General features: G+C 40.1%; 55 protein-coding genes, 1 tRNA gene and 1 riboswitch (2 of these 57 only partly in view). Of the genes, 44 read left to right on the top strand and 12 right to left on the bottom strand.

Translation table 11 applies throughout. The features are described 5' to 3' along the window. The 6 genes from SORDD05_RS02325 to lacG form a co-directional block, all read left to right on the top strand. Window positions 1–168, top strand: partial view of a tagatose-6-phosphate kinase gene (locus SORDD05_RS02325; RefSeq protein ID WP_061416917.1) — the final stretch only. The gene continues 762 nt to the left of window position 1, outside the view; only the last 168 of its 930 coding nucleotides appear in the window; its start codon lies beyond the left edge, outside the window; the stop codon is at window positions 166–168. A gap of 1 nt (window position 169) precedes the next feature. Then, on the top strand, window positions 170–1,150 hold the full coding sequence (gene lacD / locus SORDD05_RS02320; protein WP_061416916.1) for a tagatose-bisphosphate aldolase: 981 nt from the start codon (window positions 170–172) through the stop codon (window positions 1,148–1,150). 235 nt (window positions 1,151–1,385) lie between these two features. After that, the gene (locus tag SORDD05_RS02315) at window positions 1,386–2,222 is read left to right on the top strand and encodes a PRD domain-containing protein (RefSeq protein WP_061416915.1); all 837 of its coding nucleotides are present in this window, start codon (window positions 1,386–1,388) and stop codon (window positions 2,220–2,222) included. Window positions 2,223–2,257: 35 nt separating this feature from the next. Further along, on the top strand, window positions 2,258–2,575 hold the full coding sequence (locus SORDD05_RS02310) for a PTS lactose/cellobiose transporter subunit IIA (protein WP_001078319.1): 318 nt from the start codon (window positions 2,258–2,260) through the stop codon (window positions 2,573–2,575). Continuing rightward, the gene (locus SORDD05_RS02305) at window positions 2,575–4,269 is read left to right on the top strand and encodes a lactose-specific PTS transporter subunit EIIC (protein WP_061416914.1); all 1,695 of its coding nucleotides are present in this window, start codon (window positions 2,575–2,577) and stop codon (window positions 4,267–4,269) included. The genes SORDD05_RS02310 and SORDD05_RS02305 overlap by 1 nt, the downstream gene beginning before the upstream one ends. An 84-nt stretch (window positions 4,270–4,353) precedes the next feature. Then, window positions 4,354–5,760, top strand: coding sequence for a 6-phospho-beta-galactosidase (gene lacG / locus SORDD05_RS02300; protein ID WP_061416913.1), 1,407 nt, complete (start codon window positions 4,354–4,356; stop codon window positions 5,758–5,760). 39 nt (window positions 5,761–5,799) lie between these two features. On the opposite strand, the gene SORDD05_RS02295 is transcribed toward lacG, so the two are convergent. The 4 genes from SORDD05_RS02295 to nrdH all read right to left on the bottom strand — a co-directional run bounded on the left by SORDD05_RS02295 (window position 5,800) and on the right by nrdH (window position 10,322). Then, the gene (locus SORDD05_RS02295) at window positions 5,800–6,567 is read right to left on the bottom strand and encodes a DeoR/GlpR family DNA-binding transcription regulator (protein ID WP_061416912.1); all 768 of its coding nucleotides are present in this window, start codon (window positions 6,565–6,567) and stop codon (window positions 5,800–5,802) included. Window positions 6,568–6,705: 138 nt separating this feature from the next. Then, window positions 6,706–7,668, bottom strand: coding sequence for a class 1b ribonucleoside-diphosphate reductase subunit beta (gene nrdF / locus SORDD05_RS02290; RefSeq protein WP_061416911.1), 963 nt, complete (start codon window positions 7,666–7,668; stop codon window positions 6,706–6,708). A gap of 194 nt (window positions 7,669–7,862) precedes the next feature. Next, the gene (gene nrdE / locus SORDD05_RS02285; RefSeq protein ID WP_061416910.1) at window positions 7,863–10,022 is read right to left on the bottom strand and encodes a class 1b ribonucleoside-diphosphate reductase subunit alpha; all 2,160 of its coding nucleotides are present in this window, start codon (window positions 10,020–10,022) and stop codon (window positions 7,863–7,865) included. Window positions 10,023–10,103: 81 nt separating this feature from the next. Continuing rightward, a complete protein-coding gene (gene nrdH / locus SORDD05_RS02280; RefSeq protein WP_000259240.1) occupies window positions 10,104–10,322 on the bottom strand; it encodes a glutaredoxin-like protein NrdH in 219 nt (72 codons plus the stop codon). A gap of 361 nt (window positions 10,323–10,683) precedes the next feature. Here nrdH and SORDD05_RS02275 point away from each other — a divergent pair, with 361 nt between their 5' ends. From SORDD05_RS02275 to SORDD05_RS02255, 5 genes are all read left to right on the top strand, one after another. Next, a complete protein-coding gene (locus SORDD05_RS02275) occupies window positions 10,684–10,947 on the top strand; it encodes a phosphocarrier protein HPr (protein ID WP_000146947.1) in 264 nt (87 codons plus the stop codon). A gap of 4 nt (window positions 10,948–10,951) precedes the next feature. After that, complete coding sequence (gene ptsP / locus SORDD05_RS02270) at window positions 10,952–12,685, top strand: phosphoenolpyruvate--protein phosphotransferase (protein ID WP_061416909.1); 1,734 nt, start codon at window positions 10,952–10,954, stop codon at window positions 12,683–12,685. A gap of 254 nt (window positions 12,686–12,939) precedes the next feature. Then, entirely contained in the window at window positions 12,940–15,474 is a 2,535-nt protein-coding gene (locus SORDD05_RS02265; RefSeq protein WP_061416908.1) for a pneumococcal-type histidine triad protein, read from the top strand. 195 nt (window positions 15,475–15,669) lie between these two features. After that, complete coding sequence (locus SORDD05_RS02260; RefSeq protein WP_061416907.1) at window positions 15,670–16,587, top strand: metal ABC transporter substrate-binding protein; 918 nt, start codon at window positions 15,670–15,672, stop codon at window positions 16,585–16,587. Between the two features lie 13 nt (window positions 16,588–16,600). Continuing rightward, window positions 16,601–19,639, top strand: a complete 3,039-nt coding sequence (locus SORDD05_RS02255) for a pneumococcal-type histidine triad protein (RefSeq protein WP_061416906.1) — start codon at window positions 16,601–16,603, stop codon at window positions 19,637–19,639. Between the two features lie 45 nt (window positions 19,640–19,684). On the opposite strand, the gene pepT is transcribed toward SORDD05_RS02255, so the two are convergent. Further along, window positions 19,685–20,908 (bottom strand): peptidase T, encoded by a 1,224-nt coding sequence (gene pepT / locus SORDD05_RS02250; protein ID WP_061416905.1) that lies wholly within the window; start codon window positions 20,906–20,908, stop codon window positions 19,685–19,687. Window positions 20,909–21,060: 152 nt separating this feature from the next. On the opposite strand from pepT, the gene hemH reads away from it, so the two are divergent. Then, window positions 21,061–22,155, top strand: coding sequence for a ferrochelatase (gene hemH / locus SORDD05_RS02245; RefSeq protein ID WP_061416904.1), 1,095 nt, complete (start codon window positions 21,061–21,063; stop codon window positions 22,153–22,155). A 40-nt stretch (window positions 22,156–22,195) separates the two neighbouring features. Here the strand turns inward: hemH and mscL are convergent, their stop codons facing one another. After that, window positions 22,196–22,576, bottom strand: a complete 381-nt coding sequence (mscL, locus tag SORDD05_RS02240) for a large conductance mechanosensitive channel protein MscL (protein ID WP_000910209.1) — start codon at window positions 22,574–22,576, stop codon at window positions 22,196–22,198. A gap of 84 nt (window positions 22,577–22,660) precedes the next feature. Then, the gene (locus SORDD05_RS02235; RefSeq protein WP_061416903.1) at window positions 22,661–23,092 is read right to left on the bottom strand and encodes a GtrA family protein; all 432 of its coding nucleotides are present in this window, start codon (window positions 23,090–23,092) and stop codon (window positions 22,661–22,663) included. A 28-nt stretch (window positions 23,093–23,120) separates the two neighbouring features. Continuing rightward, window positions 23,121–23,217: riboswitch (PreQ1 riboswitch) on the top strand. On the opposite strand from SORDD05_RS02235, the gene SORDD05_RS02230 reads away from it, so the two are divergent. From SORDD05_RS02230 to dapA, 4 genes are all read left to right on the top strand, one after another. Next, window positions 23,215–23,724: a QueT transporter family protein gene (locus SORDD05_RS02230; protein WP_000737306.1), complete on the top strand. Its 510-nt coding sequence runs from the start codon at window positions 23,215–23,217 to the stop codon at window positions 23,722–23,724. Its footprint overlaps the riboswitch before it by 3 nt. A gap of 105 nt (window positions 23,725–23,829) precedes the next feature. Next, a tRNA-Thr gene (locus SORDD05_RS02225) sits at window positions 23,830–23,902 on the top strand. Between the two features lie 358 nt (window positions 23,903–24,260). Further along, a complete protein-coding gene (locus SORDD05_RS02220; protein WP_000542494.1) occupies window positions 24,261–25,337 on the top strand; it encodes an aspartate-semialdehyde dehydrogenase in 1,077 nt (358 codons plus the stop codon). A 51-nt stretch (window positions 25,338–25,388) separates the two neighbouring features. Continuing rightward, complete coding sequence (gene dapA / locus SORDD05_RS02215; RefSeq protein WP_038805305.1) at window positions 25,389–26,324, top strand: 4-hydroxy-tetrahydrodipicolinate synthase; 936 nt, start codon at window positions 25,389–25,391, stop codon at window positions 26,322–26,324. A 42-nt stretch (window positions 26,325–26,366) separates the two neighbouring features. Here the strand turns inward: dapA and mnmE are convergent, their stop codons facing one another. Together mnmE and SORDD05_RS02205 are read right to left on the bottom strand one after the other, a co-directional pair. Next, window positions 26,367–27,740, bottom strand: a complete 1,374-nt coding sequence (mnmE, locus tag SORDD05_RS02210) for a tRNA uridine-5-carboxymethylaminomethyl(34) synthesis GTPase MnmE (protein WP_061416902.1) — start codon at window positions 27,738–27,740, stop codon at window positions 26,367–26,369. 134 nt (window positions 27,741–27,874) lie between these two features. Then, a complete protein-coding gene (locus SORDD05_RS02205) occupies window positions 27,875–28,057 on the bottom strand; it encodes a 4-oxalocrotonate tautomerase (protein WP_001117401.1) in 183 nt (60 codons plus the stop codon). A 123-nt stretch (window positions 28,058–28,180) separates the two neighbouring features. Between SORDD05_RS02205 and SORDD05_RS02200 the strand changes: the two genes are divergently transcribed. The 28 genes from SORDD05_RS02200 (at window position 28,181) to SORDD05_RS02070 (ending at window position 55,722) form a co-directional block, all read left to right on the top strand. Then, window positions 28,181–28,771: a thymidine kinase gene (locus SORDD05_RS02200; RefSeq protein ID WP_061416901.1), complete on the top strand. Its 591-nt coding sequence runs from the start codon at window positions 28,181–28,183 to the stop codon at window positions 28,769–28,771. Then, window positions 28,768–29,847 carry a peptide chain release factor 1 gene (prfA, locus tag SORDD05_RS02195; protein ID WP_001028810.1) on the top strand — a complete coding sequence of 360 codons (1,080 nt, stop codon included), beginning with the start codon at window positions 28,768–28,770 and terminating at the stop codon, window positions 29,845–29,847. Before SORDD05_RS02200 ends, prfA begins: the two co-directional genes overlap by 4 nt. After that, complete coding sequence (prmC, locus tag SORDD05_RS02190; RefSeq protein ID WP_061416900.1) at window positions 29,847–30,683, top strand: peptide chain release factor N(5)-glutamine methyltransferase; 837 nt, start codon at window positions 29,847–29,849, stop codon at window positions 30,681–30,683. Before prfA ends, prmC begins: the two co-directional genes overlap by 1 nt. Further along, window positions 30,667–31,269, top strand: a complete 603-nt coding sequence (locus tag SORDD05_RS02185) for an L-threonylcarbamoyladenylate synthase (RefSeq protein WP_061416899.1) — start codon at window positions 30,667–30,669, stop codon at window positions 31,267–31,269. The genes prmC and SORDD05_RS02185 overlap by 17 nt, the downstream gene beginning before the upstream one ends. A 1-nt stretch (window position 31,270) precedes the next feature. Beyond that, entirely contained in the window at window positions 31,271–31,702 is a 432-nt protein-coding gene (locus tag SORDD05_RS02180) for a GNAT family N-acetyltransferase (protein WP_061416898.1), read from the top strand. Between the two features lie 54 nt (window positions 31,703–31,756). Next, the gene (glyA, locus tag SORDD05_RS02175) at window positions 31,757–33,013 is read left to right on the top strand and encodes a serine hydroxymethyltransferase (protein WP_000575551.1); all 1,257 of its coding nucleotides are present in this window, start codon (window positions 31,757–31,759) and stop codon (window positions 33,011–33,013) included. A gap of 7 nt (window positions 33,014–33,020) precedes the next feature. After that, the gene (locus tag SORDD05_RS02170) at window positions 33,021–33,995 is read left to right on the top strand and encodes a nucleoid-associated protein (RefSeq protein ID WP_061416897.1); all 975 of its coding nucleotides are present in this window, start codon (window positions 33,021–33,023) and stop codon (window positions 33,993–33,995) included. Next, a complete protein-coding gene (locus SORDD05_RS02165) occupies window positions 33,995–34,597 on the top strand; it encodes a lysozyme family protein (RefSeq protein WP_061416896.1) in 603 nt (200 codons plus the stop codon). The genes SORDD05_RS02170 and SORDD05_RS02165 overlap by 1 nt, the downstream gene beginning before the upstream one ends. An 86-nt stretch (window positions 34,598–34,683) precedes the next feature. After that, entirely contained in the window at window positions 34,684–35,658 is a 975-nt protein-coding gene (locus tag SORDD05_RS02160) for a DUF1002 domain-containing protein (RefSeq protein WP_061416895.1), read from the top strand. Window positions 35,659–35,731: 73 nt separating this feature from the next. Continuing rightward, window positions 35,732–37,090 carry a 23S rRNA (uracil(1939)-C(5))-methyltransferase RlmD gene (gene rlmD, locus SORDD05_RS02155; RefSeq protein ID WP_061416894.1) on the top strand — a complete coding sequence of 453 codons (1,359 nt, stop codon included), beginning with the start codon at window positions 35,732–35,734 and terminating at the stop codon, window positions 37,088–37,090. Between the two features lie 126 nt (window positions 37,091–37,216). Further along, window positions 37,217–38,023 (top strand): alpha/beta hydrolase, encoded by an 807-nt coding sequence (locus SORDD05_RS02150; protein WP_061416893.1) that lies wholly within the window; start codon window positions 37,217–37,219, stop codon window positions 38,021–38,023. Between the two features lie 11 nt (window positions 38,024–38,034). Beyond that, window positions 38,035–38,163, top strand: coding sequence for an ADP-ribosylglycohydrolase (locus tag SORDD05_RS09770; protein WP_080937013.1), 129 nt, complete (start codon window positions 38,035–38,037; stop codon window positions 38,161–38,163). Window positions 38,164–38,267: 104 nt separating this feature from the next. Further along, window positions 38,268–38,894 carry an SAP domain-containing protein gene (locus tag SORDD05_RS02145; protein WP_061416892.1) on the top strand — a complete coding sequence of 209 codons (627 nt, stop codon included), beginning with the start codon at window positions 38,268–38,270 and terminating at the stop codon, window positions 38,892–38,894. 163 nt (window positions 38,895–39,057) lie between these two features. Then, a complete protein-coding gene (locus SORDD05_RS02140; protein WP_061416891.1) occupies window positions 39,058–39,939 on the top strand; it encodes a diacylglycerol/lipid kinase family protein in 882 nt (293 codons plus the stop codon). 63 nt (window positions 39,940–40,002) lie between these two features. Continuing rightward, a complete protein-coding gene (locus SORDD05_RS02135; RefSeq protein ID WP_061416890.1) occupies window positions 40,003–40,494 on the top strand; it encodes a hypothetical protein in 492 nt (163 codons plus the stop codon). A 175-nt stretch (window positions 40,495–40,669) separates the two neighbouring features. Then, complete coding sequence (locus SORDD05_RS02130; protein ID WP_061416889.1) at window positions 40,670–42,409, top strand: glycoside hydrolase family 13 protein; 1,740 nt, start codon at window positions 40,670–40,672, stop codon at window positions 42,407–42,409. A gap of 159 nt (window positions 42,410–42,568) precedes the next feature. Beyond that, entirely contained in the window at window positions 42,569–43,444 is an 876-nt protein-coding gene (locus SORDD05_RS02125) for a DUF4300 family protein (protein WP_061416888.1), read from the top strand. Window positions 43,445–43,687: 243 nt separating this feature from the next. Continuing rightward, complete coding sequence (locus tag SORDD05_RS02120) at window positions 43,688–45,481, top strand: KAP family P-loop NTPase fold protein (RefSeq protein ID WP_061416887.1); 1,794 nt, start codon at window positions 43,688–43,690, stop codon at window positions 45,479–45,481. A 144-nt stretch (window positions 45,482–45,625) separates the two neighbouring features. Beyond that, window positions 45,626–45,937, top strand: coding sequence for a hypothetical protein (locus SORDD05_RS02115; protein ID WP_061416886.1), 312 nt, complete (start codon window positions 45,626–45,628; stop codon window positions 45,935–45,937). A 548-nt stretch (window positions 45,938–46,485) separates the two neighbouring features. Further along, the gene (locus SORDD05_RS02110; protein ID WP_061416885.1) at window positions 46,486–47,946 is read left to right on the top strand and encodes an aminotransferase class I/II-fold pyridoxal phosphate-dependent enzyme; all 1,461 of its coding nucleotides are present in this window, start codon (window positions 46,486–46,488) and stop codon (window positions 47,944–47,946) included. Further along, window positions 47,947–48,807 carry a polyamine aminopropyltransferase gene (gene speE, locus SORDD05_RS02105; protein ID WP_000366713.1) on the top strand — a complete coding sequence of 287 codons (861 nt, stop codon included), beginning with the start codon at window positions 47,947–47,949 and terminating at the stop codon, window positions 48,805–48,807. Beyond that, window positions 48,804–50,063, top strand: a complete 1,260-nt coding sequence (locus SORDD05_RS02100) for a saccharopine dehydrogenase family protein (protein WP_061416884.1) — start codon at window positions 48,804–48,806, stop codon at window positions 50,061–50,063. The genes speE and SORDD05_RS02100 overlap by 4 nt, the downstream gene beginning before the upstream one ends. Next, window positions 50,063–51,190: a carboxynorspermidine decarboxylase gene (gene nspC / locus SORDD05_RS02095; RefSeq protein ID WP_061416883.1), complete on the top strand. Its 1,128-nt coding sequence runs from the start codon at window positions 50,063–50,065 to the stop codon at window positions 51,188–51,190. Before SORDD05_RS02100 ends, nspC begins: the two co-directional genes overlap by 1 nt. Next, window positions 51,187–52,272 carry an agmatine deiminase gene (aguA, locus tag SORDD05_RS02090; protein WP_061416882.1) on the top strand — a complete coding sequence of 362 codons (1,086 nt, stop codon included), beginning with the start codon at window positions 51,187–51,189 and terminating at the stop codon, window positions 52,270–52,272. The genes nspC and aguA overlap by 4 nt, the downstream gene beginning before the upstream one ends. A 9-nt stretch (window positions 52,273–52,281) precedes the next feature. Beyond that, a complete protein-coding gene (aguB, locus tag SORDD05_RS02085; RefSeq protein ID WP_061416881.1) occupies window positions 52,282–53,157 on the top strand; it encodes an N-carbamoylputrescine amidase in 876 nt (291 codons plus the stop codon). 144 nt (window positions 53,158–53,301) lie between these two features. Next, complete coding sequence (locus tag SORDD05_RS02080; RefSeq protein WP_061416880.1) at window positions 53,302–54,039, top strand: TraX family protein; 738 nt, start codon at window positions 53,302–53,304, stop codon at window positions 54,037–54,039. Between the two features lie 106 nt (window positions 54,040–54,145). Further along, complete coding sequence (locus tag SORDD05_RS02075; protein WP_061416879.1) at window positions 54,146–54,844, top strand: response regulator transcription factor; 699 nt, start codon at window positions 54,146–54,148, stop codon at window positions 54,842–54,844. Further along, on the top strand, window positions 54,844–55,722 hold the full coding sequence (locus tag SORDD05_RS02070; RefSeq protein WP_061416878.1) for a sensor histidine kinase: 879 nt from the start codon (window positions 54,844–54,846) through the stop codon (window positions 55,720–55,722). The genes SORDD05_RS02075 and SORDD05_RS02070 overlap by 1 nt, the downstream gene beginning before the upstream one ends. 38 nt (window positions 55,723–55,760) lie before the next feature. Here SORDD05_RS02070 and SORDD05_RS02065 read toward each other — a convergent pair whose 3' ends face one another. The 3 genes from SORDD05_RS02065 to SORDD05_RS02055 all read right to left on the bottom strand — a co-directional run. Continuing rightward, window positions 55,761–56,513 carry an ABC transporter permease gene (locus SORDD05_RS02065; protein ID WP_061416877.1) on the bottom strand — a complete coding sequence of 251 codons (753 nt, stop codon included), beginning with the start codon at window positions 56,511–56,513 and terminating at the stop codon, window positions 55,761–55,763. 10 nt (window positions 56,514–56,523) lie between these two features. Continuing rightward, window positions 56,524–57,432: an ATP-binding cassette domain-containing protein gene (locus SORDD05_RS02060; protein WP_061416876.1), complete on the bottom strand. Its 909-nt coding sequence runs from the start codon at window positions 57,430–57,432 to the stop codon at window positions 56,524–56,526. Between the two features lie 142 nt (window positions 57,433–57,574). Continuing rightward, on the bottom strand, window positions 57,575–57,671 hold the final stretch of the coding sequence (locus tag SORDD05_RS02055) for a Cof-type HAD-IIB family hydrolase (protein WP_061416875.1). The gene runs 713 nt beyond the window's last position; the window shows 97 of its 810 coding nt (coding positions 714–810); its start codon lies off the right edge, out of view; the stop codon is at window positions 57,575–57,577.

Here is a 57,671-nt window from a genome sequence, read left to right as displayed (position 1 = left end):
ACTGTTGCAGGTATTTCATCAGGTCTTCTTCATAAGGAATCGGATGCAGAACTCCTCATCAAGGCAAATGTCCTTGGTATGCTCAACGCTCAAGAAAAGATGACAGGTCATGTCAATATGGCCAACTATCAAGCTCTATATGATCAATTAATAGTAAAAGAGGTATAAAATGGTTTTAACAGAACAAAAACGTGCACGCTTGCAAAAACTCTCTGACGAGAACGGCATTATCTCAGCCCTTGCTTTTGACCAACGTGGTGCTTTGAAACGCCTTATGGCTCAATACCAAACGGAAGAGCCAACAGTTGCTCAAATGGAAGAACTCAAAGTCTTGGTTGCAGATGAATTGACCAAATACGCATCATCTATGCTTCTTGACCCTGAGTATGGTCTTCCAGCTACTAAAGCCCTTGATCCAAATGCTGGTCTTCTCCTTGCTTATGAAAAAACTGGTTACGACACAACAAGCACCAAACGCTTGCCTGACTGCTTGGATGTTTGGTCTGCAAAACGCATCAAAGAACAAGGTGCGGATGCAGTCAAGTTCTTGCTTTACTATGATGTAGACAGCGCTGACGAACTCAACCAAGAAAAACAAGCCTACATCGAACGCATCGGTTCTGAGTGTGTGGCGGAAGATATTCCATTCTTCCTTGAAATCCTCGCTTACGATGAAAAAATCGCTGACGCAGGTTCTGCAGAATATGCGAAAGTAAAACCACACAAGGTTATCGGTGCCATGAAAGTCTTCTCAGACCCACGCTTCAATATCGATGTCTTGAAAGTGGAAGTTCCAGTCAATGTCAAATACGTTGAAGGCTTTGGCGATGGTGAAATCGTTCATACACGCGAAGAAGCAGCAGCCTTCTTCAAAGCTCAAGACGAAGCAACAAATCTTCCATACATCTACTTGAGTGCAGGTGTATCAGCTAAACTCTTCCAAGAGACCCTTGTCTTTGCCCACGAATCAGGTGCAAACTTCAACGGTGTTCTTTGCGGACGTGCAACATGGGCTGGATCAGTTGAAGCCTACATCAAAGACGGTGAGGCAGCAGCTCGTGAGTGGTTGCGTACAACTGGATTTGAGAACATTGACGAACTCAACAAGGTTCTTCAAACAACAGCGACTTCATGGAAAGAACGCGTGTAAAATCTTCCTCCTAGTTTAGGAACATGAATCTAAAAAAATTTTTAAAAAAAGTTACATGTAAAGGTTTACAAAATAACTTACTTGTGCTATACTTAAATCACAAGTTAATACAAGGTGAGTGTTACTAAGTAATATTAGGCATGATCACAGGTGGATTAGAAATCAAAGGATTTTCTAGTTCATTTGTGGTCATTTTTTGTACTCATATACCTTTAAGATATAAAAGGAGGTTGACATGTATCGAATTCTAAATCCAATGAATCACAATGTTTCACTTGTCAGAAATGATAAAGGAGAAGAGGTGATTGTAATTGGTAAAGGGATTACATTTGGAAAGAAGAAGGGGGATTTGATTGCTGAAAATCAGGTTGAGAAAATCTTTCGGATGAAGACCGAAGAGTCCAGAGAAAACTTTATGGCTCTGCTCAAAGATGTCCCGCTTGATTTTATCACAGTGACCTACGAGATCATTGATAATCTTTCTAAGAAATATCACTATCCGATTCAAGAGTATCTCTACGTAACCTTGACAGATCATATTTACTGTTCTTACCAAGCTCTAACACAAGGAAGGTACAAGGATAGCAATCTGCCAGATATTGCTGCCAAGTATCCTATCGCTTTTCAAATCGCAAAGGAAGCTTTTGAAATTTATCGTCAGAAGTTGACAGATCATTTCCCTGAGGATGAAATTATTCGGATCGCTTATCATTTCATCAATGCCGAAGGGGAGAATGAAGTTCAAGTGGTTGAGTCGATTGATAAGAGGAAAGAAATTCTCAGGAATGTTGAAGAAGTGCTAAAGAGTTACGCTATTCAACGAACCAAAGAGAATAATCATTTCTATGATCGTTTTATGATTCATCTCAACTATTTTTTGGATTATTTAGACCGTTCCAGAGAGGATAACCAATCACTTCTGGATATGGAAGACCATATCAAACAATCCTATCCAAAAGCCTTTGAAATTGGCTCCAAGATTTATGATGTGATTACGCAACATACGGGTCTTGATTTGTATAAAAGTGAACGAGTTTATCTAGTTCTACATATACAACGTTTGCTGTCATAAGATTTTACAAAAGAATATATAAGGAGGACTCTATCATGAATAGAGAAGAAGTAACATTGTTAGGTTTTGAAATCGTAGCCTATGCTGGCGATGCTCGTTCAAAACTATTGGAAGCCTTGAAGGCTGCTGAAGCTGGAGATTTTGCGAAAGCAGATAGCTTAGTCGAGGAAGCTGGTGGCTGTATCGCCGAGGCTCATCACGCGCAAACAAGTCTATTGACCAAGGAAGCAGCTGGTGAAGATTTGGCTTATAGTGTGACCATGATGCATGGTCAGGATCACTTGATGACAACCATTTTGCTAAAAGATTTGATGCACCATTTAATCGAACTTTACAAGAGAGGAGTTAAGTAATGAACAAACTAATTTCATTTATCGAGAAAGGAAAGCCTTTCTTTGAAAAACTATCTCGTAATATCTATCTTCGTGCTATTCGTGATGGTTTCATTGCAGGGATGCCAGTTATTCTCTTCTCAAGTATCTTTATCTTGATTGCTTTTGTACCAAACTCATGGGGCTTTAAATGGTCTGATGATGTTGTTAATCTCCTCATGAAACCTTATAGCTATTCAATGGGGATTCTAGCTCTCTTGGTAGCTGGTACAACAGCTAAGTCATTGACCGACTCAGTAAACCGTAGCATGGAGAAAACCAATCAAATCAACTATATGTCAACACTTTTGGCAGCAATTGTTGGTTTGTTGATGTTGGCAGCTGATCCTATCGAAAATGGTCTAGCTACTGGATTTTTGGGGACAAAAGGTTTGCTTTCAGCCTTCCTTGCTGCCTTTGTTACTGTAGCAATCTATAAGGTTTGTGTTAAGAACAACGTCACTATTCGTATGCCTGACGAAGTTCCACCAAATATCTCACAAGTCTTTAAAGATGTGATTCCATTCACTCTATCAGTGGTTTCTCTTTATGCTCTCGATTTACTAGCTCGTCATTTTGTTGGTGCAAGCGTAGCTGAATCAATCGGTAAATTCTTTGCACCATTATTCTCTGCTGCTGATGGTTATCTAGGTATTACCATTATCTTTGGTGCCTTTGCCTTCTTCTGGTTTGTTGGTATCCATGGTCCATCTATCGTTGAACCAGCAATCGCAGCTATTACCTATGCAAATGCCGAAGTCAACTTGAACCTTCTCCAACAAGGGATGCACGCTGACAAGATTCTTACTTCTGGTACACAAATGTTTATCGTTACCATGGGTGGTACAGGTGCGACACTGGTTGTTCCATTCATGTTCATGTGGTTAACAAAATCAAAACGTAACCGTGCAATCGGACGTGCTTCAGTAGTTCCAACTTTCTTTGGTGTTAATGAACCAATCTTGTTTGGTGCACCGCTTGTCTTGAATCCAATCTTCTTTATTCCATTTATCTTTGCGCCAATTGCCAACGTATGGATCTTTAAATTCTTCATTGAGACGCTTGGCATGAACTCATTTACAGCCAACCTTCCTTGGACAACACCAGGTCCGCTCGGTATTGTTCTCGGTACAAACTTCCAAGTTCTATCGTTCATTCTTGCTGCCCTTCTAATCGTTGTTGACATTGTCATTTACTATCCATTCCTTAAAGTCTATGATGAACAAATCCTTGAAGAAGAGCGTTCTGGTAAAGCTAATGATGAATTGAAAGAAAAAGTAGCTGCAAACTTCAATACAGCCAAAGCAGATGCTATTCTTGAAAAAGCAGGTGTAGAAACATCTCAAAATACAATCACAGAAGAAACTAATGTTCTCGTTCTCTGTGCAGGAGGAGGTACAAGTGGTCTCCTTGCAAATGCTCTAAACAAGGCAGCTGCGGAGTACAAGGTTCCTGTTAAAGCAGCAGCTGGTGGCTATGGAGCTCACCGTGAAATGTTGCCTGAGTTTGATCTGGTTATCCTTGCTCCTCAAGTAGCTTCAAACTTTGAAGACATGAAGGCCGAAACCGACAAACTTGGTATCAAACTTGCCAAGACAGAAGGTGGCCAATACATTAAACTGACTCGCGATGGAAAAGGCGCTCTTGCCTTTGTTCAAGCGCAGTTCGAAGAATAAAAGGTAAATAGCGAAGAAGTGAGATGGAGGAACTCCTCCCAACTATATCTCCATCTCATTTCTATTTCTTGAAAGGTGAATCAAATGACAAAAACACTTCCAAAAGACTTTATTTTTGGCGGAGCAACAGCAGCCTATCAAGCAGAAGGTGCGACCAATATCGATGGTAAAGGACCTGTTGCCTGGGACAAATACCTCAAGGATAACTATTGGTACACTGCTGAACCAGCCAGTGATTTCTACCACAAATACCCAGTTGACCTCAAACTAGCAGAAGAGTATGGTGTCAATGGTATTCGTATTTCAATCGCTTGGTCACGTATCTTTCCAACTGGTTACGGGAAAGTCAATGCCAAGGGAGTTGAGTTCTATCACAAGTTGTTTGCAGAATGTCACAAACGGCATGTTGAGCCCTTCGTGACTCTTCATCACTTTGACACGCCAGAAGCACTTCATTCAAATGGAGATTTCCTGAACAGAGAAAACATTGATCACTTTGTGGATTATGCGGCCTTCTGTTTTGAAGAATTTCCTGAAGTAAACTATTGGACTACTTTTAATGAAATTGGGCCGATAGGAGATGGTCAGTATTTGGTTGGGAAATTCCCTCCAGGTATTCAGTACGACCTTGCCAAAGTCTTCCAATCTCATCACAATATGATGGTGTCGCATGCGCGTGCAGTAAAACTTTTCAAGGATAAGGGATACATGGGGGAGATTGGTGTGGTTCATGCCCTGCCTACTAAGTATCCTCTGGATCCAGATAATCCAGCAGATGTTCGTGCAGCCGAGTTAGAAGATATCATTCACAATAAATTTATTTTGGATGCGACTTATCTAGGACGATATTCCGAAGAAATCATGGAAGGTGTCAACCATATCTTAGCAGTCAATGGTGGAAGTTTAGATCTGCGTGAAGAAGACTTCGCTGTGCTAGAAGCTGCAAAAGACCTGAATGACTTCCTTGGTATTAACTACTACATGAGTGATTGGATGCAAGCCTTTGATGGCGAAACAGAAATCATTCACAACGGTAAGGGTGAAAAAGGAAGCTCTAAGTATCAGATTAAGGGAGTTGGACGTCGAGTGGCGCCTGACTATGTCCCACGTACGGACTGGGACTGGATTATCTATCCTCAAGGTTTGTATGATCAAATCATGCGCGTGAAGAAAGATTACCCAAATTACAAGAAAATCTACATCACAGAGAATGGTCTCGGATACAAAGATGAGTTTGTGGATGGGACAGTCTACGATGATGGACGGATTGATTATGTTAAGAAACATATGGAAGTGATTGCAGATGCAATCTCTGATGGAGCCAATGTCAAAGGCTACTTTATCTGGTCTCTGATGGATGTCTTTTCTTGGTCAAATGGCTATGAAAAGCGTTACGGCCTCTTCTATGTTGATTTTGAAACCCAGGAGCGCTATCCAAAGAAATCGGCTCACTGGTACAAGAAACTAGCTGAGACACAACTTATTGATTAAAATTCAACAAAAATTCCCCGCCAAAAGGCAGGGGAATTTTTATGGTTTTGATAAAAGAATGGTTGTTTGTTTCGACAGTTCTTCAAATGTCTCCTGACTCAGTTTGGCATCTGAAACGATGGTATCAATCTCTGAGATATTGTAGAAAGTGTAAAAATCAAACTTATTAAACTTACTGTGGTCTGCCAGTAAGTATTTTTTATTGGCATTGTTCAAGGCGATTCGTTGTACCTCGCCCTCTTCTTCACTGAAAGTAGCAATTGCCTTATCCTTAATACCATTACAGCTAACAAATGCCTTAGAAAACTGAAGGTTTGTCAAATCCTGCAAGGTAAGTGTCCCTACAAAAGCACCAGTGATAGAGCGATAATTTCCGCCAATCAAGATCAAATCTGTTAATTTTCGTTCGTTTAGGATGAGAAAAACTGGAAGACTGTTTGTTACAACACGAATGTTATCGATCGGGAGCTCACGAGCAAAACATTCTAAGGTTGTTCCTGGTCCGATAAAAATGGTTTCACCTTCGTCAATCAAATGACCAGCAAAACGGCTAATTTCTTGTTTTTCAGCAATCTGCAAGCCTTGTTTTTCAACATTTGAGCGTTCGTTGTTTAAGAGAGAACCTGTACGAAGTTTTTCAGCGCCACCGTGCACACGAACCAGCAAATCCTTATCTGCCAATTCTTGTAAGTAGCGGCGAGCTGTCATATCTGACACATCAAGACTCTCCATAATCTCTTTTACAGTAATAGTGCCTTTTGTGTTTACTGCTTCTAGAATACTATCTAGTTTTTCTTGCTTTAGCATCCTTATCACCTCGATTTCTACTATTATTATCTTACCATAAAACGCTCAATCAATCAAATAGAAAAAACAAAATAAAACAAAAACAAAAATACCATGGTTGTTTTAAACAAACCATGATATTTTGAATGATTGGTTAAATTAGTCTAAACCGTAGTTGTAATCCTCGTCTTGCATGGCTTCAACTTCACCAAGGAGGTAACCATTTCCGACTTGAGAGAAGAAGTCGTGGTTAGAAGTTCCTGTTGAAATACCGTTCATGACGATAGGATTGACATCATCAGCTGAATCTGGGAAGAGTGGATCTTGTCCTAGGTTCATAAGGGCCTTATTGGCATTGTAGCGAAGGAAAGTTTTAACTTCTTCGGTCCAACCAACACCGTCATAGAGACTTTCAGTATAACCTTCTTCGTTCTCGTAGAGGGTATAGAGCAGGTCGTACATCCATTCTTTAAGTTTTTCTTGCTCTTCTTCAGGCAATTCGTTAAAACCAAGTTGGAATTTGTAACCAATGTAAGTTCCATGAACAGACTCATCACGGATGATCAGTTTGATGATTTCCGCAACGTTGGCCAGTTTGTTGTTACCGAGATAGTAGAGTGGTGTAAAGAAACCAGAGTAGAAGAGGAAGGTTTCAAGGAAAACGCTGGCAACTTTCTTTTCTAGCGGGCTACCATTGAGATAGATTTCATTGATAATTTCCGCTTTTCTTTGTAGGTAGGGGTTAGTGTTGGTCCATTCAAAGATTTCTTCGATTTCAGCCTTAGTATTCAAGGTTGAAAAGATAGAAGAATAGGATTTTGCGTGGACAGATTCCATAAACTGAATGTTGTTAAAAACAGCTTCCTCATGGGGTGTACGGATGTCTGAGCGAAGCGCTTGAACCCCTGTTTCAGATTGCATGGTATCTAAAAGGGTCAAACCACCAAAGACTTTTCCAACCAAGTCTTTTTCTTTGATTGATAGTTTTCTCCAGTCGTCTAGGTCATTTGACAAGGGGATACGCGTATCGAGCCAGAATTGCTCCGTTAGCTTTTCCCAAGTTGATTTGTCGATGACATCTTCGATGGCATTCCAGTTAATGGCTTTGTAGTAAGTTTCCATTTGAAATCTCTTTCTGTATGTAATAATGCGATTGTCAAATCATCTCTATTTTATCATAGTCTGAGAAGAGTATCGCACAAAAAGTCGGAAGACCGACTTTTTAGTTTTTCATAGTATTTAAGATACTTATCAAGTTTTGTCTGGCGGGTAACTTAATCAGTAGTATGAGAAAATGTGGTTGCCTCAGATAAAAATTAAATCACACAGCTTTCACATTGGTTGGCACCGACTTCTCCACCATCATCTGTAAAGGTACGGACGTAGTAGATAGACTTGATACCCTTGTTAAAGGCATAGTTACGAAGGATGGATAAGTCACGTGTCGTTTGTTTGTTTTCTTTCTTCCATTCGTAAAGCCCTTTTGGAATGTCGCTACGCATGAAGAGGGTGAGGGAAAGCCCTTGGTCCACGTGCTCAGTCGCAGCAGCATAAACATCAATCACCTTACGCATATCCATGTCATAAGCAGAAGTGTAGTAAGGGATAGTATCTGTTGACAAACCTGCGGCAGGATAGTAAATTTTACCAATTTTCTTTTCCTGACGTTCTTCGATACGTTGTGTAATCGGGTGGATAGAAGCAGAAACGTCGTTGATGTAGCTGATAGAACCATTTGGAGCAACAGCTAGACGGTTTTGGTGATAAAGACCATCTGCTTGAACCTTTTCGCGAAGTTCAGCCCAGTCAGCAGCACTAGGAATAAAGACATCTTTGAAGAGTTCTTTGACACGGTCTGATTTTGGAACAAATTCGCCTGTCACATACTTGTCGAAGTAGCTTCCGTTAGCATAGTCTGATTTTTCAAAGTTGTGGAAGGTGATACCACGTTCACGCGCGATGTTATTAGATTCTACCAAGGTCCAGTAGTTCATAAGCATAAAGTAGATGCTTGTAAATTCAACTGACTCAGGGGATCCATACTCGATGAGTTGTTGGGCAAGGTAACTATGAAGTCCCATGGCACCAAGACCAAAGGTGTGAGCCAGACTATTTCCGTGGTCGATAGTAGGAACAGCTACGATGTGTGAACTATCTGTAACGAAAGTAAGGGCACGAACCATAGCGCGGATAGAACGACCAAAGTCAGGTGAGGTCATCATGTTGACCACGTTAGTTGATCCAAGGTTACATGAAACGTCTGTTCCCATTTGAAGGAATTCTTGAGCATCGTTGATCAAGCTTGGTTCTTGAACTTGAAGAATCTCAGAACACAAGTTGCTCATGATGATTTTTCCATCAACAGGATTTGCACGGTTAGCCGTATCAATGTTGACGACATAAGGGTAGCCAGACTCCTGTTGCAATTTAGAGATTTCAGTTTCCAAATCACGCGCTTTGATTTTTGTCTTGCGGATATTTGGATTTGCTACTAGTTCATCATATTTTTCAGTGATGTCGATATAGTTGAATGGCACACCGTACTCAAGCTCTACAGAGTATGGGCTAAAGAGATACATTTCTTCATTTTTACGAGCCAATTCGTAGAATTTATCGGGCACCACAACACCAAGTGAAAGAGTCTTAACACGAACTTTTTCATCGGCATTTTCTTTCTTAGTGGAAAGGAAAGCGATGATATCTGGGTGAAAGACGTTGAGGTAGACAACCCCAGCACCTTGACGCTGACCTAATTGGTTAGAGTAAGAGAAGCTGTCTTCAAAAAGCTTCATAACTGGTACGACACCAGAAGCAGCACCTTCATAGCCTTTGATAGGTGCACCAGCTTCACGAAGGTTGCTGAGGGAAATTCCCACACCGCCACCGATACGTGAAAGTTGAAGAGCAGAGTTGATAGAACGTCCGATAGAGTTCATATCATCAGTTACTTGAATCAAGAAGCACGATACCAACTCCCCACGACGGGCACGACCAGCATTCAAGAAGGAAGGAGTAGCTGGTTGGTAGCGTTGGTGGATGATTTCATTAGCAATGTCAGTCGCGATCGCCTCATCCCCATCAGCAAAATAAAGCGCATTAAAGAAGACACGGTCTTCCATGCTTTCAAGATAGTATTCCCCGTCGTTAGTTTTCAAGGCATATTGATTATAGAACTTATAGGCAGCCATGAAAGATTTGAATTGGAAGTTTTGATCCTTGATAAATTGATGCAGTTCTTCCAAAAACTCTGGACGGTATTTCTTGAGAAAGGCAGTTTCGATGTAGTTGTGTTTAATGAGGTAGTTGATTTTATCAGTGATCGAATCAAAAACCATGGTATTTGGAACCACATTTTCTTTAAAGAAGGCATCCAAGGCTTCTTTGTCTTTATGAAGCATGATTTGTCCATTGACAGGACGGTTGATTTCGTTATTGAGACGGAAGTAAGTTACGTCCTCAAGATGTTTTAATCCCATAAAATTTCCTTTATCTAATTACAAAAGAAAGGCCTCTAAGTTAGCCCTAGAAGCGAGTTTCTTCTGGATGATGTACTAAGATTATGCTAATTGTTTCAGTTTTCCTGGTTGGAAGCCTGAAAAGACTTCAGTTGGTGTTTGGATAACAGGAGCAGCGCTGAAACCAAGCTCTTTAACTTGATCAATATACTCAGGTTGCTCGTCGAGATTGATCTCACGATAAGCGACATTGTTGCTATCCAAGAAACGTTTGGTCATTTTACATTGTACACAATTATTTTTAGAATAAACCGTTACCATTTTCGTAACTCCTCATAAAATTTGATTACTTTCTTAGTATATCAGAAAAAAAAACTTTGTCAAACAATTTTGACTAAATATTGTGTTTTAGATAAAAATATTTAAAATTAGGACACTATATATAGTGTAATGCAATTGATGAAGATTGCGTTTTCATTGAACTATCAAAGTTTATTAAAATAAAAAAACTATATCCTGTATGTTGGTAATTTATATAGAAGATTTTCAGCAAGTTATCTGAAAGGAAATTGAAGAAAGTCCATAAAATACTTGAAAAATTATCTTGAAGGTGATATAATACACTATTGTAAGGGTTATCACTTATAACTCAAATAGAAAACACTTAAAGGAGAGTCAAACTATGGCTTCTAAAGATTTCCACGTAGTGGCAGAAACAGGTATTCACGCACGTCCAGCAACATTGTTGGTTCAAACAGCTAGCAAATTTGCTTCAGATATCACTCTTGAGTACAAAGGTAAATCAGTAAACCTTAAATCTATCATGGGTGTTATGAGTCTTGGTGTTGGCCAAGGTGCTGACGTTACAATTTCAGCTGAAGGTGCAGATGCTGACGATGCAATCGCTGCTATCTCTGAAACAATGGAAAAAGAAGGATTGGCATAAGGAAATGACAGAAATGCTTAAAGGAATCGCAGCGTCAGATGGTGTTGCAGTTGCTAAAGCATATCTACTCGTTCAACCGGATTTGTCGTTCGAGACTGTTACAGTCGAAGATACAAACGCAGAAGAAGCTCGCCTTGATGCCGCTTTACAAGCATCACAAGACGAGCTTTCTGTTATCCGTGAGAAAGCAGTAGGTACGCTAGGGGAAGAAGCTGCTCAAGTTTTTGACGCTCACTTAATGGTGCTTGCTGATCCTGAAATGATCAGCCAAATTAAAGAAACTATCCGTGCTAAGAAAGTGAATGCAGAAGCAGGTCTGAAAGAAGTGACAGACATGTTTATCACTATCTTTGAAGGCATGGAAGACAACCCATACATGCAAGAACGCGCAGCGGATATCCGCGACGTGACAAAACGTGTATTGGCCAACCTCCTTGGTAAAAAATTGCCAAACCCAGCTTCTATCAATGAAGAAGTAATCGTGATTGCGCATGACTTGACTCCTTCAGATACAGCTCAATTGGACAAAAACTTTGTAAAAGCTTTTGTAACCAACATCGGTGGACGTACAAGCCACTCAGCTATCATGGCGCGTACACTTGAAATTGCAGCAGTATTGGGTACAAACAACATCACTGAAATCGTTAAAGACGGTGACATCCTTGCCGTTAACGGTATCACTGGTGAAGTGATTATCAACCCGACTGATGAGCAAGCAGCAGAATTCAAGGCTGCTGGTGAAGCTTATGCGAAGCAAAAAGCTGAATGGGCCCTCTTGAAAGATGCCAAAACAGTAACTGCTGATGGCAAACACTTTGAATTGGCTGCCAACATCGGTACTCCAAAAGACGTTGAAGGTGTCAATGACAATGGCGCTGAAGCTGTCGGTCTTTACCGTACAGAGTTCTTGTACATGGATTCTCAAGACTTCCCAACAGAAGATGAGCAGTACGAAGCTTACAAGGCTGTACTTGAAGGAATGAACAGTAAACCTGTTGTCGTTCGTACAATGGATATCGGTGGAGATAAGGAACTTCCTTACTTCGATATGCCTCACGAAATGAACCCATTCCTTGGATTCCGTGCCCTTCGTATCTCTATTTCTGAAACTGGTGATGCTATGTTCCGTACACAAATCCGCGCCCTTCTTCGTGCGTCTGTTCACGGTCAATTGCGTATCATGTTCCCAATGGTTGCTCTCTTGAAAGAATTCCGTGCAGCGAAAGCAGTCTTTGACGAAGAAAAAGCAAACCTTCTTGCTGAAGGAGTTGCAGTTGCGGATAATATCCAAGTTGGTATCATGATCGAGATTCCTGCAGCAGCCATGCTTGCAGACCAATTTGCCAAAGAAGTTGACTTCTTCTCAATTGGTACAAACGACTTGATCCAATACACAATGGCAGCAGACCGTATGAACGAACAAGTTTCATACCTTTACCAACCATACAACCCATCAATCCTTCGTTTGATCAACAACGTTATCAAAGCAGCTCATGCTGAAGGTAAATGGGCTGGTATGTGTGGTGAGATGGCTGGTGACCAACAGGCTGTTCCACTTCTTGTCGGAATGGGCTTGGATGAGTTCTCTATGTCAGCAACATCAGTACTTCGTACACGTAGCTTGATGAAGAAACTTGATACAGCTAAGATGGAAGAGTACGCTAATCGTGCCCTTACAGAATGCTCAACAATGGAAGAAGTTCTTGAACTTCAAAAAGAATACGTTAATTTTGATTAATCGAAAGGTCCTTGCAACTAAGTTGCAGGGACTTTTTTTGATATTTCTAAAAGAAGTTTCAGGAAAACGGATTATATGACCCCTTTTAAAGAAAAAGTAGTGGTGCAGAATAAAAAATACTTAACTGGTTCATAAAATTCTTGACAAGCTGCGAATTTAGGAGTAAACTATTAACCAGTTAAGCAATAGAGAGGAGTTTCTGCAATTTAGAAATGAATTGCAACTAGAAATATCAAAAAAGAAAGTGAGTTTCAATGAAAATTAATAAAAAATACCTTGCTGGTTCTGCGGTGGCTTTGATGTTAAGTCTTTGTACTTATGAGTTGGGACTGTATCAAGCCAGAACGGTCAAGGAAAATAATCGTGTTTCCTATATAGATGGAAAACAAGCGGCACAAAAAACGGAGAATCTAACTCCTGATGAGGTTAGTAAAAAGGAAGGCATCAACGCGGAGCAAATCGTCATCAAGATAACTGATCAGGGCTATGTCACTTCACACGGCGATCACTATCATTATTACAATGGGAAGGTTCCTTATGACGCTATCGTCAGTGAAGAGTTGCTGATGAAGGATCCAAACTACCAACTCAAGGACGAGGATATTATCAGTGAAATCAAGGGTGGTTATGTTATCAAGGTAGATGGAAAATACTATGTTTACCTTAAGGATGCATCCCATGCGGATAATGTCCGTACAAAAGAAGAAATCAATCGACAAAAACAAGAGCATAGTCAGCATCGCGAAGGAGGAACTTCAGCAAATGATGGTGCTGTTGCCTTGGCACGTTCACAGGGACGCTACACCACAGATGATGGTTATATCTTTAATGCATCTGATATCATTGAAGATACTGGTGATGCTTATATCGTTCCTCATGGCGACCATTACCATTACATTCCTAAGAATGAATTATCAGCTAGCGAATTGGCTGCTGCAGAAGCCTTTCTATCTGGTAGAAGTGACCAATCAAACACGGCTACTTATCGCCGTACCAATAACAACAATAGTAACGATGTAAATAGATGGATCCCATCCTATAATAATCAAGGCAACAGCTATACCAATACGAACACAACCAACAACAGCAACACTAACAGTCGAGCTGATCAAAGTGATGAGAATATTGATAGCCTTCTGAAACAACTTTACGCCTTGCCACACAGTCAACGACACGTGGAATCTGATGGTCTTGTCTTTGACCCGGCACAAATCACAAGTCGAATAGCCAGAGGAGTTGCTGTACCTCATGGTAACCATTACCATTTTATCCCTTATGAACAAATGTCCGCATTGGAAAAACGAATCGCTCGTATTATTCCTCTTCGTTACAGTTCGAACCATTGGGTGCCGGATTCAAGACCAGAACAACCAAGTCCGCAACCGACTCCGGAGCCTAGTCCAAGCCCACAACCTGCACCAAATCCTCAACCAGCTCCAAGCAATCCAATTGACGAAAAATTGGTTAGACAAGCGATTCGAAAAGTAGCCGATGGCTATGTATTTGAGGAGAATGGAGCCTCACATTATATTTCTGCCAAGAAACTTTCAGCAGAAACAGCAGCAGCCATTGATAGTAAACTAGCCAAGCAAGAAAGTTTGTCACATAAGCTAGGGGCTAGGAAAACCAACCTCCCATCTGGTAATCTAGAATTTTACAATAAGGCTTATGACTTACTAGCAACAGTTCATCAAGATTTACTTGATAATAAAGGGCGCCAAGCTGATTTTGATGCTTTGGATAAACTGTTGGACCGTCTCAATGATACCTCAAGTGATAAAGTCCAGTTGGTCGATGATATCCTGGCCTTTCTAGCACCGATTCGTCATCCAGAACGTCTAGGAAAATCAAATGCGCAAATTGCCTACACTGATGATGAGATTCAGGTAGCCAAGTTGGCAGGCAAGTATACAACAGAAGACGGTTATATCTTTGATCCTCGTGATATCACCAGTGATGAGGGGGATGCTTATGTAACTCCGCATATGACCCATAGTCATTGGATTAAGAAAGATAGTTTGTCTGAAGCCGAAAGAGTGGCAGCCCAGACTTATGCTAAAGAGAAAGGTTTGACACCTCCTTCGACTGACCATCAGAATTCAGGAAATACGGAGGCTAAAGGAGCAGAAGCTATCTACAACCGCGTGAAAGCAGCTAAGAAGGTGCCACTTGATCGTATGCCTTACAATCTTCAACATACTGTGGAAGTCAAAAACGGTAGTTTAATCATACCTCATTATGACCATTACCATAACATCAAATTTGAGTGGTTTGACGAAGGACTTTATGAGGCACCTAAGGGGTATAGTCTAGAGGACCTCTTTGCGACTGTGAAGTACTATGTCGAACATCCAAACGAACGTCCACATTCAGATAGTGGTTGGGGAAATGCAAGTGACCATGTTCAAAGAAACCAAAACGGTCAAGCTGATACCAATCAAACGGAAAAACCATCAGAGGAGAAACCTCGGACAGACAAACCTGAGGAAGAAAAGCCACGCGAAGAGAAGCCTCAAAGTGAGAAACCAGAATCTCCAAAACCAACTGAGGAGCCGGAAGAAGAATCACCAGAGGAACCAGAAGAACCTCAGGTCGAGACTGAAAAGGTTGAAGCGAAGTTGAGAGAGGCTGAAGAGCTACTTGCAAAGATCCAAGACCCCATTATCAAGTCCAATGCCAAAGAAACTCTCACTGGCTTAAAAAATAACCTGCTATTTGGTGCTCAGGACAACAATACTATTATGGCTGAAGCTGAAAAATTGTTGGCTTTATTAAAGGAAAGTAAGTAAAGGTAGTAGCATTTTCTAGCTCCTAAAAACAGGATAGGAGAACTAGAAAAGTTAAAATCGAAAATGAGAACAGAATGTAAGTTCTAGTTCTCATTTTTTTCATGAAAATATGTAAAATATCTTGACATATAGTGTAAATAAAGATAAACTATTTACTAGTTAATTAAATGGTTAAATACTAGTTAAGGAGTAATGATGAAAAAAAGAACATTTCTATTATTAATGGCCAGTCTGTTGATTCTTGTCTTAGGAGCATGTAGTCAAAAAGAAAAACAAGAAGCAAAAGGAATGAAGATTGTAACAAGTTTTTACCCGATCTATGCCATGGTCAAAGAGGTATCGGGGGACTTGAATGACGTTCGGATGATTCAGTCAAGTAGTGGGATTCACTCCTTTGAACCGTCAGCAAATGACATTGCTGCCATTTATGATGCGGATGTCTTTGTCTACCACTCGCATACACTGGAGTCTTGGGCGGGAAGTCTAGATCCTAACTTGAAAAATTCAAAAGTTAAGGTTTTAGAAGCTTCTGAAGGAATGACTTTGGAGCGTGTACCAGGTTTGGAAGATGTTGAAGCTGGTGACGGTATTGATGAAAAAACACTCTACGACCCTCACACTTGGTTAGATCCAGAAAAAGCAGGTGAAGAGGCGCAGATTATTGCAGACAAACTTTCGGAACTTGATAGTACCAATAAGGAAACGTATCAAAAGAATGCTAAAAACTTTATTACTAAAGCCCAAGAATTGACTAAGAAGTACCAGCCTATTTTTGAAAAAGCGAGCCAAAAGACTTTTGTTACACAACACACAGCTTTTTCTTATCTCGCTAAACGGTTTGGATTGAAACAACTTGGTATAGCAGGGATTTCTCCTGAACAAGAACCAAGTCCGAGACAACTAACAGAAATTCAAGAATTCGTTAAGACCTATAAGGTTAAAACTATCTTTACTGAGAGCAATGCTTCTTCTAAAGTCGCTGAAACCTTGGTCAAATCAACAGGAGTTAGCCTAAAGACACTGAATCCTTTGGAAGCAGATCCTGAAAATGACAAAACTTACTTAGAAAACCTTGAAGAAAATATGAATGTTCTTGCAGAAGAATTAAAATGAGGAGATGATGAAAATGAAGAAGAAATACCTTGCGGCAGGATCGGCTCTAGTCCTTTCCTTAAGTCTTTGTATCTATGCATTAAACCAACATCAGGTAGAAGGAAACAAAAATACAAATCGTGTGTCTTATGTCGATGGGAAACAAGATTCTCAAAAAACAGCGACCCAAACACCAGATCAAGTTAGCAAAAAAGAAGACATTCAGGCTGAACAAATTGTTGTGAAAATCACCGATCAAGGCTATGTGACTTCACATGGTGATCATTTCCATTATTACAATGGTAAAGTTCCTTTTGACGCGATTTTCAGCGAAGAACTTTTGATGAAAGATGCCAATTATCAACTGAAAGATGCTGATATTGTCAATGAAATCAAAGGTGGTTATATTATCAAGGTGGATGGTAAGTATTATGTCTACCTTAAAGATGCGGCTCATGCTGATAATATTCGTACGAAGGACGAAATTGAGCGCCAAAAACAAGGTCATACTCATGATGCACCAACTTCTAACAGTGCAGTGGCGCTTGCTCAATCTCAAGGTCGCTATACAACCGATGATGGGTACATCTTTAATCCGTCTGATATTATCGAGGATACTGGTGATGCTTATATCGTCCCTCATGGTGGACATTACCACTATATTCCGAAGAGCTCCTTGTCTGCTAGCGAATTGGCTGCCGCCCAAGCCTACCTCTCTGGAACTAGAAAACAGCCAAGTGTGACTGACTATCGTCCAAGTCAAAATGGAACCAGTCAAACCACTAATCCTAGTCAACAAACTGAAACACCAAGCAATCCAGAAGAGAACCTTCAGAATTTATTAAAACAGCTCTATGCACTTCCAAGTAATCAACGTTATGCAGAATCAGATGGCTTGATTTTTGACCCTGCTAAGATTTCAAGTAGAACACCGAGTGGTGTGGCGATTCCGCACGGAAATCACTATCATTTCATCCCATATACAAAACTTTCTGCCTTGGAAGAAAAGATTGCGCGTATGATTCCTTTATCTAGCGACAGTGGGAAGCCAACACCTTTGGAAAATCCAAGTAAACCAGCAGAGCATCCAACTCAACCAGATCATCGTCATGCCAAAGACGGTGATCATAGAAGTCAGGATACCAACCATGAAGATCATGACCATGATGGAGAGGAGCATGACCACCATCACAGTGAAGAACATGATCATGGTTTTGCAGCTGACCGCGTCATTAGTGAGGATGAGCAAGGTTTTGTAGTTTCTCATGGAGATCACGCTCATTATTTCTTTAAGAAGGACTTGACTGCAGCCCAAATCAAAGCTGCCCAAGATCACTTGAAAGAAAATCATCAGCCGCAGCACGTTCAACCACTTGCAAAGACTGTGGAAAGTTTCTCGAGAGATGCGAGCGATGAAGAAAAAATCAAGTATATCTCACAGACCTACGGAGTACCGCTCGAAGCAATTCGCATTTCAAATGGATTCTTTGTCTTTGGAAATCCGGATCAAGCCTATGATCCAACCCATATCCATCCCTATGCTGTTCGAAAAGAACATGTTCGTATTCCTCTCCAAACTGGAAATCCAGAACTTGATTTCCTAAATGAACTGTATACGACTGCCCTACGTGATGGGGTATCTCCTTATAGTTTACAGGTAGAAAGTGGTAGTTTTGTGATTCCTCACGGAGACCACAATCACTACATCAAGGTTCAAACTAAGGGCTATGAAGTAGCTTTGAAAAATAAGATTCCGGCCCTACAATCGACCTATCAACCTGGAGCTTTTGATGAACAAACTGTTCTATCTAAGGTGGATCAACTTTTAGCAGATAGCAGAAGTCTCTACAAAGACCAGCCAATCATGCAGAGACGTGTTGAACTTGCTTTGGGGCAGTTCACCGAAAATATGAAAAAACTGGCAACAAACTCAACTGCTGGATATCTAGCAGCCTTGGATCTCTTTGATAAACAGTATATCCATGTGGATCAAAGTGTGGCACCAGTTGAAACTTCACCTTTAGATAAGAAGTACCAAGCCCTTGTAGATAAGATCAATACACTGGATACAGATACTTATGGCTTGCCTAAGAAGGATCTTTTGATACATTTGCAGGAAGCAAAACTAGCACAAGATGAGACAGAGTTGGCTGCCATTGAAGCAAAACTTCAGGCCTTGCAAGATTTCCGAGATCGGACAGGGGTTACAACAGTAGAGTACATCAAGTATTTCTATGAACATGTATCTGATGGTCGTTTGAGAGAAGAACTTCGGAACCGTGTTGCCAAGTTGACATGGGAACTTTACCAGTCACAATCTTTCCTCAAAGCTACCGACTTGAACAAGTTATTCCCAACTATTTACCAAACTAAGCTAGAAGTAGAAGAAGCTCTCAAAGAAGAACCCGTTTCTACAAAAGCTGGTAAGACTATTCTAGATACGAAAAAAGTAGATAGTCAAACTGCTAAGACAGCCATCTATGAATTCCTAAAAGAACTCTACGGTGATTTTATGCCAGAAGAGCGGGTTAGCCATGTTAAGAAGGAAGAAGTGGATGCTCTTCTAACAAAAGCTGCCCAACTCCTAGCGCGTGTCAAAGAAGATGGTGTCAAACAATCTCTAGCTGAAGAAGCAGCTAATATCAAAGCGGCTACTGAAAAGGAAAATGCAGATCTTGACGAAGCTAAAACACAACTTGAGGATCTTTTAAATCGTATTGCAGCGACTATCCAACGAGAGGAAAAAGAAGCAGAACAAGATCCACAAACGGTGATCATCTACCAAAAACTCTATAATGTTTTGCTCTCTCTTCACAAGTACTTAGAGGATAACAAAGGAACCGACGCTGACTTTGAACGTGTTGATGCCCTATTTGATCAACTTGCAGCCAAAAGCAGTGATAAAGAAGGTCTCCTCACTCTAGCTAAAGAGATTATTAGCTTGAACCAAGAACTCCGTTCAAAAGCAAGTGAAACTGATAGCCAATCTAAGTCTGAGAAAGACAGTGAAACAGCTCCTTCTCAACCAACAGAAAAGCAAGCGCAAAGTGAGTCTGAGCCAAGTGCTCAATAAAACGAATAAAAAGAAAGGCGAAGTAGCTGAGCTACCTCGTCTTTTTTAGTCTTTATAAGATACAATGCCAATGATGGTATCCACCGCACGCTCCATAGTCTGAAGGCTGACGTATTCAAAACGGCCATGCATATTTTCGCCGCCAGCAAAGATATTTGGAGTTGGAATTCCCATAAAGGAAATCTTAGATCCATCTGTTCCACCACGAATTGGTTCGATAATAGGCGTGATCCCTAGATCTTCCATAACAGCTTTAGCAATGGTAACGGGTGTCATGTCTTTCTCGATGACTTCTTTCATATTGTAGTACTGGTCTGTCAGAGTCAAGGTCACTCGATCATTCCCAAGCTCTTGATTCATCTTGTCAGCAATGGCTTGCATAGCTTCCTTACGCGCTTCAAAGGCATCCTTTTCAAAATCGCGAATGATGTAGCTTGCACGCGCCTCCTCAACACTACCTGACACATCCATAAGATGATAGAAACCTTGGTAGCCATCTGTCAGTTCAGGTCGGTCACTCTCTGGAAGTTGATTATGAAAATCAATTGCTAACTGAAGAGCATTGACCATTTGACCTTTGGCAGTACCAGGGTGAACATTGCGCCCTTGGAAATGAAGCTCAGCAGCAGCTGCTGAGAAAGTCTCGTATTGAAGCTCCCCTAGCGGACCACCATCAACAGTATAGGCAAAGTCAACGTCAAAGTCTTCTGCATCAAACTTGTTAGCTCCAACACCGATTTCTTCATCTGGGCCAAAACCGACACGGATTTCACAGTGTTTGATTTCAGGGTGAGCAGTCAGGTATTCGATGGCAGTCATAATCTCAGCAATCCCAGACTTGTCATCAGCACCTAGCAAGGTCGTACCATCTGTTGTGATAAGCGTTTGTCCTGGATATTTCTCAAGACTCTTGAAATCAGTTGGATCTAGTTTAAAGCCAGAATCGCCTAAGGCGATAACTCTACCGTCGTAGTTTTCAATCACCTGTGGATTAACACCCTCAGCATTAAAATCAGCTGTGTCCATGTGGGAGATGAAGCCAATCTTACGTGTCAGGCTGGGATCATTAGCTGGTAAGGTACCAATGGCGAAACCATTCGGGAGGTAGTAAACATTTTGCAGACCGACACGTTTCATTTCAGGAATAAGAACATTGGTCGCAAAATCTACCTGGCTTTGCGTACTTGGAGTAGTAGTCGAGTGTTCATCAGAACGCGTATTGACCTTAACGTAGGTCAAAAACCGTTCTAAAAGGTTGGGATAAGTCATAAAAACTCCTTTAATATCATTTTTTTCATTGTATCATAGAATGGAGAGAAAGACAAAGAGAAGTAAATAAAAATAAAATGAATGAAAGCGTTTATTTATTATATATTTCATGGTAGAATGGTAATTGAAAAAAACATCACAAGGACATATCAATGAAAAAAGCAATTTTAATGATGACATTCGGTTCGCCAGAAGAGATTACCTTTGAGAGTGTGGCGGATTTTTTTACCAATATTCGTCGTGGAATCAGACCCAAGGATCACGAGATTCAGACTCTTTATGACAATTATGTTCGTATAGGTGGTACGCCCCTGCAGAGGATTACACGTGAGGAGGTCAATTTAGTCAAGGAACGTTTAGGAGAAGAGTATGGCATCTACTTTGCCAACAAATTTTCTCGGCCCTTTATTCCTGATGTGATCAAGCAGATGGAGGCTGATGGTGTTGAAGAGTGTATTTGTTTGATTTTAGAACCACATTATTCCTTCTACTCGGTTATGGGGTATGAAAAGTTTCTGGAGAGCCAGCAAATACAATTTTTAGTCATTAAGGATTGGTATCAGCAACAGTCTTTGTTGGACTTCTGGACAGATGAGATTAGCAAAATTTTACGGAACGATGTGGGAGAAGAGTCTTTTAAGGTAATTTTCTCAGCCCATAGTGTTCCAATTTTTGCCTTGGACTTTGGAGATCCTTATATCGACCAGATTTTTGATAATAGCAAGTTGATAGCAGAGCAACTCAGTCTAACAGCAGATCAGTATACCAATACTTGGCAGAGCGAGAGTGATATTGGAATCCCTTGGATTAAGCCAGATGTCTTAGAATATTTGCGAGAACAGAAACAACATCCAGAGCATTATATTTTTGTACCAATTAGCTTTATCAGTGAGCATATTGAAGTTCTTTTTGATAACGATGTAGAATGTTATGAATTATGTCGAGAATTAGGTATAACCTATCATCGACCACCTATGCCAAACACAGATTCTCGATTAATTGACGCTTTAGTTGATACTGTAAGAGCCAATGAACAAAAAGAATTTAAGGAATTTCTCCCAGAAGAAGAAACCTTTGACGAGCTAGCTCCGTCAGCCACCACTAAGGATATTATGGAGGAGACAGACGACCTCCAGATGCCAGAATTTGTGAAGAAACTGATTGAGAAAAAAGGTCGTGAAAATGTGAAGATGCCTTACTTGATTAAGAAAATGCTCGAAAAGGCTGGTAAATTGCCGAAAGAGTAAAGAAAAAGGATTTAGCATGAAGCTAGATCCTTTTATTGTCTTATTTCTTCTCAAGAAGTGCTTTGATTTCTTGAAGGACTTCAAGTTCAGTTGGAGCAGCAGGTGTATCTTCAGCTGGCTCTTCTTTCTTAGTAAGGTTTTGAGCTTTTTCAACAGCTTTGATAACGAAGAAAAGAACAGTACCAATCACTAAGAAGTTGATAACAGCACTCAAGAAGCTACCGTAACCAACACCATTCCATGAAAGTTCAGCGATGCGTTCAACGTTCGCCGCTTTCAAAGCTGGGTTCAAGATAAGTGGGGTGATGATATCGTTAACGAGTGAAGTTACGATAGCACCAAAAGCAGAGGCGATGATCACACCGACAGCGAGGTCAACGACATTACCACGAAGCAAAAATTCTTTAAGATCCTTTAACATTTTCATAAATTCCTTTCAAAAACTAATCTTAATTGTACCTGAAATACCTAAATATTGCAACCTTAATGCTTAATGACATCCATTTCATTTATAAAAAACGTATACTTTACTAAAAATATAGTTAAGAATGATAATCAAAACCTGCGCAATTAGCGTTTCGATGGCATTAACCTGATCTAGTTGATCGTTGACAAATTGCCCGATAATATCGGGATAAGATGTAACAAAGATATAAGTTAAAAGAACGTCAAGACCAAGAGTAGAGAGACGAGCTAAGAAAAACTTAGTCAGGCGAGTCGGCCAATTCCTTCTCTCTTGTTTAAAGACGATTGTATCATTTGTGATAAAAGCAAAGAGAATCCCAATGATATTTGCGAGTACGGTTGCTAGGATTTCCTGGTGACTGATATGGTAGATAAATAAACGTGATAGGATAGATACTAGAGTAGTAGCTCCACCGAAAAATAAGTAGGAGAGGATTTCGTTATCAAAGAAAGTTTTTATTAGTTTTTTCATGATTTTAGTATAGCATAAAGCTGGCTATTGTGCTATACTGGTAAGGTTGATTCAATCAACCCTTGGTGCTTAGCTTCTTTCACCAAGCATATTTTACGCGGGAAACCGCCAAAGGAGAAAACATGAAAAAATTAACTGTTCGTGACATGGCAGATATTGCTATCGTTGCTGCTATCTATGTGGTTTTGACCATTACGCCACCGTTGAATGCCATTAGCTACGGCGCCTATCAGTTCCGTATTTCAGAGATGATGAATTTCTTGGCATTTTATAACCCTAAATATATCATCGGTGTGACGATTGGATGTATGATTGCTAATTTCTTTAGCTTCGGTCTAATAGATGTCTTTGTCGGTGGGGGATCTACCCTAGTTTTCCTTAGTCTAGGTGTATGGCTATTTAGCAAGTACAAGAAAGACTATCTGTTCAATGGTTTGATTCGAAAAGATCATTTCTTCTTTTCAATCCTCTTCTCAATTTCAATGATTACCATTGCAGCTGAACTCCATATCGTTGCAGAGGCTCCATTCTTCTTTACATGGTTCTCTACGGGAATTGGTGAGTTTGCATCACTTATCGTAGGTGCGATTTTGATCAATAAACTGGGACAGCGAATCGACCTTACAAAATAAGAAGTTTATAAGCTAGATTCTTGCTAAATCTAGCTTTTTTCATTCTATAAAATTAAAAGAGAGCGCTTGACAAGAGCATAGAACTATAGTATACTTTTTAGGTAAGCTGATTTAGCTCAGTTGGCAGAGCGCATCCATGGTAAGGATGAGGTCGCCGGTTCAATCCCGGCAATTAGCATGATAGAAACAAAATAACCTTGGGAGACCAAGGTTTTTCTTATACTTCTGTGAAAATGAAGCTAAAGAGTTTTGACAGTTGACAAAAGTAACTCTATCTAGTAGAATAGTAGTTGCGATGAGTCGATAGGTAGTCTTCGGACTACTATTGAGCATAAGGAGGTCATAACGCAGGAGCGGACCTTGATGAGTTGTGTGAACCTGCTCATCACATGAAGATGCCTCTTAGTCCCTGGTCATTCGACTAGGGATTTTTAATTTTCAGAAAATAGAACCCAAAAATACTTTTCAATTTCTGGAAAAAGTAGTATAATACATCTATTATAGAAATTTTTAGAAAATTCCGAAAGAGGTTAGTTATGGGATATACAGTTGCTGTAGTCGGCGCGACAGGTGCTGTCGGAGCTCAGATGATAAAAATGTTGGAAGAATCAACACTTCCAATCGATAAAATCCGTTACCTTGCTTCTGCACGTTCAGCAGGCAAGACTTTGAAATTTAAAGACCAAGATATTACGATTGAAGAAACGACTGAAACTGCTTTTGAAGGTGTTGATATTGCTCTCTTCTCAGCGGGCGGTTCGACATCAGCTAAGTATGCACCATATGCAGTTCAAGCTGGAGCGGTAGTAGTAGATAACACATCTTATTTCCGCCAAAATCCAGATGTACCATTGGTGGTTCCAGAGGTCAATGCACATGCCTTGGATGCCCACAATGGAATCATTGCCTGCCCTAACTGTTCGACAATCCAAATGATGGTGGCGCTTGAGCCTGTTCGTCAAAAATGGGGCTTGGACCGTATCATCGTTTCAACTTACCAGGCTGTTTCAGGTGCAGGTATGGGTGCGATTCTTGAAACACAACGTGAACTTCGTGAAGTCTTGAATGATGGTGTGAATCCACGTGATTTGCATGCGGAAATCTTGCCTTCAGGTGGTGACAAGAAACACTATCCAATCGCTTTTAACGCTCTTCCGCAAATCGATGTCTTTACTGACAATGATTACACTTATGAAGAGATGAAGATGACCAAGGAAACGAAGAAAATCATGGAAGATGACAGCATTGCAGTATCTGCAACCTGTGTACGTATTCCAGTCTTGTCAGCTCACTCTGAGTCTGTTTACATCGAAACAAAAGAAGTGGCTCCAATCGAAGAAGTGAAAGCAGCCATCGCAGCCTTCCCTGGTGCAGTTCTTGAAGATGATGTAGCTCATCAAATCTATCCTCAAGCCATCAATGCTGTTGGCTCACGTGATACCTTTGTTGGTCGTATCCGTAAAGACTTGGATGCCGAGAAAGGAATTCATATGTGGGTTGTGTCAGATAACCTTCTCAAAGGTGCTGCTTGGAACTCTGTACAGATCGCAGAAACGCTTCATGAGCGTGGTTTGGTCCGTCCAACAGCTGAGCTGAAATTTGAATTGAAATAATGGTTTAGGAGTTCGAATGAACTCCTTCTTTGAAATAGAGAGGTGTTTCTCATGTCTTACCAAGATTTAAAAGAGTGTAAAATCATCACGGCCTTCATTACCCCTTTCCATGAGGACGGTTCCATCAACTTTGATGCCATTCCTGCCTTGATTGAGCATTTGTTGGCCCATCATACAGATGGTATTCTGCTAGCTGGGACTACCGCAGAGAGTCCGACCTTGACCCACGATGAAGAGTTGGAATTGTTTGCGGCTGTTCAGAAGGTTGTCAATGGACGCGTTCCTTTGATTGCGGGTGTAGGTACCAATGACACACGTGACTCGATTGAGTTTGTCAAAGAAGTAGCAGAATTTGGTGGTTTCGCAGCTGGACTTGCTATCGTACCTTACTACAATAAACCTTCTCAAGAAGGGATGTACCAGCACTTTAAAGCTATTGCAGATGCTTCTGATTTACCCATTATCATCTATAACATTCCAGGGCGTGTAGTAGTCGAATTGACTCCAGAAACCATGCTTCGCTTGGCTGACCATCCAAATATCATTGGTGTCAAAGAATGTACCAGCTTGGCCAATATGGCTTACTTGATTGAGCACAAGCCAGAAGAGTTCTTGATCTATACTGGTGAAGATGGTGATGCCTTCCATGCCATGAATCTTGGTGCGGATGGGGTTATTTCTGTCGCCTCTCATACAAACGGGGATGAGATGCACGAGATGTTTACTGCCATTGCAGAAAGCGATATGAAGAAGGCTGCAGCTATTCAGCGTAAATTCATTCCTAAGGTCAATGCGCTCTTCTCTTATCCAAGTCCTGCTCCTGTTAAAGCAGTACTTAACTACATGGGATTTGATGCTGGACCAACTCGTTTGCCATTAGTTCCAGCACCAGAAGAAGATGCCAAACGCATTATCAAGGTCGTTATTGACGGCGACTATGAGGCAACAAAGGCAACTGTAACAGGTGTCTTAAGACCAGATTACTAATAAAGACTATAAAATCCATGACCAAATGATCATGGATTTTTCTTATTTTCCTAAACAGAATTGGCTAAAGAGTTGTGTAATGAGTTCATCAGGAGCAGCATCCCCAGTGATTTCTCCGAGAATTTCCCAAGTACGAGTCAAGTCAACTTGAAGCAAATCAACTGGCATCCCCAGTTCAAGACCTTCGTTAACAGCTTGTAGGCTTTCAACTGCTTTTTCAATCAAGGAAATATGACGGGCATTAGACAGGTAAGTGGCATCTTGCTCGACCAAACCAGCATTTTCAAAGAAGAGGTTATTGATACGCTCTTCAATCTTATCGATGTTTTGGTTTTTAAGGACTGAAATGCGAATGACATCTTCTGGTAGTTCCGAAGTTTCAATTGCTTCAGGAAGATCAGTTTTATTAAGTAGAATAATGCGGTTGGTATCTTGGCTGATTTCTAAGAGTTGGCGATCTTGGGCGGTCAGTGGTTCACTGGCATTTAATACTAGTAGTACCAAGTCAGCTTCCTTGAGGGCTTTTCTAGAACGTTCGACACCGATTTGTTCCACGATATCATCTGTTTCCCGTATACCGGCTGTATCAATCAATTTGAGAGGAACCCCGTTAATGTTGACGTATTCTTCGATAACATCTCGGGTAGTACCAGCAATATCTGTAACGATGGCCTTGTCCTCACGCAAGAGGTTGTTGAGGAGGCTGGATTTTCCAACGTTGGGACGTCCGATGATAGCAGTTGAAATTCCCTCACGAAGGATTTTACCACGACGAGCTGTTCTAAGGAGATTGGTTAGCAATTGTTCAAACTCCATAGTCTTCTCGCGGACAACAGCAGTAGTAGCTTCCTCAACATCATCATACTCAGGGTAGTCGATATTGACCTCTACTTGGGCAAGCGTATTGAGGATTTCTTGGCGAGTATTATTAATGAGGTCAGAAAGGGAACCATCTAGTTGTTTGACAGCAATGTTCATAGCCTTGTCTGTCTTGGCACGGATGATGTCCATCACCGCCTCAGCCTGTGTCAAGTCCACGCGACCGTTTAGAAAGGCGCGCTTGGTAAATTCACCAGGTTCTGCCAACCGAGCACCTTCACGGATAGCTAACTGGAGAATTTCATTGGTTACTGCAATCCCACCGTGGGTGTTAATCTCGATAATATCTTCACGAGTGAAGGTTTTTGGAGACTTCATAGCCCCAACCATAACCTCGTCCATAACCTTACCAGTTTGAGGGTCAACGATATGTCCGTAGTTGAGAGTATGGCTTGCAACCTTGCTCAAGTCTTTTCCTTTGAAAATCTTTTGCGCAATAGCAAAACTGTCAGTTCCACTCAGGCGGACAATACCAATGGCCCCTTCACCTAGTGGAGTAGAGATAGCAGCGATGGTATCAAATTCACGTGTAATCATACTATTTCCTTTTGTATTTCTTTTCTTAGGATAGGTATCCAAGCATCTCTTCAAATTGTAACAAAATTAGACTATTTCTTCAATGGATGCTACTTGGAGATTGAAAAAGCCTAAGCAATTCTGCTTAAGCTGGTTTATTTGGTGCGCATTTCACCCTGAGGGAAATAAGTTCCCTCTGGCATGTCGTTGATGATGACATGAACAGCAGACTGAGGTGCTCCAGTGTTACGAACAACAGCTTCCGTTACTTCCTTAGCAAGAGCTTTCTTTTGCTCGAGCGTGCGACCTTCAAATAAATCGATGCGTACAAATGGCATAATAGCTTCCTCCACTAGTTTTTGATTTCTTCTATTTTACCACATTTTGCCGTTTAAAGCTTCAGAAAATTATGATATACTAGAATGTAGTAAAAATTTAGAAATGGACGTGAAGCAAGAAACATGGCACAGTTGTATTATCGTTATGGGACCATGAACTCTGGTAAGACGATTGAGATTCTCAAGGTGGCCTATAACTATGAGGAGCAAGGTAAAGGAGTTGTGATTATGACTTCGGCTCTGGATACGCGTGACGGTGTTGGCTATGTATCGAGTCGGATTGGCATGAAACGCCCAGCTATTGCGATTGAGGAAACGACGGATATCTTTGGCTATATCCGAGACTTATCTGAGAAACCATATTGTGTGCTAGTCGATGAGGCTCAATTTCTCAAGCGTCACCACGTTTACGATCTAGCTCGTGTTGTTGATGAGTTAGACATACCTGTCATGGCTTTTGGTTTGAAAAATGACTTTCGCAATGAATTGTTCGAAGGTTCCAAATACCTCTTGCTCTTAGCAGACAAGATTGAAGAAATAAAGACCATCTGTCAGTACTGTAAGAAAAAGGCGACTATGGTATTGCGTACGCATGATGGTGTGCCAGTCTATGATGGCGAACAAATTCAGATCGGTGGAAATGAAACCTATATCTCAGTCTGCCGTAAACATTATTTTGCCCCTGAAATCAATAAGGAGAATGAAGAAAAATGAACATCTATGATCAACTACAAGCTGTAGAAGACCGTTATGAAGAATTAGGAGAGTTGCTTAGTGACCCAGATGTCGTCTCAGACACCAAGCGTTTCATGGAGCTTTCAAAAGAAGAAGCTTCCACTCGTGACACCGTAACAGCCTACCGTGAATACAAACAGGTCCTTCAAAACATCATCGATGCCGAAGAAATGATTAAGGAATCAGGTGGAGATGCGGACTTGGAAGAAATGGCCAAGCAAGAGCTCAAAGATGCCAAGGCTGAAAAAGAAGAGTATGAAGAAAAATTGAAAATTTTGCTCCTTCCAAAGGATCCAAACGATGACAAGAACATCATCCTTGAAATCCGTGGAGCAGCTGGTGGAGATGAAGCAGCACTTTTCGCTGGGGATTTGCTAACCATGTACCAAAAGTATGCGGAAGCCCAAGGATGGCGCTTTGAAGTCATGGAGGCTTCTATGAATGGTGTCGGTGGTTTCAAAGAAGTGGTTGCTATGGTATCAGGTCAGTCAGTTTACTCTAAACTTAAGTATGAATCTGGTGCCCACCGTGTGCAACGTGTCCCTGTGACAGAAAGCCAAGGGCGTGTTCATACCTCGACAGCGACTGTCCTTGTCATGCCTGAAGTGGAAGAAGTTGAGTACGACATTGATCCAAAAGACCTTCGTGTTGACATCTACCACGCATCTGGTGCGGGTGGACAGAACGTCAACAAGGTTGCGACTGCCGTTCGTATCGTTCACTTGCCAACCAATATCAAGGTTGAGATGCAGGAAGAACGGACCCAGCAGAAGAACCGTGAAAAGGCTATGAAGATCATCCGTGCGCGTGTTGCTGACCACTTTGCGCAGATTGCCCAAGATGAACAAGACGCTGAGCGTAAGTCTACTATCGGTACTGGTGACCGTTCAGAACGTATCCGTACTTACAATTTCCCACAAAACCGTGTCACAGACCACCGTATCGGCTTGACCCTTCAAAAACTAGATACCATCTTGTCTGGTAAATTGGACGAAGTTGTAGATGCCTTGGTACTCTATGACCAAACGCAAAAATTAGAAGAATTAAACAAATAATGAAATTAGCTCAATTATTTTCAGATTTTGAAGAAGAGTTGATAAGACAAGGAGAGGAAGCAGAAAGCCTCTCTTTTGTCTATCGTAGCTTAAAAAATCTCTCTTTTACGGACTTTGTCTTTGCCCTTCAGCAAGAGGTAACAGAGGAAGAAAGACAATTTGTAGAAGAGATTTACCAGCAGTTAGCAGCTCACAAACCAGCTCAGTATATCATTGGTCACGCAGATTTCTTTAGAATGCAGTTAAAAGTAGATGAGCGGGTTTTGATTCCTCGTCCGGAAACAGAGGAGTTGGTAGAACTAATCTTGGCAGAAAATCCTGAGACGAATCTTTCAGTACTTGATATCGGTACAGGTAGCGGGGCCATTGCTATTGCTTTAGCAAAAAATAGACCAGATTGGTCAGTTGCGGCAGCAGATATTTCTCAAGATGCTCTAGATTTGGCATCTGAAAACGCTAAAGTTCAGAATCTCCAGATATTTTTAAAAAAATCCGATTGTTTTACAGAAATTTCTGAAAAATATGATATAATTGTATCCAATCCACCCTATATCTCTCGTGAAGATGAGTCAGAGGTTGGTTTGAATATTTTGCATTCAGAACCTCACCTAGCTCTCTTTGCAGATGAGGATGGCCTAGCTATTTACCGTAGAATTGCGGAAGATGCAAAAGACTATCTCAAAGATGGTGGTAAGATTTACCTTGAAATTGGATACAAGCAAGGTCAAAGTGTTCCTGCGCTTTTTAGGAAATATCTTCCTGAAAAACGGGTACGAACACTCAAGGACCAATTTGGTCAAGATAGGATGGTTGTAGTTGATGATGGACAGGATTAGACAAGAGTTGGAAAAGGGCGGAGCTGTTGTTTTGCCTACAGAGACAGTTTACGGTCTTTTTGCTAAGGCCTTAGATGAAAAAGCTGTCGACCATGTTTACCAACTCAAACGTCGTCCTAGAGAAAAGGCGCTCAATCTTAATGTCGCTTCTCTAGAGGACATCTTGCACTTTTCAAAGAATCAACCAACTTATCTAAAAAAGCTTGTGGAGAGCTTTTTACCAGGTCCCTTGACCATTATCCTCGAAGCCAATGACAATATTCCCTATTGGGTCAATTCTGGGCTTGCAACTGTTGGATTTCGGATGCCGAGTCACCCCATTACGCTTGATTTGATCCGAGAGACTGGTCCCTTGATTGGACCGTCTGCCAATATTTCAGGTCAGGCAAGTGGCGTGACCTTTCAGCAAATCCTTGAAGATTTTGACCAAGAGGTTCTGGGTCTGGAGGACGATGCTTTTCTAACTGGACTGGATTCAACTATTTTGGATTTGTCTGGAGATAAGGTGAAAATCTTACGCCAAGGGGCAATCAAGCGTGAAGATATTCTCGCTCAGTTGCCAGAGATTTCTTTTGAGGAGGAATGAGATGCTAAGAGATTTGCAAGAAACAGATGTGAAAGCTATATGTGAGATTAACCAAGAGACTTTGGGCTATACTTTTAGTCCAGAGGACACAGCTAGTCAACTAGCTAGACTATCTCAGGATTCACATCATTTCCTACTTGGTTATGAGGATGAAGCCAGCCATGTCCTACTTGGATATGTCCATGCTGAAGTTTATGAATCCCTCTATTCCAAAGCAGGATTTAATATCTTAGGCTTAGCGGTTTCACCTCAAGCACAAGGGCAAGGTATTGGTAAAAGCTTAATGCAAGGGTTGGAAGAAGAGGCAAAAAGACGGGGCTATGGGTTTATCCGCTTAAACTCTGCTGATCATCGTCTGGGTGCTCATGCATTTTATGAAAAAGTTGGTTATACTTGTGATAAAGTGCAAAAACGGTTTATTCGCATCTTTTAGTTTATTTTGTAAAAACAAACTAAAGGACCAGTCACACTATAAAGGAGAAGACCTATGATTTTTGACAAAGAAGATTTTAAAGCATACGATGCTGATCTCTGGAATGCTATTGCCAAAGAAGAAGAACGCCAACAAAACAACATTGAGTTAATTGCTTCGGAAAACGTTGTTTCCAAGGCTGTAATGGCTGCTCAAGGGTCTATCTTGACCAACAAATATGCCGAGGGTTACCCAGGCCGCCGTTATTATGGTGGAACTGATGTGGTAGATGTGGTAGAGACTCTTGCTATTGAACGCGCGAAAGAAATTTTCGGTGCTAAATTCGCCAATGTCCAACCACACTCAGGAAGCCAAGCCAACTGCGCGGCTTACATGGCCTTGATTGAGCCAGGTGATACGGTTATGGGGATGGATTTGGCAGCAGGTGGACACTTGACCCACGGAGCTTCTGTCAGTTTCTCTGGTCAAACCTACAACTTTGTTTCTTATAGTGTGGATCCTGAAACGGAACTCTTGGACTTTGATGCGATCTTAAAACAAGCCCAAGAAGTAAAACCAAAATTGATCGTAGCTGGTGCTTCAGCCTATTCTCAAATTATCGACTTTTCAAAATTCCGTGAAATTGCTGATGCTGTTGGCGCTAAGCTCATGGTAGATATGGCCCATATCGCTGGTTTGGTTGCGGCCGGTCTTCATCCAAGCCCAGTACCATACGCTCATATCACTACAACAACGACCCACAAAACCCTTCGTGGTCCTCGTGGTGGTTTAATTTTGACAAATGATGAGGAACTTGCTAAGAAAATCAACTCAGCTATTTTCCCAGGTATTCAGGGCGGTCCTTTGGAGCATGTTGTCGCTGCTAAGGCTGTATCCTTCAAAGAAGTTTTAGATCCAGCCTTCAAAGAATATGCAGCTAATGTTATCAAAAACAGCAAGGCTATGGTTGAAGTCTTCTTGCAAGACCCTGATTTCCGTATCATTTCTGGCGGGACTGAAAATCACCTCTTCCTTGTTGATGTAACTAAAGTTGTAGAAAACGGAAAAGTTGCTCAAAACTTGCTGGATGAGGTTAATATTACCCTAAATAAAAACTCAATCCCATACGAAACCTTGTCACCATTCAAGACAAGTGGTATTCGTATCGGATCTGCAGCCATCACTGCACGTGGATTTGGTGAAGAAGAAAGCCGTAAAGTTGCTGAACTCATCATTAAAACCCTTAAAAATGCAGAAAATGAAGCTGTCTTAGAAGAAGTGAGAAGTGAAGTCAAAGCGTTGACAGATGCCTTCCCACTATACGAGGACTAATACTTTTATGGACATTTATATTAAGAAAGCTATTATCCATCAGTTCAGCCCAGATGATACCGAGCTGTTTCTAGCGGATAAATTTCTCAATATCACTCCAAAAATCGAAGAATACTTGCGCAAAAAAATCGAACGTGTGTATTCAGATGAAGCCAAGACTGGGATTTTCGAAGAAGAAAATCCCTTCTTCAATCACATCACGGATGATTTGTTGGAGACATCAGTAACACTGGCTAATCTTTGGAAAGAGGAGTTTAGCATTTCTGAAAATCTCAAGACCAATGACTTGGTTTTTGTTCAGTTTTCTAAAGAAGGCGTAGAACATTTCGCTTTCTTGCGAATTGCTCTACGTGAGACCTTGACCCACCTCGGTGGGGAAGTTGATAATCCAATCAAGCTGACTCAGAATAACCTGCCTGGATTTGGAACGGGAGCTGATGAGGCTTTGGTGGTCAATCTTCAAAGTCGCAAGTACCATCTCATCGAAAAACGAATCAAGTATAATGGAACTTTCTTGAATTATTTTTCAGATAATCTCTTAAGCGTTGCACCTAAGATTTCACCAAAAAAATCCATCAAGGAACTGGAAAAAACAGCCCAGAGAATCGCAGAGTCCTTTAACACAGATGATTTTCAATTTCAATCCAAGGTTAAATCAGCGATTTTCAACAATCTTGAAGAAAGCAATGAACTGTCTCCTGAGAAATTGGCTAACGACCTTTTTGATAACAATCTGACAGCTCGTTTGAGCTTTATTGACCAAGTCAAAGAAGCTGTACCAGAACCAGTCCAGTTCGATGAAATTGATGCCAGTCGTCAGCTCAAGAAATTTGAAAACCAAAAACTTTCCTTGTCAAACGGAATCGAACTTATCGTTCCAAATAATGTTTACCAAGATGCAGAATCGGTCGAGTTTATCCAAAATGACAATGGAACCTATTCTATCTTAATCAAAAATATCGAGGATATTCAAAGTAAATAATGTTTAAATTACTACGAAGAGTGCTAGTGCTAGCAGTCTTCCTTTTCGCTGTCTATAAAGTCTATCATATCCATCAAGATGTGAAGCAAGTCATGACCTACCAACCCATGGTTCGAGAAATCCTCAGTGAAAGAGATACTCCAGCCAATGAAGAGCTTGTGCTCGCCATGATTTATACCGAAACGAAGGGAAAAGAAGGCGATGTCATGCAGTCTAGCGAGTCTGCTAGCGGTACCACAAATACTATCAATGACAATGTGACGAGCATTCGTCAGGGGATTCAGGCATTGACTGATAATCTCTACCTAGCTCAGGAAAAGGGCGTTGATGTCTGGACAGCCGTGCAAGCCTATAATTTTGGCCCCGCTTATATCGATTTTATCGCTCAAAATGGTAAGGAAAACACTCTTGCCTTGGCCAAACAATATTCTCGTGAAACCGTCGCTCCAATTCTTGGAAATACCACTGGGAAAACCTACACCTATATCAACCCGATTTCTATCTTCCACGGAGCTGAACTCTATGTAAATGGTGGAAACTATTACTATTCTAGACAGGTACAATTCAACCTTTATATCATGAAATTCTTTAATTTCTTCTAAACATCTGGTTTTGCTAGGTGTTTTTCGCTATAAGTTTTCTTTAAGATTGTTTTATTACCCTAGAAAGGTAAAGGAGGGAATATCCCATGAGAAAGAAATTCTTTCTAACAAGTGCTGCAGTATTGTGGGCCGCAACAGCTATGACGAGTGTCCACGCAGCAACAGATGTTCAAAAAGTAATCGATGAAACCTATGTACAACCCGAATATGTCCTAGGTTCTTCTCTATCTGAAGACCAGAAAAATCAAACTCTTAGCAAACTTGGCTATAATGCATCAAAAGACACCAAAGATATCAAAACTATGACACCAGATATCTACTCGAAAATCATGAATGTGGCTAATGATGCTAGTCTACAGCTCTATTCGTCAGCCAAGATTCAAAAGCTGGGGGACAAGTCGCCTCTAGAGGTCAAGATTGAAACGCCTGAAAATATCACCAAGGTGACGCAGGATATGTACCGCAACGCAGCAGTGACGCTGGGAGTGGAGCATGCCAAAATCACAGTTGCAGCTCCTATTCCAGTTACAGGAGAGAGCGCCCTAGCAGGTATTTACTACTCGTTAGAAGCTAATGGTGCTAAAGTACCGCAATCAAATAAAGCCTTGGCCCAAGAAGAGCTAAAAGCCTTATCAGATATCAATGCTGAAAACAAGGATAAATCAGGCTACGATGCCAATAAACTCAATGTCGCCTTGGCAGATATCAAGACAGGAATCGCAAAAGCAAAAGAAGCCAAAGGCAATCTGACAGAAGAAGATGTCCGCAAAATTGTTGAAGACACACTAAAAAACTACAAACTCGATCAGGTTATAACAGGAAACCAGGTCAATATCATCATCAATTTTGCGCTCAACCTCTCAAAGAGTGACATTTTGAACAATACTGATTTCACTAAAACCCTAAATGACCTCAAGGAAAGTATTGTATCCCAAGCTGGAGATAGCTTTAAAAATATCAACCTCAACTTTGATGCCAATAAAGCACTAGAAGACGGGGGCAACTTTTTTACCTCCCTATGGCAAGCTATTGTCAACTTCTTCAAGAGTTTTGGTGCTTAGGTCATTTCATGATATAATAGATGGTAACAGAAATGTTGCCGTCTTTTTTGTCGGCCGATAGAAAGTGAAAAATATGTTAAAGAAAAATGATATTGTAGAAGTTGAAATTGTTGATTTGACCCATGAAGGGGCTGGGGTCGCCAAGATAGAAGGTTTGGTTTTCTTTGTAGAAAATGCTCTACCAACTGAGAAAATCCTCATGCGAGTCCTTAAAGTCAATAAAAAGATTGGCTTTGGGAAGGTTGAAGAATACCTTACACATTCTCCACATCGTAACCAAGACCTTGACCTTGCTTATCTACGCTCAGGTATTGCTGACTTGGGGCATCTTGCATATCCAGAGCAGCTTAAGTTTAAAACTAAGCAAGTCAAAGACAGTCTCTACAAGATTGCTGGTATTACAGATGTAGAGGTTGCTGAAACGCTTGGTATGGAACATCCAGTCAAGTATCGCAATAAGGCGCAGGTGCCTGTTCGTCGAGTGAATGGTGTCTTGGAAACTGGCTTTTTCCGTAAGAATTCTCATGATCTCATGCCTCTAGAAGATTTCTTTATCCAAGATCCGGTGATTGACCAAGTTGTAGTAGCCCTTCGAGACCTGCTCCGTCGTTTTGATTTAAAACCTTATGACGAAAAGGAACAGTCTGGCTTGATTCGGAACCTTGTGGTGCGACGAGGCCACTATTCAGGACAAATCATGGTTATTTTGGTAACCACTCGTCCTAAAGTTTTCCGAGTTGACCAATTGATTGAACAAGTCATCAAGCAGTTCCCAGAGATTGTCTCTGTCATGCAAAATATCAACGACCGAAATACCAATGCGATTTTTGGCAAGGAGTGGAAGACTCTTTATGGTCAAGACTACATTACTGATCAGATGCTGGGAAATGACTTCCAAATATCTGGACCAGCCTTCTATCAGGTCAATACAGAAATGGCTGAAAAACTCTATCAAACAGCCATTGACTTTGCGGAGTTAAGAGAAGATGATGTGGTGATCGATGCCTATTCGGGGATTGGGACGATTGGCCTATCTGTTGCGAAACATGTTAAGGAAGTCTACGGTGTTGAAGTGATTCCAGAAGCGGTTGAGAATAGCAAAAAGAATGCTGCATTAAACAATATTACAAATGCTCACTATGTCTGTGACACAGCTGAAAATGCCATGAAGAACTGGCTCAAGGAAGGTATCCAACCAACCGTCATCTTGGTTGACCCACCACGCAAGGGCTTGACCGAGAGCTTTATCAAAGCAAGCGCTCAAACAGGAGCAGACCGCATTGCCTATATTTCCTGCAATGTCGCAACCATGGCGCGTGACATCAAACTCTATCAAGAGTTAGGATATGAACTGAAGAAAGTACAACCAGTGGACTTGTTTCCGCAAACGCACCATGTCGAGTGTGTAAGTTTGTTAGTGAAACGTGGCTAATCCTCAAAAGGTTCACTGAACATTTTGAGTCCCGCAGACGCATCATGCGGAGGCGGTATCACTGCTTGTACAAGCTGATTAAACATGGGTGTAGCTAGTGAAAGTCCTACAGTGAGGAGTTTAAACATGAAATTCCATGAATTTGGTGATAAGAATTTGCCTCCTATTTTACTGATACATGGTGGTGGCAGTTCTTGGTGGAATTATCTTCGTCAAGCACGAATCTTGTCAAAAGAATACCGTATTATTCTACCCACTTTGAATGGCCACGGCGAGGAATATCAACTTGATTATGTTTCTACTGAAGATTCTGCTTTGGAGATTCTAGACTATATCAAAGCAAACTGTGGTGGGAAATTGTTTGCAATCGGTGGTGTTTCACTTGGTGGTCAAATTGCCATGGAGCTTTTGTCTTTAGACAGTGAAATTGCTGAGAAGGCCATCATAGATGGAAGCCTCTGTATTCCTCAACCAAGTTTAGCTAAAATCAGCATCTTTCTAGTGTCTCTATTTGGTAAACTGATGTTCAATAAATTCTCTTGCAAACTTCAGTTAAGCATGATGAACAAACTCTATCCTAAACTGGCTTATCCAGAGGAAATAAAAGCTTATTATTTGGAAGATTTGCCAAGGACGCCTGTCAAAACATTGGTGACAATTTACAAAAACTATATGGGATGTTACAAGCTGAAAGATATGATTTCTGCTAGCAAGGCTCAGGTTCTGTATATCTATGGTGAAAAAGAATTGAACTGTGTGAAAGAATCAGCGAAATTATTTCATCAGCTACATTCAAATACAATTTTGTATGAAGCAAAGGGGTATAACCACGGTTATTTATCAGCTTACCTGCCTCAAGAGTGGATTAATTTGGTGGGGCCATTTTTAAAGAGCGATTCATTGGAAATTTGTAATGAATCTGATATATCATAAGGAGGAATCTGATGCTAGGAGCAATTGTGGGAGATATTGTGGGTTCAGTTTATGAATGGAACAATATTAAAACGAAGGATTTTCCTTTATTTCGTGAGGATTGTTTTTTCACAGATGATACGGTAAGTCCGAACCGCTGAGTGTATGAGCTTGTTAGAGAAACGGAACTATTCCTCAAAATAATGAAACTAAAACTCCATTATTTTGAGATGACAACCTAAATTGGTTTTAAGGAGGAGAAATATTGATAGAGAGCAGACCTGAGTTTGATACAATCACGTCCTTTGATGAGTTCAATAAATACTATTGGTATCGAGATGAACTTTCACAGATATGCAAGTCATTAGGACTTGAATATAGAGGTATTAAACAAGAACTCAATCATATTATTGAGCAGTACTTTAAGGGGAATTTGATTAAAAAATCATCAATAAAAAGAAAAAAGAAACGAGTAGAAATTGTTACCTTAGATACGCCCTTACTTGAATGTGGATTCTCCTTTAATGCACACTTTAGAGAATATTTCTCAACTTTAACAGGTGTTTCGCCCTTTAAATTTACTGCCGATATGGCGACTTCTTGGAGAAAAGTAAAAAGAGAAAATGATTTGAGTTTTACAATCCAAGATATGCTAAAAGTTTATTATGGAAATTCAGATTATGCTAAGTATGACCATTCGGTTTGTCAATGGAATCAGTTTTTAAAGGACTTTTGTGAAGATGAAAATAGTCGTAACTACTCAAACAAGTTAAAAGTGGCATCTGTTCTTTGGAAAGAAGTTAGAAATTCAAGTAATGAAAAAATTTATTCAAAGAATCTTTTGACCGAATATGCTGATAAAATAAAAGAGTATGGCGAGGTAGTTAAATAGAAGTGACTTGCTTTTGATAATCTGAATTTTAAACTAGCTATTATACATTAATGCCCAGTACGTCAAAGTTCTTTTTTCTGAGTTTTCATTATATAATAGCATTATATGTAATGATAAATGTAGCTACGCTAATATTTCTATTTAAAAATTAAGGAGAAAATCAATGAAAAAAGCAATGGTAATTATCAACCCTACCTCTGGTGGGGAAAAGGCTTTGGATTATAAGGTCAAACTGGAGAATAAAGCCAAAGATTATTTTGAGCACGTGGAAACCAAAATTACTGAAAAAGCTTTAGATGCGACACATTTTGCTGAGGAGGCTTCACGTGAGAAGTACGATGCAGTGGTTGTGTTCGGTGGAGATGGGACAGTTAATGAAGTCATTTCTGGTATTGCTGAGAGAGACTACATTCCTAAGTTAGGGATTATCCCTGGCGGTACGGGTAACCTCATTACGAAACTTTTGGAAATCAATCAAGACATCGATGGCGCGATTGATGAACTCGATTTTAACTTAACCAACAAGATTGATATCGGTAAAGCGAATGATAACTATTTTGGTTATATCTTTAGTATCGGTTCTCTGCCTGAGGCGATTCACAATGTTGAAATCGAGGACAAGACAAAATTCGGTATTTTAGCCTATGCTGTAAATACCATGAAGTCTGTCATGACAGATCAGGTCTTTAACATTAAGGTTGAGACAGAAAATGGAAATTATGTCGGTGAAGCTAGTCATGTTTTGGTTCTCTTGACAAATTACTTCGCTGACAAAAAAATCTTTGAAGAAAACAAAGACGGATATGCTAATATTTTGATTCTAAAAGATGCTTCTATATTCTCTAAATTATCTGTCATTCCTGATTTACTAAAAGGAGATGTTGTCGGCAATGATAATATCGAGTATATCAGAGCGCGTAATATTAAGATCTCTTCAGATAGTGAATTGGAGTCAGATGTTGACGGCGATAAATCGGACAACCTACCTGTAGAAATCAAAGTCCTAGCTCAGCGAGTAGAAGTATTTTCAAAGCCGAAAGAGTAGAAGGTAAAAATTACTTTATTATTTACAACGAAATTAAGTTCTATATCAACGATTGGAGGAGGAATGAATTCTCTATTTGATGAATTTCGAACAATTTGTTCTCATTTAAACCAAGTCGGAATCACTCCGACGCTCATGGGGTCTTTGGGGTTTGAATACCGTTCAAATGAAGAATGGGGGCCGTCTGACATTGACATTCATGTGCCTGGCGACCCTAGAGGTTGGGAAGCACCTGATCATCTCAGAATTTATGACTGGGACAAGATAATGAAAGTGATGAAACACTTAGGCTATGGCTTAATAGATATTCATGAGCATGAATTCCAAAAGGATGGCCTGAGTGTTGAGTTTGGAAGTATCGATTCTTTACCTGATTTTGCAGGAGTTTCGGAATCGGATATAGAGCTGATTCATCACGAAAACATCACTTTTCGCGTTCCAAGTTTGGAACAATTTTTAAGTATTTACAAGGCTTCTTCCCAAGATTCCTATCGAAATAACCACAATAACAATAAGGATTTTAAAAAAATTGAGTGGCTGGAAAGACATTTGTAAATTATCATATGAAAAGTAGTAAGTTGTATGACTGGCTGCTTTTTTATTTATAGAAACAAACCGCTTGAAACTACGGACAAGCCTTGCAAATAAAATACGAAAATAGTATACTAGATTCACTAGCAATGAAAACGTTTGCGTTGAAATGATTACAGATAGTTTAGGAGAAAATGTTATGGAATTAACAGCCATTTACCACAGACCAGAGTCGGAGTATGCTTATCTTTATAAAGATAAGACAATGCACATTCGCATTCGAACGAAAAGAGGAGATATCGCAAGTATCAACTTGCATTATGGAGATCCTTTTATTTTTATAGAGGACCGTTATGAAGATAGTAAGGAGATGAGTAAAGTAACTTCTGATGCTTTGTTTGATTACTGGCAAGTGGAGATTACAGTTGGCTATGCACGACTCCAGTATCTCTTTGAACTCAAGGATAAGCAAGGTCAGATGATCTTATATGGCGATAAGGGTTGTGTTGAAAACACGCTAGAAAATCTTCATTATGAAGGAAATGGATTTAAAATTCCTTATATCCATGAGATTGATGCTTGCCATGTTCCTGACTGGGTAGCAGATACGGTATGGTACCAGATTTTCCCAGAACGCTTTGCTAATGGGAATCCTGTGATTTCTCCAGAAGGGGTGCTAGCTTGGGATTCCTCTATCAAACCAAAGACGAGCGATTTCTTTGGTGGGGATTTACAGGGGATTATTGACCATCTGGATTACTTGCAAGACTTAGGTATTACAGGTCTTTATCTCTGTCCGATTTTTGAATCCCCAAGCAATCACAAGTACAATACGACGGACTATTTCGAAATCGACCGTCATTTTGGAGACAAGGAAACCTTCCGTAAATTGGTAGATCAAGCCCATCAGAGAGGCATGAAAATCATGCTGGACGCTGTTTTCAACCATATCGGAGACCAAGCTCCACAGTGGCAGGATATTCTCAAATACGGTGAAAATTCTGTTTATAAAGACTGGTTCCATATTCAAGACTTTCCAGTCGTTAAAGAAAATCTCGTTAATAAAAGAGAATTATCCTACCATACCTTTGCCTTTGAGAGCTATATGCCTAAGCTCAATACGGCAAATCCTCAAGTGAGAGACTATTTGTTGAGCGTTGCGACCTACTGGATTGAAGAGTTTGATATCGATGCTTGGCGCTTGGATGTGGCAAATGAGGTGGACCACCAATTTTGGAGAGATTTCCGCAAGGCTGTCTTGGCTAAAAAGCCTGACCTTTATATTCTTGGAGAAGTCTGGCACACGTCTCAGCCTTGGCTAAATGGTGATGAGTTCCACGCGGTCATGAACTATCCTCTCTCTGACAGTATCAAGGATTATTTCTTGCGTGGGGTAAAGAAGACCAGTCAATTCATTGATGAGATTAATGGTCAGTCTATGTATTATAGACAGCAAATTTCGGAAGTGATGTTCAATCTCTTGGATTCGCATGATACGGAGCGCATTTTGGCTACTGCCAAGGGAGATAGCCAACTTGTTAAGTCTGCCCTAGCCTGCCTCTTTTTACAAAGAGGAACACCGTGTTTCTACTATGGAACCGAGTTAGAGTTAGACGGAGGGCCAGATCCAGATTGTCGTCGTGCTATGCCTTGGGAACGTGTTTCCGAAAGCAACGAGATGCTTAATTTCATGAAGAAATTGATTCAGATTCGCAAGAGTGTTTCAGACATTATCCAACATGGAACATATAGCCTGAAAGAAATCAAGCCTGATGTGCTAGCTCTAGAATGGAATTATGATGGACAAAAAATCCAAGCTATTTTTAACCAATCAGCAGAAAATTATCTTGTAGATAGTGATTCTGTAGTACTAGCAAGTCATTGCCAAGAATTGGAGCAACAACTGGTGATTTTGCCAAAAGGATTTGTCATTGAATAAAAAATGTAATCAAAAAGACTGTAATGATGGGCAACCATTCGTTCCAGTCTTTTTCCTATTTATGTAGTATAATATAGCTAAGTCCCAGATTACTCCATAAGTGATTAGTGAATGGTGTTTACAAAGAAATGGAGACTTGTAGTCTAGAAGGAGATTTGCATGAAACGAACGAAAAAAGTAGTTGCCTTGGGACTGTGCTTACCCTTATTACTTGGATTGGCTGCTTGTCACCAAAATAATACGAGGACTGAAGCTACAAATCAGACACAGACCAGCTCAGATAAAGTTCCTTGGACGGCTTCATATACCAATCTAAACAATCAGGTCATTACCGAAGAGGTCAAATCTCTCTTATCAGCTCACTTGGGTCCAAATAGTGTTGATGAATTTTTCAATCTTGTTACAGACTATAATACGACTGTCGGCTCCACTGGTTTAAGTGGTGATTTTACTTCCTTTACAAAAACAGAATACGATGTAGAGAAAATCAGTAATCTTTGGAAACAAAAAAAGGGTGATTTTGTCGGGACAAACTGTCGTATCAATAGCTATGCGCTCTTAAAAAATTCAGTCACAATCCCAAAACTTGAAAAGAATGATCAGCTTCTTTTCGTGGATAACGACGCTATCGATAAGGGAAAGCTATTTGATGCGAAAGATAAGGAAGAGTTTGATATTCTATTTTCTAGGGTGGAGACGGAAGCAACGACAGATGTAAAAATTCACGCGCAGAAGATGGAGAAATTCTTTTCCCAGTTTCAATTTAATGACAAGGCTCGAATGCTGTCTGTTGTGTTACATGATAATTTGGACGGAGAGTTTCTTTTTGTTGGGCATGTTGGTGTTTTAGTTCCAGCTGATGATGGTTTTTTATTTGTAGAGAAATTGACTTTTGAAGAGCCTTATCAAGCTATTAAGTTTGCGAGTAAGGAAGATTGTTACAAATATTTGGCTACCAAGTATGCGGATTACACAGGTGACGGACTAGCTAAGCCTTTCATCATGGATAATGAAAAGTGGGTTGAAGGTTATTAAGGTAGGCAAGGGAGAAGAAATATGGGGACAGTAATAGCGTTTTAGTTCTTATTCTTATCGAATTCTTGGCTGTAAACATTAGTCTGTGAAGCAACAGAAGATGAGAAGTAGAATTTTTTGTGACATATCTACAACAACAATTGCTTTTTAAGACCTCAATATTAAATGTCATTAACATAATATAAATTGAGTGTTATTCTTAATTTAGCATATTCTATATAAAATATTTTGAAAGGAAATTATATGTACAATTCATTTTCTGATATTCCAACTGTAAAAGACGAATTTATGATTGACAAATACATTCTTGGGTTATCAAATTTTATTACTGGATGCGAAACTCCTTTAACACTAGCTATTCAAGGCGATTGGGGAACCGGAAAAACCAGCATCATGTATCAAGTTGAAGAAAAACTTAAAGAAAAATCGTCAAGTAATTCAAAAAGAAAAATTAAAACAATATTTTTTAATACTTGGCAATATTCACAATTTGATATGGATAAGGATTTAGCAGTCACGTTAATTACAGATTTAATTGATGAATTAGAAGTAACTGATGTAGATAAAAGAGAGAACTTTAAAAAATCTTTGGCAGTTATTACAAAAAGTATGGAATATCTAAAACTAGATTTTGGTCTCTTAAACATTGAAAAAATTAATAATCAACTTCTAAAATTAATAAGCAATGAGGAAAAAGCTAATAATTTAAAAAATCTGAAACAAAATCTACAAAGTATCATTGATGACTTTGTTAAAGAAAATAATTATGAAAAGATAGTAATTTTCATTGATGACCTTGACAGATTGGTTCCAAAAAAAGCGATTGAATTCCTAGAAATTTTAAAACTTTTCTTAGATTGCAGAAATTGTGTCTTTGTTTTAGCTATTGATTATAATGTTGTTTTAAGAGGAACAAAAAGTAAGTATGGTGATGATTTGGACAACGAAAAAGGAAAAGCTTTTTTTGAGAAAATAATTCAAGTGCCTTTTACTGTACCTGTTGCAAATTATCATATGGAGAACTTTGTTAAAGTCTCTTTGAAAAAAATTAATTTTTATTTTAATGATGACGTTACACAGAATGTAACTCAATTAATTAGAGACTCAATCGGAAATAATCCTCGCAGTGTTAACAGATTATTCAATTCTGTTAGCCTTTTAATGCATATTATAAATTCAAATAATGAGTTAGAAAATGATGACAAATTACTAATCATAGCTACAGTATGTTTTCAATTACGATTTGATGAAGCTTATGACTATTTATTGACTTCATATAACAATAGTCCAGAAGATTCTGAAGAAACCAAATATTTTCTCATTGATTTACTTGAAAATTCATTTGAAATACCTGACGATGCCGATTATAATTCTCTTGTGTCTCGCTATGGTATCTTTAGTTTTAAAAATCAAAAAGAGTTAGAATCTTTCAGAAAATTTTTTAATACTTTAAAATTATTGCTTAAATATAATGTTGATAAATTAGAAGTTGAAGAGTTAGAAAATTTGATGAAAAGAATGAGCTTTTCAAATACAATTTCAACCGGAAACTTCGATATAGATATAAATAAAACCTCAACTCAAAATCATTCACCGAATGAAGATGTTCAATTCGTTATTCGCAAATTATTTAATACACTGGTTAATACTAATCATTTCGACCTTTCGAAACCAGAGTATTTTGGAAAAGAGAGGAAGGAAGAACGCGAAAAGCCAATTTCATTAGATTTTATAAAGATAGCTAATGAATATAATATAGTTCGATTAACACAAGGAAAAGGACAAGGATTAAATATTTACTCTCAAAATAATAAATCGAACTCAATTTATATATCAGGTGATACTTATGGAAATATAAATAATGATGGTATACAAATCTATGTTAATAAGAAACTAGTAGGAAAGATTAATAGAAACACCTATAAACATTTTAAAGCTAAAACGTTACGACAGAATCTCCAAAAATATGACGAATTTGAAAAAACTTTTTTAAGTGATTTTTCAAGTCTCTTAGAGGATGCAAAAAAATATTTTTAACTTTTTTAGTGCTTTTTGATTTCACTAGTTGACTAAGCAATGCAATCTCATCATTGCGCATATTTTACAAAGTTTATTATTTGTAGTTTCTCTAATATTGGTATATAATTTAATATAGAGTGATTTCTAGATAGGAGAGGGATAATGGAATTAAAAGATTTTACTGAAAAAGAACAGGACATGATAAAGCAGGGACTGACAACATCTGAAATTAGCGATAAGGAAACCGCTGCGAAAATCCTTGCCTTAGTGCCTCAGGAATGGATCAAACGCATTCCCTTTTTCGTGCGAAAGCATGCAACGACTCGGACAATAAAGCGTATTTCTATCGAACATCCAGAGCTCTATGCAGTTGCCAAGAGAAGTGGTGAGATTCCTGAGAAGGAAAGAGAAGAATTGCGCAAAATCATTACAGATATTTTCCAGGAAAAAATGGATAAGCATAAGATTAAATAATCTTGAAAGGAACTAAAAAAATTAGTTCCTTTTATAATCGTTTTCAGTTCGTTGAACATGAACTTTTTGGTAGCAATTCAACTATTTACGAACAAAATTTAAGTAAATTCAAAAAAAGTACTTTACAAGCTCTTGTAAACATGATATAGTTATAAGGCTTAGAAAATGAGAAGATGTTTTCTAGCAAATATAAACCCGAGTAAAAAATGCCTACGGACAGGCAGGGTTGAATGCCGAAGCGTGGTTGAAAAGCCACATTATTGATAGGGTTAAAAGCCTACTTTTATAAGTTGATGTTAGGACGCTTGTCCTAATTCATAAATTTTAGTGTGGTGAAAGCACACGTCATCTTGTGAAACGATCAATAAAGTACGTAATATTTGCTACTAGAGAGTTAGGAAACATCGGGAACAGACATACTCAACAGAAACCAAAATAAACACGTCAGAAGATTGCAGAGCAGGTGAAAACCTGCTCTTTTTTCATAAGTCAACCTTTGGTCTCCCTCATCATTTTGAGGAGCTAAAAATACGGTAAAGGAGTATGTCTTGAAAAAGTTAGATCAAAATCAGGCCCCTATTTATGAAGGTCTGATTAAGCTAAGAAAGAAACGGATTGTTCCCTTTGATGTACCAGGTCACAAACGCGGACGGGGAAATCCAGAACTTGTTGAATTGTTGGGAGAAAAATGTGTCGGCATTGATGTCAATTCAATGAAACCATTGGATAATTTAGGCCATCCTATTTCGATTATTCGGGATTCAGAGGAACTAGCAGCTGATGCTTTTGGAGCAGCGCATGCCTTTCTCATGATTGGGGGAACAACTTCATCTGTTCAAACCATGATTCTTTCCACCTGCAAGGCAGGAGATAAGATTATTCTGCCACGTAATGTCCACAAATCTGCTATCAATGCGCTGGTTCTATGTGGTGCCATTCCCATCTATATCGAGATGAGTGTAGATCCTAAAATCGGCATCGCTTTAGGTCTTGAAAATGACCGTGTTGCGCAGGCAATTAAGGAGCATCCAGATGCCAAGGCCATTTTGATTAACAATCCTACTTACTATGGAATTTGTTCAGACCTCAAGGGTTTAACGGAAATGGCTCACGAAGCTGGCATGATGGTTTTAGTAGATGAAGCCCATGGAGCGCATCTGCATTTTACAGACAAATTGCCGCTATCTGCTATGGACGTTGGCGCTGATATGGCAGCGGTCTCTATGCATAAGTCTGGTGGGAGTTTGACCCAGAGCTCCATTTTACTTATTGGTAAGCAGATGAATCCTGAGTACGTTCGTCAGATCATCAATCTGACCCAGTCTACATCCGCCTCTTATTTGTTGATGGCTAGTTTGGATATTTCACGTCGCAACCTTGCTCTTCGCGGGAAAGAGTCATTTGAGAAAGTCATTGAGCTATCGGAGTACGCTCGTCGTGAAATAAATGCCATAGGTGGCTACTATGCCTACTCAAAGGAGTTAATAGACGGTGTGTCTGTCTGTGATTTTGATGTGACCAAGCTATCAGTTTACACTCAGGGTATTGGGCTAACAGGTATAGAGGTTTATGATCTCTTGCGAGATGAATACGATATTCAGATTGAATTCGGGGATATTGGCAATATATTGGCTTATATTTCTATTGGCGACCGCATCCAAGACATCGAGCGTTTGGTCGGTGCTTTGGCTGATATCAAGAGACTCTACTCAAGAGATGGAAAAGATTTGATTGCTGGAGAATATATCCAGCCCGAGTTGGTGCTGTCTCCACAAGAAGCCTTCTATTCAGAGAGAAGAAGTTTAACCTTGGATGAGTCTGTTGGACAGGTCTGTGGGGAATTTGTCATGTGTTATCCTCCAGGGATTCCAATCCTAGCACCAGGTGAACGCATTACACGAGAAATTGTAGACTATATCCAATTTGCCAAGGAACGTGGTTGCTCCCTCCAAGGGACAGAAGATCCAGAGGTCAATCACATCAACGTCATTAAGAGAAAGGAGAACTAGATGGATTTATGGTTTTCTGAAGTTCATACTCCGGATGTGAAATTGTCCTTGAGAACTGCCAAGCAACTCTATGCTGGAAAAAGTGAATGGCAGGATATCGAAGTCTTGGATACGCCAGCTTTTGGAAAAATACTGATTTTAAATGGGCATGTCTTGTTTTCAGATGCGGATGATTTCGTATACAACGAAATGACCGTTCACGTTCCCATGGCTGTCCACCCAAATCCTAAGAAAGTCTTGGTTATTGGAGGTGGCGACGGTGGTGTTGCCCAAGTATTAACTCTCTATCCTGAACTGGAGCAAATCGATATTGTGGAACCAGATGAGATGTTGGTTGAGGTCTGTCGTGAGTATTTCCCAGACTTTGCTGCAGGGCTAGATGATCCTCGTGTTACCATTTACTACCAAAATGGGCTACGCTTTTTGCGAAACTGTGAAGATGACTACGATATTATCATTAACGATGCGACAGATCCATTTGGACATACGGAAGGGCTCTTTACCAAGGAATTTTACGGAAATAGTTACAGAGCCTTGAAAGAAGACGGCATCATGATTTATCAGCATGGGAGTCCCTTCTTTGACGAGGATGAGTCAGCTTGTCGTAGCATGCACCGTAAGGTCAATCAAGCCTTTCCAATCAGCCGGGTTTATCAGGCCCATATTCCGACCAGTCCAGCTGGCTATTGGCTATTTGGATTTGCATCGAAAAAATACCACCCTGTTAAAGATTTTGATAAGGAAGGCTGGAAAAAACGCCAGCTTTTCACAGAATACTACACTGCAAACTTACATGTGGGAGCCTTTATGTTGCCTAAGTATGTAGAAGACATTTTAGAAGAAGAGGAAGGGAAAAAATGAGTCGTCTATTAGTTATCGGATGTGGGGGCGTTGCCCAAGTTGCTATTTCAAAGATTTGCCAAGATAGCGAAACATTTACAGAGATTATGATTGCTAGTCGTACAAAGTCAAAATGTGATGATTTGAAGGCTAAATTAGAAGGCAAAACAAGTACAAAGATTGAAACAGCTGCTCTTGATGCTGATAAGGTAGAAGAAGTGATTGCTTTGATTGAAAGCTACAAACCAGAAGTCGTTTTGAACGTAGCTTTACCATACCAAGACTTGACCATTATGGATGCTTGTTTGGCGACAGGTGTCCACTATATCGACACTGCTAACTATGAGGCTGAAGATACAGAAGATCCAGAATGGCGTGCCATCTACGAAAAACGCTGCAAGGAACTTGGTTTTACAGCCTACTTTGACTACTCATGGCAATGGGATTATCAGGAGAAATTCAAAGAAGCAGGTTTGACAGCTCTTCTTGGTTCTGGTTTTGACCCAGGTGTGACCAGTGTCTTTTCAGCTTATGCTCTGAAACACTATTTTGATGAGATCCACTATATCGATATTTTAGACTGTAATGGTGGTGACCACGGTTATCCGTTTGCGACTAACTTCAACCCAGAAATCAATCTACGCGAGGTTTCTGCGCCAGGTTCTTACTGGGAAGATGGAAAATGGGTCGAAGTCGAAGCAATGTCTATCAAGCGTGAGTACGATTTCCCTCAAGTTGGACAAAAAGACATGTATCTCCTTCACCATGAAGAAATTGAATCATTGGCTAAGAACATTCCTGGTGTCAAACGGATTCGTTTCTTTATGACCTTTGGGCAATCTTATCTAACGCACATGAAATGCTTGGAAAATGTCGGACTCCTTCGTACGGATACCATTAACTTTAACGGTCAAGAAATTGTGCCAATCCAATTCTTGAAAGCCTTGCTTCCAGACCCTGCAAGCCTTGGTCCACGCACAGTTGGGAAAACCAATATCGGCTGTATCTTTACAGGTGTCAAAGATGGCGTTGAAAAGACTATCTATATCTACAATGTTTGTGACCATCAGGAATGTTACGCAGAAGTTGGTTCACAAGCCATTTCTTACACGACTGGTGTTCCAGCCATGATTGGGACAAAATTGGTTATGAACGGTACTTGGAAACAACCTGGAGTTTACAACCTTGAAGAATTGGATCCAGATCCATTTATGGAAGCTTTGAATGAGTACGGCTTGCCATGGGTTGTGGTTGAAAATCCACAAATGGTGGACTGATGAAGTTAGAACAAGTACCAACACCAGCCTATGTCATTGACTTAGCCAAACTAGAAGACAATTGTAGGATTCTTCAACAAGTACAGGAAGAAGCGGGCTGCAGGGTTTTACTGGCCCAGAAGGCTTATTCACTCTACAAAACCTACCCCATGATTAGCCAGTATCTGTCTGGTACGACAGCTAGTGGACTCTATGAAGCGAAGCTGGCTAGAGAAGAATTCCCGGGGGAAGTCCATGTCTTTGCGCCTGCTTTCAAGGAATCAGATATGGAAGAGCTACTGCAAATATCTGACCATATCGTTTTTAACTCCGAGAGACAATTGCGTAAACACGGTCCTCGTTGCCGAGAGGCTGGTATCAGTATCGGTTTGCGCCTCAACCCACAGTGTTCAACTCAAGGAGATCACGCGCTCTACGATCCTTGTGCACCTGGCTCCCGTTTTGGAGTGATTTCAGACAAGATACCGAGTGATTTGCTGGACTTAGTGGATGGACTTCATTTTCATACCCTTTGTGAGCAAGGGGCGGATGATTTAGAGACAACCTTGAAAGCGGTAGAAGCTCAGTTTGGTCCTTATTTACATGAGGTCAAATGGCTCAATATGGGTGGCGGCCACCACATCACAAGAGAAGACTACGATGTGGATTTGCTGATTTCTGAGATTAAAAGAATTCGAGAAACTTACAATCTTGAAGTCTATATCGAGCCGGGTGAAGCTATTGCGCTCAATGCGGGTTATCTAGCAACTGAAGTATTGGATATTGTCGAAAACAGTATGGAAATCCTGGTTTTAGATGCCTCCGCGACCTGCCATATGCCAGATGTACTTGAAATGCCCTATCGTCCACCTTTGAGAAATGGATTTGAGGCGCAGGAAAAAATCCATACCTACAGACTTTCTTCCAATACCTGTCTGACGGGCGATGTGATTGGTGATTATAGTTTTGAAAATCCAGTCCAAATCGGTGATAGACTTTACTTTGAAGACATGGCAATCTACTCCTTTGTCAAAAATAATACCTTTAACGGTATTGGCTTGCCAAGTCTCTATCTTATGGACGAGCAAGGAGACTGCAGCTTAGTCAAAGCCTTCGGCTATCAAGACTTCAAAGGGAGATTATCATGATAGACAGTCCAAAGAAATTAGGCTATCGTATGCCAGCAGAGTACGAACCACACCATGGCACTCTCATGGTATGGCCAACTCGACCAGGATCATGGCCCTTTCAAGGAAAAGCTGCTAAGAAGGCCTTTAGCCAGATTATCAAGACCATAGCAGAAGGGGAAAGAGTTTACCTTTTGGTGGAGCAGGACTATCTATCTGAAGCCAAATCCTATCTTGGAGACAAGGTCGTTTATTTAGACATTCCCACCAACGATGCCTGGGCGCGTGATACGGGTCCGACTATTCTACTCAATGAAAAAAGAGAAAAGTTGGCAGTCGATTGGTCTTTCAATGCTTGGGGTGGTGCTGTTGATGGTCTCTACCAAGACTATGAAGATGATGACCAAGTAGCCAGTCGGTTTGCTGAGGTCTTGGAAATGCCTGTCTATGATGCCAAACCTTTTGTACTGGAAGGCGGAGCCATACACAGCGATGGTCAAGGAACCATTCTTGTGACTGAAAGCTGCTTACTCAGTCCTGGACGCAATTCCCACCTGTCTAAAGAGCAAATCGAAAACACCTTATTAGAGTGCCTGAGCGCTGAAAAAGTTATCTGGCTGCCATACGGTATTTATCAAGATGAGACAAACGAGCACGTTGATAATGTTGCAGCCTTTGTAGGTCCTGCAGAGCTTGTCTTGGCTTGGACAGATGATCAAAATGATCCTCAGTATGCCATGTCTGCAGCTGACCTTGAGCTCTTAGAGCAAGAAACAGATGCAAAAGGTCGTCACTTCACCATTCATAAATTGCCAATCCCAGCGCTTCATCAAGTTGTAACCGAAGAGGATTTGCCAGGCTACATCTATGAAGAAGGTGAAGAGGAGCGTTATGCAGGTGAACGTCTTGCAGCTTCCTATGTAAATTTCTATATTGCCAACAAGGCTGTCCTTGTTCCCCAATTTCAAGATAAAAACGACCAAGTTGCCCTAGATATCCTCAGCAAGTGTTTTCCAGACCGTAAGGTCATAGGAATACCAACCAGAGATATTCTCTTAGGTGGTGGCAATATTCACTGTATCACCCAACAAATCCCAGAATAGGAGAAAAAGATGAGAAATGTTAGAGTTGCAGCGATCCAGATGCAATGTGCCAAGGATGTGGCAACAAATATCCAAACAGCGGAACGTTTAGCTCGCCAAGCCGCAGACCAAGGCGCGCAAATCATTCTCTTGCCTGAATTATTTGAACGTCCCTATTTCTGTCAGGAACGCCAGTATGACTATTATCAGTATGCCCAGTCGGTGACAGAAAATACAGCCATTCAGCATTTTAAGATGCTTGCTAAGGAACTACAGGTTGTTCTACCGATTAGTTTTTATGAAAAAGATGGTAATGTCTTGTATAACTCTATTGCTGTCATTGATGCAGATGGAGAGGTACTGGGCGTTTATCGGAAGACCCACATACCAGATGACCATTATTATCAAGAAAAGTTTTACTTTACGCCTGGCAACACAGGTTTCAAGGTCTGGGATACTCGCTACGCTAAGATTGGGATTGGTATCTGTTGGGATCAATGGTTCCCTGAAACAGCGCGCTGTCTTGCTCTGAATGGTGCTGAATTGCTCTTTTATCCAACAGCCATCGGTTCAGAGCCAATTTTGGATACGGATAGTTGTGGACATTGGCAACGTACCATGCAAGGCCACGCAGCAGCAAATATTGTTCCAGTCATTGCAGCCAATCGTTATGGTTTGGAAGAAGTCACTCCTAGTGAGGAAAATGGCGGACAGAGTTCCAGTCTTGACTTCTACGGTTCGTCCTTTATGACGGATGAAACAGGAGCTATTCTAGAGCGAGCTGACAGGCAAGGTGAGGCTGTTCTGTTAGCAACTTATGACCTTGACAAGGGAGCAAGCGAACGCCTCAACTGGGGCTTGTTTCGAGATAGAAGACCAGAAATGTACCAACGAATTACGGACTAGAAGGTAACTTTCAGAATAAACTTTTGATATTCACGCCTGTCTTACAAAAATGTAAGATAGGCTTTTTAAATGTAAGATAGGTGTACGATTATATGTAGAAATGTATGCTATACTCTATGTAGATCAAAAAGAAAGAGGTTTATTATGAAAAAATGGAATGCGACACAGTTGAAGTACCTGATGGCGGCAGTAATGGTTCTAGACCATATCCCTCATATCACAGGGATCGTTTCTCCTCTGTGGGAAGGTATTTTCCACGCTATGACCCGTTGTGTGGGAGTTTGGTTTGCCTATATGGCTATGGAAGGATTTATCCATACTCGAAACCTGAGAGACTACCTCATCCGCCTCTGGTCTTGGGCGCTTATCATGTTTGCTGGAAATAGCCTCCTCAATGCCCTATTTGCATCTAAAGGAGTAATGGTCACTAATAACATTTTTCTGACTCTGGCCATCGGTGTCACCATGCTTTGGATTGGTTTTCCTCGAAAAGAGTTGGATCAAAAAGAGAAGTTGTGGCGTCGGATTGGGCTTGCTGGTCTCTTGATTTTCGGTTGTCTTTTTACTGAGGGTGGTATCACCATGCTACCATTTCTCTTGATTAGTTACTCTTGTCGAAATCGTAAGGGATTGCGAAATCTCCTCTATACTCTACTTTGGGCCTTCCTGTTAGTGACTTCTATCCATACCTATGACACTTGGTACCAAACCTTGGAAATGATGCTTTACAATTCTGACTGGCTCTTTATCACCGTATTTCCTTTTATGGCCTTGTATAATGGACAGCGAGGACAAGAAACCAGTTGGAGTAAATATTTCTTTTATATTTTCTACCCGGCTCATCTATGGATCATAGCTTTGATTGCTTATTTGGTTAAGTAGATTCAATTTTCATTAGCTCCTTCTTGCTTAAAATGTGAGAGAAGCTTTTCTGTATCTGGAATTCCTAATAAAACATGTTATAATAGTTTTAGAAAGGACGAGGTTTATGGCAAGCATACTTGTAATTGAAGATAATAATGAAATCCAGGAAATCTTAAGAACCCTTCTTGCAGAGGAACACGAGGTGATACAAGCCTTTTCTGGTACGGAAGGTATCATGCAATTTGACAAAGGAGGCATTGATCTCGTTTTGCTAGATATCATGCTTCCTGGGAAAAATGGCGACCAAGTCTTGCAAGCCATTCGACAAACTAGTCAGACTCCGGTCATCATGCTCACTGCTTTGGGTGATAAAAAGTTCATCAGCCAATATCTACTAGACGGTGCCAATGATTATGTAGTGAAACCTTTTGATTTGGACGAAGTCTTTGCCAGAGTCACCGTGCAATTACGCCAAAGTGGTGAACATCAGTCAGGAGATCGAAGAGAAATTGATAACCTCGCACAAAGCTTTAAAAATATCCAGTTCGATGCGGATAGTTTTGAAATAAGTAACGCAACTGAAACCATTCGCCTTGCAAAGAAAGAGTGTCAGATTCTCCAAATGTTGCTCCAGTATCCTAAAAAGATCTTCACCAAAGAAGAACTCTATGAATTGATTTGGGAAGAAAGTTACCTGCCTGGAGACAATACGCTCAACACCCATCTAAGCAATCTCCGTAAAAAACTGCATCAACTGGATCCAAATCACGAGTACATCGAAACCATTTGGGGAGTTGGTGTTCGATTAAAAGGAGATAAGTAATGATTTACATTTTGATATCAATATTACTCCTTACTAACATTATTTTGGCGATTTCTTTGATTCGCTATCATATAGCAATTAAAGATTTAAGCAGACAAATCGAAGAAAAGATTCGCTCTGGTAGCATGAAGAGGATCGGTGTAAATTTCTTTTCAAAGACCATTTTGCGACTACATAACCAAATTGAGAATCTATTTCAAGAAGTGGAAGAGAATCAGCTAATCATGAAGCGTGAAAAACGCACCCTAGATATGGCAATCAGTAACATCGCTCATGATATTCGGACACCTTTGACAATCGCTTCAGGATATACTCAGCAACTAATAAAACACCCCGATAATAGTTCAGAAACCTTAAATAAAATAGCTCATCATCAGGATTTGGTTTCCAAACGTTTGGAGGCTCTCCTCGAATACCGTCATTTGATGGAAGGAGCAGTCAAACCGAAACTGGAAGAGCTTGATTTATCAACTTTTATAACAAAGAAGACTTTAGCCTATTACGACGTTTTTCAGTCATCACAGATTGTTCTTGATTTTAACGTTGAACCAGGATTGAAAACGACGACTGATGAGGACTTGCTTGATCGAATTATACAAAATCTCCTTGGAAATGTTCTCAAGCACGGCAAGGAGAAAGCTCGACTTTCTTTGAAAAAGGAAGAAAAGGGGCTTGTTTTGGAAATTGATAATCTTGTCAAAAAACCAATCAAGAATATAGACAATCTCAGCAATCGTTTTTATTCTGAAAATCTATCAGACACAGAAGAATCCTCTGGTTTAGGTCTCTATATTACCGAGGAATTAGTTCATCTTCTTGGAGCAGTTATGAAGCTAGTTGCTGATGAAGAATGGTTTTCGGTTTTCATTTATTTTTAACAGAAGAACCTCCTCTATAAGATTAGAGGAGGCTTTATTTATAAGCTTTTCTTCTTGAAAATGGTAAGGCCACTAAGAGAGAAGATAAGGATGACAACTACGCAAACCGTGATTGTATAGAGAATAGATTGACTATTACTAGTCATAGCATAGGCAAAATTTAAGTTTAAATATCGTAGAATTTCAATGTCTGGGAAAATAAACATTGGCACAGAAAGGATGATAGAACTAATCAGATAACCAATAAATACAGCAAGATAAGAATGAGTCAGGTAGAGAATAAAGGAAACAATCGAAAGCCAAGCGAGAAGGCAGAGAAATTGAAGGGAAATCGTCAAGAGGAGATTAGTAACAAAACCATCAGGCATTGTACCAAGTCCGTTTAGTAGAGTCGCGGGAATAAAGGCAATCACAAGACTGGTGATGAGTTGTAAGAGAGCGATACTTGCTAGAACAAAGAATTTAGCAAGGAAAAATTCTGTACGAGAGACGCCAACTGTCAAACTATTTTTATAGAGCTTACCGATTAGATCCACTCCGAGAACTAAACATGTTAGAATAATGCAGAGAAAAATGAGGTTTGAATCATTGCTAGACGCATTGATAAGAGCTTGAATACCGTCCCAACCATGGGTTGGAGTCTCTGGTGGTGCTGTCTGAACGGACATTAGATGTCCTGTAGCGCCAATAGTGGCACCCATTAGCAAGAGTACAAAGAGAATGAATTCTGTAATCCAGAATCCTTTGGAGCGAAAAAGACGGTAAAAATCTGCTTGAATGGTGTGTATCATGATTTTTCTCCTATTCTACCAATTGTGTGAAGTATTCTTCTAGGTTTTGACGGGCAAAGTAAATCTCTTCAATAGAAACATCTGCCAAAGTTAGTTGCTTAAGAATCTGTTTGACATCGTGTTCATTACCAAAGATATGGATTTCATTGTCAGGATTGACAACCTTAAACTGGAGCTGGATTTGTTCTTTCAATACCTGACAAGCTCTTTCTTTGTCGCTTGTTTTAAGCACAATATAATCCTCACTCAGTGTTTCAAACTCAGCTTTACTGATTTCACGGATAATCTTACCTTGATCCAAAATTCCAAAGCGATTAGCTAAAAGATAGAGTTCTGACAAGATATGGCTAGAGATGAGGATGGTTATGCCTTTTTCTTGATTGAGCCGCTGGATCATGAGACGAAATTCTTTGATTCCAATTGGGTCGAGGCCGTTAATGGGCTCATCAAGAATCAGGAAGTCGGGTTTTGATAGGAGGGCAATGGCAATGCCAAGTCTTTGTTTCATTCCTAGTGAGAAATCACGAAAGACTTTTTTTCCTGTATCTGACAACCCAACATAGTCCAAGGTCTCATGAATCACCTTATCAGCATTTGGAATATGACGTATCATACAATAATATTTCAGATTCTGGTATGCTGTTAAGTGATTATGGGCTACAGGCGATTCGATAACTGAACCTACTCGAGATAGAGCTTTGGTCCACTCATTTTGTTCTTGACTAGAAAAGAGGGAAATAGTTCCTTTATCCGCAAACAGTAGTTGTGTAATGATTTTGGTAAGAGTAGTTTTACCTGCTCCGTTTTTTCCAATTAGACCATAAATATCTCCCTCTTTTATGGTTAGACTAAGATCTTGAAGAATAGCTTGTTGTCTGAATTGTTTGGTCAGTCCATGAATTTCGAGTACTGTTTTCATGATTTTCTCCTTTTGATTTGTTTTACTAACTTTAGTATAAGGTATAGAAATCAAAGAAACATCAAGTAATTCTAAAGAGTTTCTAAAGTTTTGTGCTTCTTAAAAAAACAAAACCCAGTTGACATTGAACTGGGCTTTTTTACTATAAAATATACTTCTCAATCGCACGCGCAACGCCGTCTTCTTCGTTGCTAGCTGTAACGGCATTAGCAAGGGATTTGACATGGTCACTGGCATTT

The organism is Streptococcus oralis (assembly GCF_001578705.1).
Lineage (GTDB): Bacteria > Bacillota > Bacilli > Lactobacillales > Streptococcaceae > Streptococcus > Streptococcus oralis_J.
The sequence above is the reverse complement of the archived record's forward strand: the minus strand, read 5'-3'. Positions and strand labels throughout refer to the sequence as shown.

Bases quoted from the DNA above. Each gene is read 5' to 3' on its own strand.
- lacD (WP_061416916.1), top strand. From the start codon at position 170: ATGGTTTTAACAGAACAAAAACGTGCACGCTTGCAAAAACTCTCTGAC.
- SORDD05_RS02315 (WP_061416915.1), top strand. From the start codon at position 1,386: ATGTATCGAATTCTAAATCCAATGAATCACAATGTTTCACTTGTCAGA.
- SORDD05_RS02310 (WP_001078319.1), top strand. From the start codon at position 2,258: ATGAATAGAGAAGAAGTAACATTGTTAGGTTTTGAAATCGTAGCCTAT.
- SORDD05_RS02305 (WP_061416914.1), top strand. From the start codon at position 2,575: ATGAACAAACTAATTTCATTTATCGAGAAAGGAAAGCCTTTCTTTGAA.
- lacG (WP_061416913.1), top strand. From the start codon at position 4,354: ATGACAAAAACACTTCCAAAAGACTTTATTTTTGGCGGAGCAACAGCA.
- SORDD05_RS02295 (WP_061416912.1), bottom strand. From the start codon at position 6,567: ATGCTAAAGCAAGAAAAACTAGATAGTATTCTAGAAGCAGTAAACACA.
- nrdF (WP_061416911.1), bottom strand. From the start codon at position 7,668: ATGGAAACTTACTACAAAGCCATTAACTGGAATGCCATCGAAGATGTC.
- nrdE (WP_061416910.1), bottom strand. From the start codon at position 10,022: ATGGGATTAAAACATCTTGAGGACGTAACTTACTTCCGTCTCAATAAC.
- nrdH (WP_000259240.1), bottom strand. From the start codon at position 10,322: ATGGTAACGGTTTATTCTAAAAATAATTGTGTACAATGTAAAATGACC.
- SORDD05_RS02275 (WP_000146947.1), top strand. From the start codon at position 10,684: ATGGCTTCTAAAGATTTCCACGTAGTGGCAGAAACAGGTATTCACGCA.
- ptsP (WP_061416909.1), top strand. From the start codon at position 10,952: ATGACAGAAATGCTTAAAGGAATCGCAGCGTCAGATGGTGTTGCAGTT.
- SORDD05_RS02265 (WP_061416908.1), top strand. From the start codon at position 12,940: ATGAAAATTAATAAAAAATACCTTGCTGGTTCTGCGGTGGCTTTGATG.
- SORDD05_RS02260 (WP_061416907.1), top strand. From the start codon at position 15,670: ATGAAAAAAAGAACATTTCTATTATTAATGGCCAGTCTGTTGATTCTT.
- SORDD05_RS02255 (WP_061416906.1), top strand. From the start codon at position 16,601: ATGAAGAAGAAATACCTTGCGGCAGGATCGGCTCTAGTCCTTTCCTTA.
- pepT (WP_061416905.1), bottom strand. From the start codon at position 20,908: ATGACTTATCCCAACCTTTTAGAACGGTTTTTGACCTACGTTAAGGTC.
- hemH (WP_061416904.1), top strand. From the start codon at position 21,061: ATGAAAAAAGCAATTTTAATGATGACATTCGGTTCGCCAGAAGAGATT.
- mscL (WP_000910209.1), bottom strand. From the start codon at position 22,576: ATGTTAAAGGATCTTAAAGAATTTTTGCTTCGTGGTAATGTCGTTGAC.
- SORDD05_RS02235 (WP_061416903.1), bottom strand. From the start codon at position 23,092: ATGAAAAAACTAATAAAAACTTTCTTTGATAACGAAATCCTCTCCTAC.
- SORDD05_RS02230 (WP_000737306.1), top strand. From the start codon at position 23,215: ATGAAAAAATTAACTGTTCGTGACATGGCAGATATTGCTATCGTTGCT.
- SORDD05_RS02220 (WP_000542494.1), top strand. From the start codon at position 24,261: ATGGGATATACAGTTGCTGTAGTCGGCGCGACAGGTGCTGTCGGAGCT.
- dapA (WP_038805305.1), top strand. From the start codon at position 25,389: ATGTCTTACCAAGATTTAAAAGAGTGTAAAATCATCACGGCCTTCATT.
- mnmE (WP_061416902.1), bottom strand. From the start codon at position 27,740: ATGATTACACGTGAATTTGATACCATCGCTGCTATCTCTACTCCACTA.
- SORDD05_RS02205 (WP_001117401.1), bottom strand. From the start codon at position 28,057: ATGCCATTTGTACGCATCGATTTATTTGAAGGTCGCACGCTCGAGCAA.
- SORDD05_RS02200 (WP_061416901.1), top strand. From the start codon at position 28,181: ATGGCACAGTTGTATTATCGTTATGGGACCATGAACTCTGGTAAGACG.
- prfA (WP_001028810.1), top strand. From the start codon at position 28,768: ATGAACATCTATGATCAACTACAAGCTGTAGAAGACCGTTATGAAGAA.
- prmC (WP_061416900.1), top strand. From the start codon at position 29,847: ATGAAATTAGCTCAATTATTTTCAGATTTTGAAGAAGAGTTGATAAGA.
- SORDD05_RS02185 (WP_061416899.1), top strand. From the start codon at position 30,667: ATGATGGACAGGATTAGACAAGAGTTGGAAAAGGGCGGAGCTGTTGTT.
- SORDD05_RS02180 (WP_061416898.1), top strand. From the start codon at position 31,271: ATGCTAAGAGATTTGCAAGAAACAGATGTGAAAGCTATATGTGAGATT.
- glyA (WP_000575551.1), top strand. From the start codon at position 31,757: ATGATTTTTGACAAAGAAGATTTTAAAGCATACGATGCTGATCTCTGG.
- SORDD05_RS02170 (WP_061416897.1), top strand. From the start codon at position 33,021: ATGGACATTTATATTAAGAAAGCTATTATCCATCAGTTCAGCCCAGAT.
- SORDD05_RS02165 (WP_061416896.1), top strand. From the start codon at position 33,995: ATGTTTAAATTACTACGAAGAGTGCTAGTGCTAGCAGTCTTCCTTTTC.
- SORDD05_RS02160 (WP_061416895.1), top strand. From the start codon at position 34,684: ATGAGAAAGAAATTCTTTCTAACAAGTGCTGCAGTATTGTGGGCCGCA.
- rlmD (WP_061416894.1), top strand. From the start codon at position 35,732: ATGTTAAAGAAAAATGATATTGTAGAAGTTGAAATTGTTGATTTGACC.
- SORDD05_RS02150 (WP_061416893.1), top strand. From the start codon at position 37,217: ATGAAATTCCATGAATTTGGTGATAAGAATTTGCCTCCTATTTTACTG.
- SORDD05_RS09770 (WP_080937013.1), top strand. From the start codon at position 38,035: ATGCTAGGAGCAATTGTGGGAGATATTGTGGGTTCAGTTTATGAATGG.
- SORDD05_RS02140 (WP_061416891.1), top strand. From the start codon at position 39,058: ATGAAAAAAGCAATGGTAATTATCAACCCTACCTCTGGTGGGGAAAAG.
- SORDD05_RS02135 (WP_061416890.1), top strand. From the start codon at position 40,003: ATGAATTCTCTATTTGATGAATTTCGAACAATTTGTTCTCATTTAAAC.
- SORDD05_RS02130 (WP_061416889.1), top strand. From the start codon at position 40,670: ATGGAATTAACAGCCATTTACCACAGACCAGAGTCGGAGTATGCTTAT.
- SORDD05_RS02125 (WP_061416888.1), top strand. From the start codon at position 42,569: ATGAAACGAACGAAAAAAGTAGTTGCCTTGGGACTGTGCTTACCCTTA.
- SORDD05_RS02120 (WP_061416887.1), top strand. From the start codon at position 43,688: ATGTACAATTCATTTTCTGATATTCCAACTGTAAAAGACGAATTTATG.
- SORDD05_RS02115 (WP_061416886.1), top strand. From the start codon at position 45,626: ATGGAATTAAAAGATTTTACTGAAAAAGAACAGGACATGATAAAGCAG.
- speE (WP_000366713.1), top strand. From the start codon at position 47,947: ATGGATTTATGGTTTTCTGAAGTTCATACTCCGGATGTGAAATTGTCC.
- SORDD05_RS02100 (WP_061416884.1), top strand. From the start codon at position 48,804: ATGAGTCGTCTATTAGTTATCGGATGTGGGGGCGTTGCCCAAGTTGCT.
- nspC (WP_061416883.1), top strand. From the start codon at position 50,063: ATGAAGTTAGAACAAGTACCAACACCAGCCTATGTCATTGACTTAGCC.
- aguA (WP_061416882.1), top strand. From the start codon at position 51,187: ATGATAGACAGTCCAAAGAAATTAGGCTATCGTATGCCAGCAGAGTAC.
- aguB (WP_061416881.1), top strand. From the start codon at position 52,282: ATGAGAAATGTTAGAGTTGCAGCGATCCAGATGCAATGTGCCAAGGAT.
- SORDD05_RS02080 (WP_061416880.1), top strand. From the start codon at position 53,302: ATGAAAAAATGGAATGCGACACAGTTGAAGTACCTGATGGCGGCAGTA.
- SORDD05_RS02075 (WP_061416879.1), top strand. From the start codon at position 54,146: ATGGCAAGCATACTTGTAATTGAAGATAATAATGAAATCCAGGAAATC.
- SORDD05_RS02070 (WP_061416878.1), top strand. From the start codon at position 54,844: ATGATTTACATTTTGATATCAATATTACTCCTTACTAACATTATTTTG.
- SORDD05_RS02065 (WP_061416877.1), bottom strand. From the start codon at position 56,513: ATGATACACACCATTCAAGCAGATTTTTACCGTCTTTTTCGCTCCAAA.
- SORDD05_RS02060 (WP_061416876.1), bottom strand. From the start codon at position 57,432: ATGAAAACAGTACTCGAAATTCATGGACTGACCAAACAATTCAGACAA.